We start from the raw sequence: 56,928 nt of genomic DNA on the forward strand, positions 1-56,928 counted from the left end.
CCGGCGCACGCTCCTGGCGGACTACAAGCTGGCGGACGTCGCCCGCAAGGTGGTCGGCGTCGGGAGCGTCGGCACACGCTGCTGGATCTTCCTGCTCCTCGGCCGGGACGGCCGTGACCCGCTCTTCCTGCAGGCCAAGGAGGCCGACACCTCCGTGCTCGCCGCCCACGTCGGCGCAAGCCAGTACAGCCATCAGGGAGAGCGAGTGGTCTCGGGCCAGCGATTGATGCAAGCCGCCAGCGACATCTTCCTCGGCTGGGAGCGGGTGGAAGGGATCGACGGCAAACAGCGCGACTTCTACGTCCGCCAACTGCGTGACTGGAAGGGGGTCGCCATTGCGGAGAGGATGTGGCCAACGGCCATGCAGGCGTTCGGTGAGCTGTGCGGGCGCACGCTGGCTCGCGCGCATGCACGCTCCGGGGACCAGATCGCGATCGCCGCATACCTCGGCAGCGGCGACTCGTTCGACCGGGCGCTCGCGGCGTTCGCGGAAGCATACGCCGACCAGAACGAACGTGACCACCAGTCCCTGATCGACGCGGTGCGCGCGGGCCGGCTGCCCGCCGAGCTGCCGACCACCTGACCCGGCGGGTGCAACGCGAATCGCCGGCCAACGCGTTTGGTCTGGGCTCTGCCGCTTCTCTCACCAGGAACGTCAGGGGAGGCGCTCTCACTGGTTGTCTGCGGGCGATGGTGACGATCTGAGCGGCGGCGAACAGGCGAGGCCGCAGGCCGCGGGGTTCCCAGAGCCCGGTCTTTCCGGCTGATGATCGGTGCCGGCGGCGGCCGTGCTCCGCGCCGCTACCCGGCTTCGGCCTGGCATCCGGGCTGGCTGTGGGACTGGCAGCAGCAGGTGCGGCGGTACTACGCCTTCCGATCGCGGCCATGATCCTGGCGACACTCCTGGGGCCTGATGCTGCGTCGCAGATGCCCGTCCTCATCGTTGCGTCGTTGCCTCGGTGGTGTCCTTCGTGCGCGCGGAACTGCTACGCGGTCGCCGAACGCTGCGAATGCCCGCGCGGTGAGGGCCGGCCGCTGAGCTCCGGTTATGCGGACGGGTCCTTATGCGGACGGGTCCAGGGGTGCCGCCGGGCCTCGGTGAGGGAGCAGACGCACCGCGCCGACTGCGGTCCGCCCTGGCCTTGTCCAGCCCTCGTCTCAGCCCACTCGCCGGGGAGGCCAGGGCGCGTCTGCCCCGGCTTGGGCATAGGCCAGGTTCAGGGCGGCCGCGATGACTCCAAGATGGCTGAACCCCTGAGGGAAGTTGCCGAGCAGCTCCCCGGTGTCAGGGTCGATCTCCTCCGCCAGCAGGCCGAGGTCGTTGGCGCAGTCCAGGACGCCGGCGAGGTACTTCTCTGCTGCTTCGGTGCGGCCGGCACGTGCCAGGGCGGACGCCAGCCACAGGGTGCAGAAGACGAACGAGCCCTCCTCGCCCGACAGGCCGTCCGCCCCAAGGTAGCGGTAGACGTGGCCGTTGCGGGTCAGCTCGGCTTCCGTACGTTCGATCGTGGCAAGGATTCTGGGATCGTTCCCCGGCAGGAACCCCCGCAGGCTGACCTGCAGCGAGGACGCGTCGAGTTCGTCGTGGTCGAACGCCTGGAGAAAGGCACCGGTCTTGGCGTCAACACCCCTGGTCTCCAGAGCCGTCCGGATCTCCTGGCGGGCTTCCTCCCAACGCTCCCGCAACCCCGGCTCCTGAGCCAGCTCGGGGGAAATATCGAGGAGGCGGATGCCGCAGTCGACAGCCGCCCATGCCATCAGTTTGGAAAAGACGAAATGCCGGCGCCCGCCCCGGATCTCCCAGATACCCTCGTCGGCCTCCTCCCAGCGCTTGATGTTCAGCTCCACCACGTCGCGCAGGAACCGCCCGCCGCGCGGGGCGACGGTCTGTTGGCCGCGCAGCTTCAGGACGAGCAGCGTAGCTTCCATCAATTCGCCGTAGGTATCGAGCTGGAACTGGTCCCACGCGCCGTTTCCCACCCGGACCGGACGAGAAGCGCGGTAGCCTTCCAGATGGTCCAGGTCCACCTCGTGCAGCAGCCGCTCACCTCCGAGGCCGTACATGATCTGCAGGTCCTCGGCCCGGCCGGCGGTCGTGCGCAGCAGCCATTCACCGAATCGATCCGCCTCCTCTAGATATCCGAGGGCGCCCAAAGAGCCCAACATCGCCGCGGAGTCGCGCAGCCAGGTGTAGCGGTAGTCCCAGTTGCGTTCTCCACCGATCTCCTCGGGGAGCGAGGTGGTAGGGGCCGCGGCCAGAGCACCGGTCTCGTCGTAGATGAGTCCCTTGAGCACGAGCGCGCTACGTACCACGGCGTCCCGGTGAGGGCCCTGGTAGGTGCACCGCGCAGCCCAGTTACTCCAGAACCCCACGGTTTCCGCCAGCCTGCCATTCAGTTCGACGGGGGAAAGGCGCTCGACGGTCAGGGCCCCGGCCTGCGCATAGGAAAGAGCCACATAGGCGACCTGCCCCTCCGCCAGGGTCCCCCGAGCGGTGCAATTGCCGAGGTTGTCGACGATGAGCGGTGCCAGCCCGCTCTGCAGAAGAAGGGAGTCCGGGCCGCCGGTGACCACGGCCAGATCTTCGCCGGCGAGTTCCATGTACGGGACGGTCATCCCGTACTCGAATCTGGGGGCGAACTGCAACTCCACGTCGACAGTACCCGACTCGCCGCGCACCACGCGCAGCAGCAGTCCTTCTGGTGGCCGCCGCTCGACCCGGCCGGGGCGAGTGAGGTCGTCACGCACCACCAGGCAGTCCGTCACCGTCACGACTCCGGCGCCCGTGTCGAAGCGGGTCTCCAGCACGTTGGTGTCCGGCAGGTAGCGACGTGTGGTGGTGAACTGTGCCACCGGGGCGATGCGGAAGTACCCGCCCCGGCCCCGGTCCAGTATGCGGGCGAAAACCGATCGCCCGTCGAAGCGGTGGAAGCACGCCCATTCCACCGATGCATCCCGGCTCACCAGCGCCACGGAGTGGCAGTCGCTGAGGAAGGCATAGTCAGCGATCGGCGGGTAGTCGGTCTGGGCCATGGCGTTCAACTCCCTCAGGACATGAAGTCCACGATCACCTTGATGTCGTTCTGGTCCCGCTCCAGCGCCTGATCGATGTCGCGCGGGGCCACTCGCCGTGTCACAAGGCCCTCCAACCAGCCCCGGTCGGCTCGGGCGAGCGCCCTGGCGGCCAGGTAGTAGTGCCGGCGGTTGGCGTTGACGGAGCCGAATACCGCGAGGTTCCGCAGAACGGCCGACGCGGCGAGCCCGCCCTCGATGCCGCCTGCGGACCCGCCCGTCAGCGAGCCGACGCCGGTAAGGCAGACAAGCCCGCCCGCGGCGACCACCTCGGCGGACTGCCGGATCAGGGCGGGCACCCCGGTGCACTCGACGACGATGTCGGGGCTCAGCCCCAGGTCTGTGACCGCTCCCGTGTGGTACTGCGCCCCGAGCGCCTCGACAAGCTCGGGCTTCGAGCCTGCTGTGACGCGGTCCAGGACATGCACCTCGAACCCTCGCTGCCGACCCAGGAGCGCCGCGAGGAGCCCGATCGGCCCGGCACCGACGACAAGGACCAACTGAGGGTCCCAGAACGTCCGATGGCCGATCGCGACAAGGTGCTCCCACGCCTTGGCGACCACCGAGGCGGGCTCCAGCAGCACGCCCAGCACGCCCAGCACGCCGAGCTCCGGGTCCACCTTGACCAGGTAGTCGGGATCGCTGCGCCAGCGGTCGGCCATGAACCCATCGCGTTCCTTGATTCCGCGCTCCGTGTAGCGGCCGTTGGAGCACATGTCCCATTCGCCCACGGCGCAGTTCGGACACGGTTCCGGGTCGGGCATGCGGACGATTCCCACCACGTGGTCGCCGACGGCGGGACCTCGAGCGCCGCCGTGGATCACGCGGCCGAGGGATTCGTGTCCGAGAACCAGCCGGTCATTCCCTGGCGGCGCCCACCCGTACTGGCCGTCGGCGATCTCCGCGTCTGTGCCGCAGATACCGACGGCGAGCGACTCCATGACCACGGACCCGGACTCGGCCCCCGGATCGGCGATCTCACTCAGCTCCAGTGAGCCGCGGTTCCCGGGTGCCACCGTCACAGCACGCATGACCGCCTCGATTCTGATTCAGCCGCCGGCCCACACGGCGTCCCGGCGTCCCGGGCTGGCTGTCCAGGTCGCAAGCATCTTGGCCTTCGCCTGCTGGTACTCCTCCTCACCAATGTCCCTCTGTCTCCTCAGATCGGCGAGTCTTGCCAGGTTTTCCGACCAACGGGTGCCGGAGAGGTCCCCTTCCGGCGGCTCAGCGCAGTAACGAGGAGAGTTTTTGCAGTGGGTGGCGACAGGTTCTTGCACTGGGGTTTGACCCGGGGCGCGTAAGTACCGAGGACGTGGGCGATGTCGGCCGCTCCATGCCGGTGACGCCGGGCCGGTCGCTGTGTCTGCCGTAGGACCACCTGGTCCTGAAAGGGCTCCTGAAGGCGAAGTGGAACAAGCTGTGGCGGCCGAGCCTGGAGCCACTACTAAGCGAGAGAGGCGAATTCGTTTGCGAACTCAGGCATACAGTCCGGCCTACTGAGGTTCTCGGGTTGTCGTCGGGTAGTGACGGTTGGTGATCCCTGCGGTATGCCGGTGAGGTGAGGTATCCAGAGGGTGGGGGCCTGACCGCTGAGCGTCGGGCGTTTCGCGAGGGGATCCGGCTTCAGGCCGGCGACAGGTTCGCGGCGGGTGAGAAGACCGCGGTGATCGCGAAGGATCTGCGGGTGAGTGTGCGGTCGGTGGAACGCTGGCGCCGCGCCTGGCGCGAGGGCGGCATGGAGGCCTTGCGCTCCGCGGGTCCGGCGAACTCCCCGACAGTCACCGACGCCCAGTTCGCCGTACTCGAGGAAGAACTCGGCAAGGGACCGGCCGTGCACGGCTTCGACGATCAGCGGTGGACCCTGACCCGGGTCCAGACGGTGATCCGCCGTCGTCTGAAGCTGAGCCTGTCGGTGGCGACAGTGTGGCGGTTGCTGAAACGGCACGGCTGGACCTGGCAGGCACCCGCCCGCAGAGCCCTCGAACGCGACGAGCACGCGGTGGAGCTGTGGAAGAAGGAGGTGTGGCCCCAGGTAAAAGGCTCGCGGCGGCGTGTGACGGCTGGATCGTCTTCGAGGACGAGGCCGGCTTCTCGATGACACCGCCTCGGGCCCGCACCTGGGGCCGGCGCGGACACACCCCCGTCATCCGGGTGAGAGGCAGGTCCCGCCGCCGGACCTCGGTCGCCGCCCTGTGCTGCTACAAAGCTGGTGAGAAGAGCCGTCTCATCCACCGGCCCCGCACCCATCTCCTGCTCAAGGGCGCCCGCAGGAGCTTCTCCTGGCAGGACTACCGCGACCTGCTCGTTCGGGCACACATCCAGCTCGGCGGACCCATCGTGGTCGTCTGGGACAATCTCAGCACCCATCTGACAGCCGGGCTGAAACGGTATGAAGCCGAGCACGACTGGCTCACCACCATCCGCCTCCCGCCGTATGCACCCGACCTGAATCCCGTTGAGGCCGTCTGGTCACTCGTGCGCAGAGCGATGGCCAACACCGCTTTCGACACACCCGACGGCCTCGACCGCACACTCCGCCGAGAGTTACGAAGGATCCAGCTCCGGCCCCACCTGATCAACGGGTGCCTCACCGCAACAGGCCTGACCCTCGCCCCACCGACCCCACCCTGAAAATCTCAGTACCTCGGCTGTGCGCCGCTGGATGCCACAGTGGACCAACTGGTGCGCGTCGCGGGCGCCCGGTGGGCGATCGAGGAGTGTTTCCAGGCGGCGAAGAACGGTGCGGCCTGGATGAGTACGAGGTTCGCCGCTATGTCGGCTGGTACCGGCACATCACCCTGGCCATGCTCGCCCACGCCTTCCTCGCCGTGATGAGCACGCGAGCAGCCGAAAAGGGGGGTCCACCGGTGAGGAGGTCGTGGCCATCGAGCTCACTGTGGCGGAAGTGCGGCGACTCCTGGCAGCTCGTACACCCCGCGAACCCTGCGCTTACACCCATGCGTTGAGCTGGTCGCACTGGCGCCGACGACGCCAAGCGGTGGCCCGCCGCTGCCACTACCACCGTCGTGGGCACTCCTTCGAGGGGCAGGCGGGCAGAAGCCGTCCGTGACGGCAGCCTGCCCGCTACACTCCCACCGCTCGACGTTTCCCCAGGTCAAGCCACAAAGTACTGCTGGAGTACTAGGCGCGTGCTTCACCTGCGGCACCGCGCAGAGTGCGGGTCGTGTCTTGCGCATGCGGGCGGCGCGCCGCGTCCTTGTCCAGCAAGGCTGTGAGCAGGGCCGTCAGCGCCCCGGCGCGCCGGGGCGGCGGGAAGGGGTGCTGGCGGATCGCATCGAACAGCTCGGGTTGCGTATCCCCTTGGAACGGCCGGTGTCCTTCGACTGCCTCGTACATGGTGACGCCCAGGGCCCACAGGTCGCTGGCCGGCACCGGCTTGTTGTACAGCTGTTCGGGTGACATGTAGGGGAGCGTTCCGATGACTTTGCCGGCGGTGGTCACGCCGGGGACGTCCAGCATTCGGGAGATGCCGAAGTCGGTGAGTATCACCCGGGCGTCGCAGACAAGGATGTTGCCAGGTTTCAGATCGCGGTGGATCACCCCGGCAGCGTGCACGTGTGCAAGGGCATCGGCCACCTGGGCGCCCAAAGCGGCGGCATGCTTCCAGGGGAGCGGGCCTTCGTCGCGCATCAGCACATCCAGGCCGGTGCCGGGGACATACTCCATGACGATCCAGGGAGTGCCTTGGAAGTGGAAGGCGTCGTGGACCGCGACGATGTTCTGATGGCGCATCCGCGCCGCGGCCTGCGCCTCAATCTGCATCCGCGCAGTCAGCGACGCGCGTTCCGAGAGGGTCATTGCGGACTCGAAAAGGATCTCCTTGACGGCGACGGGCCGCTTAAGCCGCTGATCGTGGCCGCGCCACACACGTGCCATTCCGCCCTGGCCGATCAGTGCGGTGAGCAGGTAGCGGTCATCGACCAGCAGCCCTTCGTGTCCGGCCAGGTGTCTCGCGGCTGAGACGGTGGGTGCCTCATGCCGGGTGCGCAAGGCGTGGTGCAGGCGGCCTGTCTCGCTTGCTGCTGGTCGGCGGGTGGCTCGGGCCCGTTCCCGATCCTGGGCCTTCTCTTCCCCGCCGCTTTCCCGCTCCTGGTCTCGATCCCGGTCCCATTCCCAAGTCGGGCCCAGTTCCGCCGGGAGGGGCGCGGGCGCTACGGCCCTCGCGCCGTTCGGGCGGGCGATGCCGAGAATCTCCCGCAGTCGTTCGCGCCGTTGCTCCCAACCCAAGACCGCCCCGTCGGCGAGTCCTACGACCAGCTGTGGCACGCCGGCAAACTCCTGCCGCTGCGTGAGGAGGTGCTTCACCAACCGTGCCGCCGCCATGTGCTCGAAGCGGGGGACGTCCGGCCGACGGCCCATGACCCGAAGAGGGCCAGCAACGCCCGTGTCCGGCTCCCAGCGCGGCACGGACATCAGCCGCAAGGGATGGGTGTCCACCGTGTCGTAGGTGGCGAACGTCCACTGCCCGTCCAACCAGTCATGGAAGATCATGAACAGCCCGAGATAGACCAGCGGCACCGCGTCCCGGTCCGGCCAGCCGACCGGTGTCTGCTCCTCCAGGAGCAGCGACACCCGCTGCGTTGGATCGCGCAGCAGCTCCGCGGTGACCAAGACCAACGCCTGCTGGACCGTGGGTAGCAGTTCCATCATCTCAGGCAGCCGACGGATCGCCAGCTCGTCGAGTGCCTCGCGATTGACCTCCGCGAGATGCCCACGCGCCAGCTCGGCCTTCTCCTGACTGTGCCAGCCGCCGTACGACAGGCCAAGGCACCACCGGGTCTTCATGATCTCTGGGGCGCCGATCAGGACGTGGCTGATCGTCATGGGTCGTCCGCCCCGGTCAACGGTGGGCCAGCGCTGGACGAGCATGATGTCCCCGTCGCGCGACTGCGTGCGCACGACGCTCGGACCTGCCGTCGCCGCACGGGAAAACAGCAAGGGGCCCAGCTCCCGCCCCAGTTCCTCGGCACGCTGGGCCGAGCAGGAGTGAGCGACGGCGTTGACGCCAGTGCCCTCGCGGCCATGGTTGCCGTCCCAATGGAAGGCAACCTGATGCACCGAGAACCTCTTCTGGAAATCGCTCACTGAAGTTCCCCTTGCTGCGGATCACTCGGACCCCTCCCACGCCCTCGCCCCGATCGCGGGCGCCTCCCCTCCACCACAGTGAACCCCCAGCCCACCCGTGCACACGACTAAAGACATTCACATTCGCCATGCCCGTGGCCCGGCACTTCAGCAAGCAGTGCACCGAATCCGTGCGCTTGCGGATCGAGACGGGCACGCAGTACACCGGGCGTCGGCCTAGGACCCACAGAATCTCGCCTTTGACGAGCTCCAGTCCCTGGTGCACCGCTCGCCCGTAGATATCGTTGCACCGCTGTATCCGTCGCCGCGACGGATTCGGCATATCGAGTCGTCGTACCGCCCATTGGGGCCAGCGTCTCTGGGGCGGCGACGCACGGACCTCGGCGGGGACATCCAGTTCCCCGATGTCCATCCGGATCAGGTGGCCGCGCTTGCCCGCCGCCGGGACCTGCCCGCCCTCCTCGACCGGCACGTCCCCCTGGGCCCGGACCAGGCCGCGCGCCGACTCGGGGTCCGCCGCGTCGACTTTACCGACCGTGTCGTGCGGCTCGGTTGGGTCGCCCCGGCCGGATCGGTGGAGATCGACTACAAGCGCCACGGCGGCGTCACCGTGGTCCCGCTGTACTGCGCCGAGGACGTCGCCCTGCTCCCGGTCGTCCGTCTCCTGGTCGACTGGCGGGCGGTGCGCACCGCCCCGGCTGGCCGCCGCTCCCCGCTCGCCGCTCTCGACCCGGTTGTCCCGGGCCGGGACAGGGTGCTGCTGGCGGAGGTGGGGCGGATGGCTCGGGTGGGTGGGGCCCGGTGGTGAACTGGCGCCGCCGACACCCCGACTTCCCCCGCCCGGCCGGCGGCACGGAGGTGCATCCGCAGTTCGACCGGCCGACGATCGTTGCCTGGCTGCTTGCCCACGACAAGATCGGGGTGCCCGTGGCCATGCCATCGGCCTCGCTGGTCGTGGCCGGCGCCGGGCGCCGTACGTCCCGGTTCCGGCTCGATGACCCGTGGCTGGTCCTGGCCGACGATGCCGAGGGGGGGACCAGCTGTCCGGCTGGTCCACCGATGCGGACGCCGACGAGCTGGCCGCCCTCAGGGCGGGGGCGTTCGGGGCATCGGTGAGCCAGCTGACTGCGTCGGGAACGGCGCCGTTGGCGGTGCTGGGCGAGGTTCGGGTGATCGAGCGGTTCCGGTCGGGATCGGGCGGCCTGCGGGTGACGCTGGCGTGGCCGGCCGGCCTGCGAGGCACCGCGGACGGGCCATGGCTAGGGTCCGCAAGCGGAAATGGTCCGCCCCTTGTAACTCCTCTTTCTGCCTGCGCTCTGTTCCACGCGATGGCCGGTGGAACAGAGCGCGGTCCCGCCAAAGCTTGCGGTGGATCATGTGACCTCTTTGCGTTAGTTGCGTTAGGCACGTATGTAGCGGGCCGGAGGAAACGACCACCGGCCATCCAGTCATGAGCAGTGGGAGGCGTACATCGTGTTGACCGGTGACTCGTTCAGCAGCAGCACCTTCGCCATCGAGTTGGGCAAGTTTCAGGTCGAGACCGTCCAAAGCGTGTCGGGGCTGCAACTTGGGCAGGACGTCGTCGAAGTCCGGCAGGTCTCACCGAGCGGTGAGCTGCTCACTCGCAAGCAGCCGGAGGCGCGCAAGACCGGCGAGATCACGATCACCCGTGGCATGGACAAGAGCACTGCGTTCACCGACTGGATCAAGGCCACTCTGGTCAATGCCGACCTCGATGCTGCCCGCCAGAGCATCACGATCGCTTTGAAGGATGCGCAGAAGCAGACCGTCCGCCGCATTCACCTCAGCAACGCCTGGGCGTCCCGCTGGGAGGGACCATCGCTGGGGGACTCCGAATCCGGGCCCGCGACGGAGCAGGTGACGATCACCTATGAAGACATGACTGTCGAGTAGCAATCGAGTTCTGTCCGGCGGATCACGTCCGAAGCCATAGCCGGATCGCGGCGACGGTGACGGTGCTTGCCACGCCCGGAAGTTCTTGATCCGGTTGATGGTCCGCTCGACTTCGTTGCGGCGTCGACGGGCGAGGGCCGTGGCCAGGGCGACTGCCGACAGCCAGGCCCCGGGACGCACGTCCCGGGGCCTGGCTGTGTCACTTCGCTGACCGCCTGGCTCAACGACCAGTCGGACGCGGTGTCACGCCCACTCCACGCCCAGTTCGACGAGTGCGGTGCGCTGCTCCTGGGTGAGTTTGTGGCGGCGGGTCTTGGTGTTGGTGATCCACACGCCGAGCTTCACCGGCACCGGGGCGGCCTCGCCTTCCATTCGATGTGCCGGTTTGGTGTCAGTGGGGTGGTGGCAGTGACAGGTCGTCAGTCAGGTGTGTCCGTGCTGGTCGTGTGACCAGGAGGCATGCTCGCCACTGACACGGGGGTGGTGTTCAGAGCCGTTGTCGCTGTCATGGGGCGGTACACGTGCAGGTCGCGTACTGACAGGAACGCGGGAGATCGCACAAGGGAAGGCGGCCAGCAGCGCCCACAGCGAGTGCGCGTACAGGTCCGGCCAATGCCGTGTTGGGGGTTGAGTCACGCATGTGCCGCTGGGCCAAAACGACACCGGCACGCCCCCTGGTGCGGCACGGTGGGGGCCTTCGCCTGGAAGTACTGCTTCACGAGCGGTGTGCGTGGTCAGTCGCTGTTGCGGTGGAGGGGGAAGGTTGCGCGGAAGTGCGCGCCGTGCGGGCTGTCGACGATGCCGAGGGTGCCGTGGTGGGCGGTGGCGATGCGGTGGGCGATGGGCAGACCGAGGCCGGAGCCGCCGGCATCGCGGGTGCGCGCGGCGTCGAGGCGGGTGAAGCGGTCGAAGACCCTGCTGCGGTGCTCGACCGGGATGCCGGGACCGTCGTCGAGGACGTTCAGTACGGCGCGGTCGCCGTCGGCGTTGGGGGCCAGGCGGATGGTGACCGTGCTCGTGGCATGGCGTTCGGCGTTGTCGAGGAGGTTGGCCAGTACGCGGGTGAGGAGCATGGGGGCGCCGTGGACCCTCAGCGGTTCGGGCGCGGTGTGGACGGCCAGCGTGAGGCGGGAGGGCGGCCGGCGGCGTACGGCCTCCTGGCGGACCACACCGGCGAGGTCGACCGGCTGGAACGAGAGCCGGGCCGCGTCCTGGGGATCGAGGCGGGCGAGGAGCAGCAGGTCGGTGGTCAGGTGCTGGAGTCTGACGGTGTCGCCAAGGGCACCGCGGACGACCTCGGGCCAGTCGGCGTTGCGCGGCTGAGCGAGGGCGATCTCCAATTCGGCGCGCAACGAGGCGAGGGGGGTGCGTAGTTCATGGGAGGCGTCCGCGGTAAACCGCCGCTGCTCCTCGACCGTGGTCTGGAGCCGGTCCAGGGTGGAGTTCATGGTGTGCGCCAGGCGGGTGATCTCGTTGTTGCCCTGAGGCAGGGGGACGCGCTGGTCGAGGTGGTGTGCGCTGAGGTCGGCGAACTTCAGCCGGATCGCCTCCATAGGTCGAAGGACGCGTCCTGCGGCGAACCACGCGCTGGCTGCCACGATGGCGGTCATGGCGACAACGGCGGAGGTCAGGAGACTTGTTGTGCTATTGAGTTCGGCCTGTTCGCGCTCCAGAGGGTTGACGGTGACCACCAGGCGCGATAAGTCCGGCTTCGGCCCGCCGAAGGCCGCTATCCGGATCACGCCCGGCTCTCTTGAGGGAGCGGCCCAAGCTGTCAGCGACAGCGATCCGCCATCGGGTTTGCCGAGCCATTCGGGCCAGCCGCCAAGACGGGGGTCACAGGTTCGCTGTGTGATCACGGCGACGCCCTGCTGGTTCCGGTCGAACGGGAACGAGGCGCAGTCGGCGACAGGCTTGCTGTACGCGTCGTCCTCCGGGTGCGCGCCGACTTGGTAGGTATCCTCGCGGGCATCGCGCAGCAGGGACTCCCGCAACAGAACGACCCCTGCCCCAGCGGCCAAGATGAGCGGCACGGCCACCAGTGCCGCCGCAAGGAGGGCGACACGCGCCCGGATCGACAGCTGCCATCGCCGACGAGTCACGGCTGACCACTGCCTACCCGCCCGGCGGTCGCGGCTTCGAGGCGGTACCCGGCGCCCCGGACCGTGTGGATGGTTCGGCAGCCGAAGGGGGTGTCGATCTTGCGGCGCAGTGCACTTATGTAGACCTCGACGATGTTGACGTCTCCGTCATAGGCGTGGTCCCAGACGTGCTCGATCACCTCGCTCTTGGAGACGACCTCTCCGCTGCGGCCGGCGAGGTACTCCAGGACGGCGAACTCGCGGGCCGTCAAAGGCACCGGAGTGTTCCCGCGCAGGCAGCGCCGTGCGGCGGGATCGACCCGGAGGTCGCCGAGCTGTAACACCGCCGGGCGTTCCGGCCGGCCGCGCCGGACCAGGGCCCTCAGCCGCGCCACCAGCGCCACGTAGGAGAAGGGCTTGGTGACGTAGTCGTCCGCACCGGTGTCCAGTCCCTCGGCCTCGTCGTACTCACCGTCCTTCGCCGTCAGCATCAGCACGGGCGTCCACACGCCCGCCTCACGCAGCCCCGCGCACACCCGGAAGCCGTTCAGCCCCGGCAGCATCACATCCAGCACGATCACGTCGTAGCCGTTCACCGTCGCCAGCTCCAGGCCGGCGGTTCCGGTGTGCGCGACGTCCACCGCAAAACCCTCACCCACGAGCCCACGGCGTAACAGCTCCGCCAGCCGCCGGTCGTCCTCGACCACGAGAATCCGCATGGCGACAGCATCGCGTACTGCAGCTGAAGAGAACCTGAAAGGTGTGAATTCCCAAGTAATCGTGAAGTCCTCGGTTGTACGGCCTGGACCATCAGATGCGCCTCGACTTTGGCTCTCCTGACGATCCCTTCGAACTCCATGAGTGGCAGGTCGCCCGCCGAGCTGCGCCGCCGGCGCTCTCCTCGCGTAGTCGGTCGTAGCGTTCGGACGTCCCAGCCGCCTTCGTGTCCGCTAGCCCCGGCACGGTGGACCCAGTTCTACAGCGTGCTCGCCGGGACATCCAGGTCCCGTGCAACCTCTGCGGCCATCCCTGTCACGATCCGCACCGCACCCGCGAGGAACCCCACATTGTATGACGACCTCTTCCCCGCCATGACCCCTCTGGCTTTGTTCACGGGTTGTGAAGCCCGTTCGTCACGGCTTCGGGAGGCACCCGCCGAGGCGGGAGGTCAATCTTCACGAGAAGGGGGCAGTGCGCCGCAGCGGGCCGTGAGACGACGTCGGAGCCGCGCAACCGGTCACCTGGCTCCGTAGCCAGCGCTTTTGTCCTCAGCGACCTGGCTTCCGAGGACGCCCAGACCGCCGGCACCGATTCCTGGCGTTGGGCGGTGCCGTCCGAGGTCACGAACAACGGCTCAGCGCCGACGGCCAGGGTGACTCCCGAACTGCTGTCAAAACGCTGCTCTTCGACGCGTACAAAGCCAACCCCTCAGATTCCCGTCTGGCAATAACTCCACGCTGCGAGAGAGGGTCATGCACCAACGCTCCTGTAATCATCCATCGCTTCGCTGGTAGGACGCTCTTTCAGGAACCTTCAGGATGCCTTCAGGCACGCAGTGGAAGTCTCTTCATCACCTGATTCGAACGGGATCGCAAAGCCGATCTTCCGGGGTGTAGCTGCACGTCGACGTGCGGTCGGGAGGCAGTTCGTTTGCAGCGGGTCAGCATTGCCCAAATTCCGTGGCACATGCTGGACGTCACTCAACGAGAAGAGGTTTCCATGAACACGGAGATCGTGGAGTACGAGGCGCCCGCGATGGTGGACATGGGTGAGTTTTCCGACGTCACCCGCGGCAGCCATCTCGGCTACTACCTGGATTTCATCGGCATGTGGTGGTTCTGATCCATCTACGGCAGAGCTGAGCACCTGCTCTGACGAGTCCGGTGACTCTGGCCGCCGACCGGCCCGAGCGGGTCGAGTCACGCGACCACTGTCGTGCTGGCTCACGGAGAACCCAACTGTTCCTAGACCCCAACTCAAGGAGTTGATCTTCCATGACCATGGAGACCTCGTACGAGACGCCCGCGATGGTGGACGTGGGCGAGTTCGCCGACCTCACCCGCGGCAACTGGCGCGGCCGCTGGGTGGATGTCATCGGCTGGTTCGATTTCTTCTGAGCCGCCTTGCAGAGCTGACACCTGCTCGGATCATTCCAGCAGCGCTGGCCGTCGACCGCCCCAGCGGATCGAGGCACGCGGATGGAGATCCGCCCATGTTCCGCCGGCACTGCCCGTGCTGGCTCACGCAAAACCCAACCCGTTCGCAGAATCCAACTCAAGGAGTTGATCTTCCATGACCACAGAGACCTCGTACGAGACCCCCATGCTCGCTGAGATCGGTGACTTCGCGGACGTCACCCGCGCCACCTACCGCGGATTCTGGGTGGACTTCTTCGGCGGCTGGTGGTTCTGATCCGCCTTCGGCGGAGCTGAGCACCTGCTCTGACCACTCCTGAGCGCCGGCTGGCACGGAGACGATCCGTGCCAGCCGTGCGTCTTCCCCACCTCTTAACTCAACCCCTGTGGAAGGGGCCGGCATGGAATTCTTGGTACTTCCCGATCACCCGAGCGGCGCTGCGGCCCTGGCGCTCACGCCAGCTGCAGGACCACCGACGACACAGGTGATAGAGCACCACTCGGGACGGCCCTGGATCGTGGGCTGCTGGAACGAAGAGGACCTCGTGGTCACCGCCGTGGGCCCGCATCGCGTGGCCCTACTCGGCCGCACCACTGCGGACGCAGCCCTCCTCACCCGGCAGGTGCGCGACGTCCGGTCGGTGCGCGACCTCGACCACCTAGCCGCAACGGCCGCTGGAAGCTTCCACCTCGTGGCGTCAATAGACGGAGAGGTGCGCGTCCAGGGCACGGTGTCGACGGCGTGTCAGACCTACTACGCCACGGTCGCCGGAGTCACCCTGGCCGCCGACCGCCCCCAGGCACTGGCCGACCGGATCGGGGCCAGCATCGACGAGGATCAGGTGGCGCTGGCTCTGCTCTCTCCCTTCGGGCCGCCGTGGCCACTGAGCGAGCGGAGCCTGTGGCGTGGCGTGTGCTCCCCTGCGGCCGGGCACTGCCTTGAGATCGGTCGTGACGGCACAGGGCGCACCCGTCAGTGGTGGACTGCGCCGGAACCGTACCGCCCACTGGGCAACGGCGACACGATCCGGCAGGCACTGACCGAGGCAGTGGCTAGCTGTACCGCAGGCCAAGAGGTCGTGAGTGCCGACATGTCCGGCGGCCTCGACTCCACCAGCCTGTGCTTCCTGGCCGACGCCGACCGCCACGACGCCCACCTGGTGACGGTCCACTACCAGGCGCTGGGCCGGTCTGATGATGACCGGTACTGGACCCAAGCCGAGGCTGCTTTGCCAGGCGCCCGGCACCTCCTGGTCGGCGCCGGTCAGGCCCCAGACTGGTACGCGCCCCTCACTCATGCCGTCCATGACCGAGAAGGCCCCCTGACGTTCGTGCGGACCCGCGCAACCATCGAGCACTCGGCCCGGCTTGCCGCAGCCCACGGCTCGCGACGCCACCTCCAAGGCCTCAACGGTGACGAGCTCTTCCACCCCAGCCTGATGGCCCTGCACGCCCTCGCCCGACGGCAACCCCTGACCGCCCTGCCGCACTTGCGCGCCTTGCGCTCCATGCGCCGCTGGTCACTGACCACCACCGGCCGTACCTTCGCCTCGTCACCCTCCTACGCGCAGTGGCTGGCCGCCTGCAGCAACACCCTTACCGAAGGGCACGACCGCGGCACCGGAGCAGACTGGGAGCCGTTACCGAAGCTCCCGCCATGGGCTACTCCGCATGCCGCGGCGACCGTCCGGCGTCACATCCTCGACGCCCTCGCCGCGACACCGCAGCCATTGGCTGCCCTGCCCGTCCAGCACGAGATGATCCGGCTCAACCGCGTTAACGGCAACGCCACCCGCCGCAGCTCCCATATCGGTGCCCACACCGGTGTCACCTTCCACGCACCCTTCACCGACGATCGTGTCCTGGAGGCCATTCTTTCGGTACGGCTGGAGGACCGGGTGGCCCTGGGCCAGTTCAAGCCCATGCTCGGCACGGCCTTGCGCGGCATTGTTCCCGCCGGCCTGCTCAGCCGCACGACCAAGGCCGACGCCAGTGCCGAGCTCTACGCGGGAGTGCGCCGTCGCCGCGGAGAGCTCCTCAAGCTCATGGACGACTCCCATCTGGTTCGCATGGGCCTCGTCGACGCCTCCATCCTGCGCACCGTCCTGCGAGGCCTGCACGCCGACACCCGGCCCCTGATGCCCTTGGACTCCACCCTCGCCTGCGAACTGTGGCTGCGCAGCCTGTCCCCGGCTGATACCGCCCGGACCACCGCCGTGCCCGTTCCCTCTCCTCGAATCGTCAAGGAAATACAATGACCTTCGCCCTGGCACCTGAAGTGTCCGTCACCGACACCGAGCACGGTACGGTCCTACTCGACGAGCGCACCGGCCGCTACTGGTTGCTCAACGGCACGGGCGCCCTGGCCTTACGCGCCCTGCTCGACGGTACGTCCCTGCAAGGCGTCGTCACCAGCCTGTGCCAACGTTTCCCCGACGCCGAAACAGCCCAGGTCAAACAGGACGTCGACGACCTACTGCATGCCCTGCGCGCCGCCAAGGTGGCCGCGTCATGAGCGGCCAGCTGACTCTCGAACCGTCCACCACCGTTCCGTGGCACCAGCGCCCCGCCGCCCTGGTCACCGTGGCCACCGCCCGGCTGATGGCGCACCTATCGCCGCGACGCCTACGCCAGGTCCTCGAACTCGCGAGCCACGGCGCTCGTCCAGCCGACCTGCCCCAGGCACTGCAAGCACGCAACGCCGTTGTGTCCGTCAGCGTCGCCATCGCCGGGCCCCGCTGCCTGGAGCGATCCATCGCCACTGCGCTGCTGTGCCGCCTGGGCGGCACCTGGCCACAATGGTGCACTGGCGTGACCACTCAACCCTTCACTGCCCACGCCTGGATCGTTGTGGACGGTAACCCGGTTGGCGAAGATCCCGACGCCATCACTGACTTTCATCTGGTGATGTCCGTCCCGGCCCGCTGATGACCCGGCCCACCCCCACGTCACGGGCAATCGTCACCCTGATCCTGCACCGCAGCCAACGAAGACGTCGAAGCCGTCCACGACCTGGACCTCTCCGTCGCCCAGGGGCGACGTGCATCGACACCCGCCGCCCCAGACACGCCCTGCAACACGGCCCGGCAAATCCGGGGTGCAACGGACCGGCGTTGCACCCCTGAACTGCGAATATGCCCGAGAAGGAGTCGAGCCGGGTGCGTGTTGCACCGCCTGTAGTTGCGGGGCCAGCCCACAGGCTCTGGCGGGCTTGTACCGCTGGAGCCGCTCCGGCTGGTCGATCCCGAAGGTGACTCCAGGGCGCCCGGAGGCGTAACTCACTGCCTCCCCCCAGCCTGGTGAGCCCACCAGGCTGAGTAGCCGTTGCTCTATCGATCAAGGTGGTCGTGAGTTCGAGTGTGGTTGCCCGGCCGGGTGATCTTCGGCCGGTCTGGGCATGAAGGCAGGGCCTCCCGAACAGCTCGTGGGTGTCGAATCCATCCGAGCGTCAGGAGACCCTGGTGCCGCAGTCTTTCGTGCTGTCCCCCGCGTCGTCCAACTCGCCTTCCCGGTCGTGTGACTGCCTCGCCCACATGTACGGGAACGCGAGCGATCGTCCGAGCCGGGAGCCCCGATATCCGTCGGACATGACGGACGCGGAATGGGCCGAGGTCCGTGCCGCACTTCCGGTGCCGGGCTGGCTGGAGGGCCGCGGCGGACAGCCGGAGGGCTATTGCCACCGGCAGATGGTCGACGCGGTCCGCTACCTGGTCGCGGGCGGCGTCACCTGGCGGGCGATGCCCGCGGACTTCCCCGCGTGGGACCGCGTCTACGCCTTCTTCCGACGCTGGCGCGACAAAGGCCTGACGGCCGAGTTCCACGACCGGCTCCGCGACCGGATCCGTGAAGCGGCCGGCCGCGACCTGGAACCGACGGCGGGCATCATCGACGCCCAGTCGGTGAAAGGCGCCGCATCGGTGCCGGCCGCGACCAGGGGCTTCGACGGCGGCAAGAAGGTCAACGGCCGCAAGCGCCACATCGTGGTGGACACCCTCGGTCTGCTGCTGACCGTCGTGGTCACGGCGGCATCCGTCACTGACCGGGACGCGGGACAGACACTGCTGGCCCGGCTGCGCGAGCGGCACTGGCGCATCACGCTGGTCTGGGCCGACGGCGGCTACACCGGCCAACTCGTCGACCTCGCCCGCAACGTGCTGCGGATCGCGCTGACGGTGGTCAAACGCAGCGACGACACCACAGGCTTCGTCGTCCTGCCGAAAAGATGGCTGGTGGAGCGCACGTTCGCATGGCTGATGCGCTCACGCCGCCTGGCCCGCGACTACGAAGCCCGCACCGACAGCGCCGTGGCGATGATCCTGTGGTCGATGAGCATGCTCATGAGCCGTCGCCTCGCCCGGCGACGGCACTGAACATCCCCGGGCGTTCCTCTGCCAGCCATCCCCGCGCGGCCAGGCGCTTCACCTTCGACCGCACTCCCTCCACCTTCGCAGGCACCGGCTCCAGCCCGACCGCCACTGCGAGTTGCCGGCAGTCCATCGCCCCGACACCCGACCCGATCCCACCAGCCAGAACGTCCACGAGCTGCTGGTAATCCGGCGCCAGCACCGCAGCGCCGAGGCCTTCTCGCCACACCGGCACCACCGAGCCGGCCACCGCACCCACAACCCGCGCCGGCCGCCCGCCGGCCACCACGACCGGTGGCACCTCCTCGCCTCCGCACGGTTCCGCCAGGACCTCGGCCACCGTCTCCCGGGCGATCACGAACCGCTCCCACGCGGCCTCCGCCTCCCGCAGCTCGGCCTGAAGAACGTCCACTCGCTGCCGAGCGGCTCGTTCACGCTCCTCCAGCAGCCCCATCACCGACGGCATCCAGCACCTCCACCGAAGAGACGACACAACACCTCGTCCCTCCCACCGAAAGACCAGCCACATGCCTGACCAGCGCAAACACACCCATCACGCTCGGAAAGACAACGGCTTCTGAGATCGCCAAACCAGGCCTTGGCGGTGTCAGTGCAGCGGTTGAATGCCAGCATGGACATAGTTGAGGGCAGTATCGCCGCCGTCGCCGCCGCGTTCAGTGGCTGGGCCGCGTACAGCGCCATGAAGGCCGCGAGGTCGGCGGATCGTAATTCCCGGACTGCGAACCGAACTGCCGAGCTCGCCTATCAGACTGCCGAGTCCGTGGCGCAGATCGAACGCGACCGCTGGCACCGTGAGCTGACGCCCAAGATCGCATTCCGGGTGACCAAGGAACGCGGGTACGTGGAGCTGCTTGTGCTGTACGGCGGGCCCTCGTCGCTCGGCAGGCTGACCTCGGTGGAGCTGCGTGTACGCGACGACCGGGACCGCAGCAACGACCCGATCTTGGGCGGCGGGCTGACCGCGGAGGAGCGCGACGCCACGATCTGGGGCCCCTACCGGTTTCGGCACTCCACAAACAGCGCTGATGAGACCGGGCGGAGTATCGAACCGCTCTCGCTCTTGCCGGGCGAGGAGTACCGCCTGGCCCTCGACCCGACCCATCCCCATCGGCTGTACGGCGGCGGCTCGGAACAGTGGGAGAGGGACTACCGCAACAAGGAAGTCCGTCTCTGGGTCGATTGCTTTGTCGAGGGCCACAAGCAGTGGAAGCTGACCGCAGACTTGCCCCAACGGTTTGGTGAGGCGCCGACGCTTCATTGGACGTCGGCGCGGTGAGCAGTGCACGTCGGCTGCGATGCGCCGCTTTCATGTCAGTGGGTGACGGCAGTGACATTGCGTCAGGTGCTGCTGTTTGTGCTGGTGGAGGCAGTGATCGGATTTGGCGTACTGACATGGGACGGTGGGGTGGGGGTAGTGACACGGGGTGGTAGACGTGCAGGTCGTGTACTGACACGAAACCGGTAGATCTCACCTCGGCCGGACATGGTCCTCGCACTCGCTTGGGCGGGGGGCGGACGGCCGCTTTCACGCCCGGCTCGCCGAGACGCCGCCGCTGCTCCTGCTTCAGCCGGTTCCGTTTCCGGCGTTGAGGCTGGCGAGGTGTGATCACGTGGTGGTTATTGCAGCCACTGGTCGAAGGTGAATTGCATGGCACCGTGGGTGAGTGCTGCTTGGACGTCGTCGGACAGGCCGGCTGTGGCGGGTAGGGGGCTGGGTGCATCCACCAGAAGGGCTCGCCGCCGGGCGTGGCGAGTAGCGCGCCGAAGCGGAGGTCTCCGGCCAGCCAGACGAGCCCGCGTCCGTCTGTCATGTTCAGCCACGCCGTTTCCGGGACCAGACCTTTGTATGCCGCGGCCGCTGTCCCGTCGGGGGCCAGGAGCAGCAGGCGGCGTTCTGATTCCCCCCACACTGCCTCGATGCGGCATGGCCATACCTGCCAGGGCTGCTCCGTGTAGACCTTGCGCTGCGCCTGGAAGTTCGCCAGTTCCCTTCGGTCGAGGGCGGCGAGCATCAGGTGTGACAGCCCGCCGCTGAGAGCGGCACCCACCATCATCGCGAACGGCTGCGCGGCGAATACCGAACCCATGAGGGCTCCGGGGACCGCGATCGCGAACGGAGCCCAGCTGATGTGGTGTCTGGTTCTGTCGTGGTCCGTGACGGCGTCGTCGTGGACTTCTAACAGGCGTGGTGTGACCTCACCTGAAGGTTGGAGAGAGATCTGATAGCCGTACTCCCGTGCCAGCACCTTGAAGCCCCCGCCCCTGGTACGTCATGTCCGGTCAATTGAAGCGGTCACCAGCAGGTTCGTACAGGGCCGAAACCGCCACCGGCCCGGTGAGTTGCGCGCCGGGGCGTCTCGGTCAGTGAGACTGATGAGCGACGTGTGATTTTCAGTGGTTGGCGACAGCCGTCTGCACTGGACTCTGATGGCATCGGTCCTGCTGGTAGGTCCGGGTTGGGGTGTGGGGTGTCGTTCTTTTGGTGAAGGCCGCTGTCGTTTCCCACAGAAGTTCCGGTGTCGCTCGTGTAGCGCGGGTTGCGGGCCGGCTGACGGAGGCCATCGAGGTCTCCCTCCCGCCCCCCGCTCCCTGCCTCAGTCCTACGCCCAGTCCACGCCCAGCTGGGCGAGCTGCCCGGTGTCGAGCCGGTTCGGCACCTCCTCCTTCCTCGGCGAGGGTTGGGAGGTGGCCGGCCTACCCACCCTCCGCTCGATTCAGTTCCCCAGTTGGTCGACCTTGGACGATCAGGGCTGCACGCCTGTTGAGAGTGGGGCGGGGAAGGCTAGGCCGGGCCCTTCCCAGTGGCGGCGTTCAGGGCGTATATGTCGTCGCCGCTGCCGATGTACACGATTCCGTTGGCCACCGCTGGCGACGTGTGGATGAGACCGCCGGTGGTGAAAGCCCATTCCTTGGCGCCGGTGGCAGCGTCGACGGCGTACACGTTGTGGTCCTCGCTGCCGATGTACACGATTCCGTTGGCCACCGCTTGCGATGTGCGGATCCGACCGCCGGTGGTGAAGGCCCATTTCTCGGTGCCGGTGGCCGTGTCCAGGGCGTGCACCTTTGTGCCGCTGCCGATGAACACGATTCCGTCGGCGACTGTAGGGGACGCGGTGGGACTTTCGGTGGCGGTGAACGCCCATTTCTCGGTGCCGGTGGCCGTGTCCAGGGCGTGCACCTTTGTGCCGCTGCCGATGAACACGATTCCGTCGGCCACCGTAGGCGACGAGTGGATCGGACCGCCGGTGTCGGAGGCCCATTTCTCGGTGCCGGTGGCGGCGTCCAGGGCGTGCACCTTGGTGTCGCTGGCGATGTACACGATCCCGGCGGTTACCGTCGGCGACCCGGTGGGATACTGGTTGGCGAAGTCGAAGGCCCACTTTTCGGTGCCGGTGGTGGCGTCCAGGGCGTGCACTTTCGGGCCGCCGGTGTACACGATCTCGCCAGTCACCGTGGGCGACAATTCGACGGCGTAGTCGGTGGGGTGGGACCCTTTCCTTTCGCCCGTAGCCGCGTCCAGGGTGTACAGGTACGACTCACTGCCGACGTACACCTCTCCAGCGGCCACCGCCAGCGAACGGACGTTCTTGCCGGCGGTGAAGTCCCATTTCTCGGCACCTGTGTCGGCGTTCAGGGCGTACACCTCGTTGAGGGCAGCGCTGACGACGTACACCACTCCGTCAACCACCGCGAGCGACGTTGCGAATTTGATGGCGTAGCGCCACCGAAGCCGCGGGTCGGGGGGAAGCCGCGGGTCGCGGGTGGTGTGGTCGAACAGGGTGAGGGCGGCGGGGATGCAGGCGGCCGCGGCCGCGTCGGCGCCGAGCCACAGCGCGGTGCGGCGGGTGATGCGCCGGGGCGCTGGCGGGGTGCCTGCGGCCGGTCCCGGGACGCGTTCCGGTGTGGGGGCCGTGGCGGTGGGTGCCTGGTGCAGGGGGTGGGTCCGGGGGACGGTGGTGCGTCCTTCGGGGGTGTCGGGTCCGGTGCCTGTGGGTGGGCTCGCGTTCACGATGTTCGTGTGCGGGCCGGGCGGGTGGGTGTCGGGTCCGTGTGTCGGGGTGGTGGTGGGGAGTTCGCGGAGCCGGTGGTGGACCTCGGCGGCGGATGAGGGCCGGTCGTCGGGGTCCTTGGCGAGGAGGGCCAGGACGAGGTCGTCCAGGGCGGCGGGAACCTCGGGCCGGATGTCGCCTGGTGGTGTCGGGGTCGCGTGGAGGTGAGCGGCGATCATCGCGGCCATGTCGCCGACTGGGAAGGGGATGTGTCCGGTGAGGAGTTCGTGGAGGACGCAGCCTAGGGAGTACAGGTCGGACCGAGTGTCCCCGGGGAGCTCGCCGAACCGTTCGGGAGGCATGTACGCCAAGGTGCCGACGACCTTGCTTGACCGGTTCGTGGACGCCATGTACCGGGCTATGCCGAAGTCGAGGATCTTCACCCGACCGTGCGGAGAGAGGAACAGGTTTGCGGGTTTCAGGTCCCGGTGCACGACCCCGGCCGCGTGTGCCGCCTGTAGCGCCGCGGCGGTCTGCGCCGCCCACTCCACCGCTGTCGCCACCTCGGGTGGACCGTCCTGACGGAGCGCCGTGTCGAGGTCCCGCCCGGTCAGGAACTCCATCACCAGGTACAGGGTGCCGTCGTCGGGGTCCCGACCCAGGTCGAACACCGTCACCACACCCGCGTGGTTCAACCCGCCAGCGGTCTTGGCCTCACGAAAGAACAACTCCGCGCCGGAAGTGTTCCGCCGGTCGTGCGGCAACAACTTGACCGCCACTCGGCGCTCGATCAGCTGGTCACGGCCCTCCCACACCTCACCCATGCCGCCCCGTCCGACGAGCGCGACTACTGAGCTTTTCGGGTTGTCGTCGGGTAGTGACACTTGATGATCCCTGCGGTATGCCGGTGGTATGCGTTATCCGGAGGGTGGGGGCCTGACCGCTGAGCGTCGGGCGTTTCGGGAGGGGATCCGGCTCCAGGCCGGGGACCGGTTCGCGACGGGTGAGAAGACCGCGGTGATCGCGAAGGATCTGCGGGTGAGCGTGCGGTCGGTGGAACGCTGGCGCCGTGCCTGGCGCGAGGGCGGGCTTGAGGGCTTGCGATCGGCGGGTCCGGCCAACGAGCCGACTGTCACAGATGCCCAGTTCGCCGTGCTCGAGGAGGAACTCGGCAAGGGCCCGGCCGGGCACGGCTTCGAGGATCAGCGGTGGACTCTGATGCGGGTGCGGACGGTGATCCGCCGCCGGTTCGGGCTGTGCCTGTCGGTGGCGACGGTGTGGCGGCTGCTGAAGCGGCACGGCTGGTCCTGGCAGGCACCCGCCCGCAGAGCCCTCGAACGTGACGAGCACGCCATCGAACTGTGGAAGAAGGAGGTGTGGCCGCGGGTAAAAGCCTCGCGGCGGCCCACGGGGGCTGGATCGTCTTCGAGGACGAGGCCGGATTCTCCATGACGCCGCCCCGCGCCCGCACCTGGGGCCGGCGCGGACACACCCCCGTCATCCGGGTGAGGGGCAGGTCCCGCCGCCGGACCTCGGTCGCCGCCTTGTGCTGCTACAAACCCGGCGAAAAGAGCCGCCTCATCCACCGGCCCCGCAACCACCTCCTCCTCAAAGGCGCCCGGAAGAGCTTCTCCTGGAAGGACTACCGGGACCTGCTGGTGCGGGCCCATATCCAGCTCGGCGGCCCGATCGTGGTGGTCTGGGACAATCTCAACACCCACCTGGCCGCCGGGCTGAAGCGGTACGAGGCCGAGCACGACTGGCTCACCACCATCCGTCTCCCGCCCTACGCGCCCGACCTGAACCCCGTCGAGGCCGTTTGGTCACTCGTGCGCAGAGCAATGGCCAACACCGCCTTCGACACACCCGACGACCTCGACCGTGTCCTCCGCCGCGAGTTACGCAGAATCCAACTCAGACCCCACCTCATAGACGGCTGCCTCACCGCCACCGGCCTCACCCAACCGACCCCACCCTGAAAAACTCAGTAATTCGTAGCGACCACCCAAAACCCGCACAGTCACGGATATCTCCCCCGTATGGCCCATCAGGCCGGACCCGCCTCGCGAGACCACACCGAAGATCCCACACCCGCCACCCACCGGCAACGAGACCGAACCGTCCGTGGTCTCCGAAGAGTTCGTGCCGCAGGTCGGCCAGCGGTCGAGCTCCCAGGGTGTCGCGGGACAATCGCCCACATCGGCTCGCAGTTCACTGACGTGTGTTCCGGATTCTGGAACGCACGCCCAGGCCGTTCTGCCCCTGGGGCTCGCCCCAGGTCAATGGCCGTCCAGGAACAGTCAGGGACAGAGTCCCGGCAGTTCGTTCATCCACTCTTGGGCCGCCGCGAGGTTGGGGGCGGTGCCGATCGCTTGGTACGCGAAGCCGTCCCACTCTTCCAGGACGCGAGGCTCGTCGGGGCGGAGGTGGCTGGCGCCGCCGTGTACGGGCCGGTGGCGCCGGTAGATGTCCATCGGCGGGCGGCGCCGCTTGTTGTACGGGGCGAGTGGGTTGTCGGCATCGACGCGGGGGACGGCGCGGGAGGGCTGGTTGGGTGGTCCCGGTCGGCGGTGCTTGGCCATGTGCTCGATGTTCTCAGGCCGCGACAGTGGTCGGACGCGTGGCGGCGAGATCCCTGGCACGGTTCCGTACGTCGTCCACGGCGCTGGTCTCGTACAGGCGGGCCGCGTGCAGCAGCGTGTTGAGTCGGGAGGTCACGAGGGTGGAGTCGACGCGGGCCGCGTCATCGAGTGCCTGCTGGGCGGCCTCGGCCCCGGCTTCGGCCTCGCCCTCGTCGAAGAGGGCGGCGGCGAGCCCGATGCGGTCCATGACGCGTACCCGGTCGAAGCCGGGCTTGCGCAGTGCGAGGGCGTCTTCGAAGTGGATGCTCGCGTACCGGCGACCACCCTGGGCGCTCAGTTCGGCGATCGCCCGATGCCAGCGGCTACTCACCGGCGGCCCCCTTCCGTGCCTGTGCGGGTAGCCCCACGAGGCTGCCCGCACGGTCGGACATGCCACACTCCCTAGCCCCGTCCCGCCGCCGTGCAGTTCGCGCTGAACGGCGGCCTCGCCGACGACGTCGGCCACCGGAGCCTGCCGTAGCGGCGACCGGGGAAATCGGCTGCGGCCCGGCGGCGTTCGTCCCTTACCCTCCCGATCATGCGCAACTCGACGATCCGTGCGGTCAACCGGCTCACCGCACGCTGGGCCGAACAAGCCGTCGCCGGCGACACCGGCACGGTCCTCATGGCCGTGGGGGTCTGGCCCCTGCTCGCCCTCCTGGCCGACGGCGCGGCCGGCCCCGCCCGCGGGGAACTCTCCGAAGCCCTCGGCATATCCGCCGACTCGGCGGCCGCAGCCGCACGCGAACTCCTCGCCGACCTGTCCGGCGTACGGGGCCTCCAGACGGCCACGGGGCTGTGGGCCCTGCAGGAGCTGCCCCTGGAGCAGCGGTGGCTGGACGCGCTCCCGGACGGCGCGCACGGGCTGCTGACCGGCGACCCCGACACCGACGCCAAGACCCTCCACGCCTGGGCCGCCGAACGCACGGGCGGCCTGGTCGAGCGGATGCCGGTCGACTTCCCGCCGCCCCCCGGGCACACCCAGCTGGTGCTCGCCTCGGCGCTGGCCCAGCGGCTGCGCTGGATCCAGCCGTTCCGCTCCGGGATCGTCGAGCCGTCCGAAGGCCCCTGGGCCGGACGGGGCCTCACCGCGCTGCGCCGCAGCACCACCCTCCTGGACCGGGTCCGCGTGGCGCAGACCCCGGCGGGTCCGGTCACCGTGCTCGAGGTGGTCGGCGACGGCGGCGTGGACGTCCACCTGGTGCTGGGCGCACCCGGTGCGTCGCCGCGTCGGGTGCTGTCCGCAGGGGTGGACGTGGTGACCCGCGCGCTCGCGGCCACCGGCGCGAGCCTGCTGCCCGAGGGGAACCCGGGTCCCGGCCTGCGCATCGGGACAGTCCTGTCGCTGGATCCGGAGCCGTATCTCCACATCCAGACGACGGCTTTCGACGTGACCACCGAGCACGATCTCCTCGACCATCCCGGCCTGTTCGGCCTCGCCTCCGCCTCGGACACCGGCGCCGGCCACTTCCCGGGGATCAGCCCCCGCCCCCTGGCCGTGGGCTCGGCACGCCAGTCGGCGATGGCCCGCTTCCACGCCGAGGGCTTCGAGGCCGCGGCCGTGACGGCCGTCGCGGCGTACGCCGGCGCGGCCGCACCGCCCCGGTTCCGCTACCGCACCCGGCAGGCCGAGGTCTGCTTCGACCGCCCCTTCGGCTTCCTCGCCGTCCACCGCACCTCCCGCCTGGTGCTCGCAGCGGGCTGGGTCACCGATCCCCTGCCGTACGAGGAGCCTGAGTACCCCGAGTACGAGGAGTGGCAGAAGCGGGCCGAGGAAGAGGCAGCGGACGCCGAGTGGGAGGCGGAGCAGCGGGCCTCGGCGGAGCGGGCGGAGGAAGCGCAGTGAGCGTCGCCGAGGGCTCCGGCGTGCCGGAGGAGAGGCTGGGCCGCCGCCCGTGCGGCAGCCGCGGAGCAGGCGGAGGCCGACCGCGCGGCTGCGACCGCCGACGACGCGGTGCGCCAAGCCCTGCCGTGCGAGGACTGCGGGCAGCAGCGGGCGGCCGGGCTGTGCGAGCGCTGCGACCACCGCCGTCAGACCGAGGCCCTGATCGGTGAGGCCGGGCTCCTCGCCGCGGCCTGGTCCGCCGACGTGACCGACCCGGGCAACGTCGCGGCCGTCGCCGCTGGGGCCCGGACGGCCATCGGCGACAGCGTCGCCGCCGCGTGGCAGGAGTTCCTGCAGATCACCGACGTAGCCGCCCTGAAGGCCAACCCCGAGGCAGCGCAGGACGCGTACGCCTTCGCCGCGCTCCAAACCGCGCAACAGGCCGTTCAGGAGTACCAGGACACCGCCCTGGCAATGCTGGGCCGGACCGAAGGAGCCGAAGCGGGGGCCCGGCGGGCGTACAAGACCGAGCAGGGCCGCCACTGGTTCAAGCACAACCCCAACGGCGCCGACGCCATCGCCGCCGCGACCAAGGCCGCCGACACGGCCCGCGAGCGCGTAGCTGAGTACCTGCTCACGGCACGGATGGAGCAGCTGCGCGAGCTCGCCCCACGCACGGCCGGGGCGGTGATCGCATGACCGAGCTGAGCGGCGTCGACCTCGCGCGCCAGGCCCTGGTCGCGGCCCGGGAAGGGGCGAAGAAGAACGGCACCAGCCAGACGAAAAAGGTGAAGCGGCGCACCGGCACGGTCGTACGGCGTGACGGGCGCGAGCCGCTCGGGCTCGGCGCGGCGATCGGCATGATGATGACCGAGCGCGGCATGGTCGCCCCGGCTGCTGGCGGCAGCGTCCTCGCCTAGTTCGGCACCATCCTCGCCACGGCCGTGCCCGAGCTCGCCGGGCGGGTCCAGGCCGTGAAGTTCGACGCGGACACCGGCCGCCTGGACGTCATCCCCGACGCTCCGGCCGTCGGCACGAAGCTGCGCTGGAGCGCGCCGAAGCTGATCGCGACGGTGAACGAGACCGTGGCCACAGTGGATGTCCGCGCCCTGCAGGTCCTGGCGCCCGCACCCATGAAGGCCGGCCCCACCACGGTGGCGGCCGCCGCCCCGGCCCCGCAGCCGACCGCGCCCGCCGCGCCGGTGGAGCGCCCCACCCCGCCGGACGGCTACCGCCTCGCGATCGAGGCGCACCGCCAGGCCGCCCGGACCTCCCGGGTGGACCCGCACATCGCGGAAGCGGTGGAGCGGCAGACCGCCGCGATGCGGGAGCTGTTCTCCCGGGCGTTCCCCGAGCCCGACGTCGTCGCGGACGACGCACCGGCCCCGATCGAGCAGGTTCGCCTCCAGCGCTGCCGCCAGGCCGCGGCGACCGAGGCCGCCGCCCTGCGCCGGGCCCGCGCCGAACGAGCCGGAGCAACCCTGCCCTCGGCACCTCACCCCCGGCGGGCGGCCGGTGAGGTGGCATGAGCCGGCGTCGTGGCGGCGCGGGCACCGATCGTGAGCAGCGACTTCCTGGGAGGGATGACTTCGCTTCCGCAGTTCACCGAGTTGGACCGGCTGACTTCCGACAAGGTGGAGGCCCTGCGCGAACTGTTCTGCGCGTGCGCGGACCTGAGACACGAGCTCCGAAGCGCAGACGCCTTCGGATACCGCGTCTACCAATCGCTGAACAACGCCCGCCGACGCAGGGGGATCGAGCACCGCATCGCCCTCCTGGGCATGGCCGGTTCACCCCCGCGTGCACGGGAAGCAGTCCGTCTGGGCGGCGATCGTCGGAGTGGCAGGGGGGCATCCCCGCTCCGGGCGCCGGTCCTCGGAGGGTTGTGACCCCTCGGAGGGCGATGAGGACGGCCTGACCAGCCGCGGCATCGGCAAGCGCTCCACGTTGTGACGCCTCGAAGGGTCCATGTGGACCGGCTGACCATGGCCGCCCACCCGGACGGCACCGCTCGTTGTGACCCCTCGGAGGGGCGATAAGGACCGATCGGTGTCGACGTGTTCCCAGTGTGGGTGCGCTGGTTGTGACCCCTCGGAAGGCCGATGAGGATGTTCGCCATGTAAGCACCTCTGCGACGGTGTGGCCCCTTGGAGGGTCGATGAAGACGGCATCGAGCCGCCTGGGTCGCGCTGCCGCCTGCCAGTTGTGATCCCTCGGAGGGGCGATGAGGACGGCAGGTGCCGCGGCTGGCGGGGAGCTGGCGGCTGTCGGTTGTGACCCCTTGGAGAGCGATGAAGATGCCGCGCGACGGCGCCCCGCAGACGATCCGTATCGTGTTGTGACCCCTCGAAGGGATGATGAGGGCCCGCCACCATGACCGCCATAGCGGCCGACGACGCCCTATTGTGACCCCTCGGAGGATCCATGACGACGCGGCCGTCCGCTGCTGCGGGCCGTACCGACGTTCCCGTTGGGACCCCTCAGAGGGTCGATCAGGACAGCAGCCCCACCGAACTGCACCACGCCCTGTGCGCCTTTTTGTGACCCCCCTCGGAGGGGCGATGAGGACCGCCTACCTGGTGACGGAGAAGCGGCTCACCTACTAGACGAATAAGTCCGATGTCTGATCTGGTGGTTCTTGAACTTCCCGTGCGGCGGTCTGTGATCCTGGAGGGACTACGACGGAGGGAACTGCGCGTATGTCGTCCGGGTATGGCTTTCACCCGTTGTCTCTCGGTGTGAGGTTCGTGTTGGAGCTGGTGGCTCTGGTGTGCTTCGGGCTCTGGGCATGGGCTGTCGTGCCTGGTTCCCTGCGGTATGTCTGCGTGGTTGCCGTTCCCCTGATCGTGGCCGTGCTGTGGGGAGTCTTCGCCACCCCAGACGATGCATCCCGGTCCGGGAAGACCGTGATTGCGACACCTGGTCCGCTGCGGTTCCTGCTGGAGCTGGCTGTGTTCTTCGGCGGTGCCGCGGCGTTGCACGCGGCGGGATCCCGCACTCTCGCCGTGATGCTCGCCGGTGTGCTGGTCGTGTACCACCTTCTGTCGTGGGACCGGGTCTTGTGGCTGGTCAGGCATTGAGTCCGCCCCATATCAGGTTGGCGGTGCGTTCGGGAACACACAGAGGGTGTCCAAGATCGTTGCGTGACGAATGACCTGGACACTCTGCTGACCGCGCTGTACGTGAAGGTCGATGATGAGCTGGAAGCCAGCCGTTGGATGGGTAGGCCGCCGCAGCTGACCGATGCCGAGCTGGTCACCCTCGCGGTCGCGTTAGGCGCTGCTCGGCCTCCATTCCGAGACGCGTTGGTTGCGGTACGCGCACACGCACTTGGCCGCGATGTTCCCGTACCTGCCGCAGCAGTCCGGGTACAATAAGCGCCTCAAGGCGGCATTGCCACTGGTGAAGAAGGCGATACGGATGCTCGCCGTGGACACGGACTTCTGGTTCGACAATCACTGGATCGTCGACTCGACACCAGTGCCGTGTGGGATGTCCCGGCCGACAGCGAAACGTTCAGAGATGGTGGGCTGGGCCGGATATGGGTATTGCGCGTCCCACTCCCGGTTCTTCTGGGGCCTACGCCTGTAACTGGTTTGCACGCCGGTTGGCATCCCGATCCTGTGGGCCCTTGCGAACCCGAAGATGGATAAGCGCGAAGTACTGCAGTCCATGCTTGACGTCGAGGCCGGCCTGGTCACAGACAGGCCCAGACTCCTCCTGATCTCCGACAAGGGCTTCGCCTCCAAGGAGTTCGAGAACGATCTCGCGATGCGGGGGATCGAGCTGCTGAGGCCGTCGTTCAAGCGGGAGGAGAAGCGCAAGGGCGAGAGACTGCTCAAGTCCGTACGCCAGCTGATCGAGTCTGTGAACGACACGCTCAAGGGACAGTTGGGCCTGGAACAGCACGGCGGCCGCACTCGCGAGGGTGTTGCCGTCCGCGTCGCCCAGCGCATTCTCGCCATGGCCGCCACGATCTGGCACAACCACAAGACCGGAGCACCCATCATGCGCTCCCTCATCGCATTTGATCACTGAGCACATAGGACTTGCTCGTCTAGGGCCCGCCACCGCAGCTGCGCACCTGGTGCGGTGCACGGAGCCTCCGCCAACTTGAAGTCGCAGGTCAAAGGGCTGGTGTGAACGGTCCTCGGGGTACTCGTGCTGGTCGTAGGCGGGAGTCTGAGGAGAAGATCGTCTGTCAGTCGGGCGGCTTGTTTGGCCACGTGGCCGCGCCATGGAGAGTGATCCAGTAGACCCGGACCGGACAGCACGGGGTGACGCTCGCCAACTCGAGCCGATAGGTCCCGCATACACGCTGCCGAGTCTCCATCCCGTCAAGTAGTTGCTACTGTGGAAAGTAGATGCCGGGGCGTAAACAAGGGCCCCTCGGCGGCAACGGGAGGGGTGTGCCATGGGTGAACAGGCTGCTGCAGCCGCAGCATTGAAGGGGACTGCGCGGATCGAGACAACCGCGCGGGTGCGAAGCCGCTGGTACGTGGGCTACCTGTGGCTGTTCGCTGTCTGGCAGCTGGTCCTGGTTCCTGCCGTGCTGCTGTGGCACGGGGCGACGGGGGCACTGGTCAGCGCACTTGCAAATGCCCTCGTGGTCATGGGGTTGTCTTTGTTCGCCGTACGACAGCCTGTGATTCCGCGCGGCTACGGCGGCCTGCACCTCAAAGTGGTGGGTGCCTGGGCGGCTGCCTACGTCTTGGCCCTCGTGCTCGGCTTCACGGTCTTCGTGAGCAGCGTCGCCTTCGCCGCCGTGGCTGCTCTCGTATGCGCGCTGCCGGCTTCCGCGGCGGCCTGGCGGGAAGCGCGCGCCGCATGATGCCGGAAGCCTCGGTCGGTGCAGGGCAGGCCCCTCACCCGCGACACGACCTCGCTCCTCTTCTGGCCTCGGCTGTGCGTCTGTCGATCGTCGCAGCTCTCGCTGCTGTGGAGAAGGCCGAGTTCGCCTACGTGCGGGATCTCGTGGAGATCACCGACTCCGCCTTGTCGAAACAGGTCTCGCGCCTGGAACAAGCGGACTGGGTGACAGTCGAGAAAGGGCAGGTCGGACGTCGGCCGCGGACCTGGCTGCGTCTGACCGAGGACGGAGCAGATGCTTACCGGCGCCACCTTGCCGCGCTGACGGCGATCGCGGGCCCACTGCAATAGAGCGGCATGGACAGGCGAGAACGGCTGGCCACGGTGTGAGCAGCCGTTCTCAGCCAGCTGGTCGGTTTCTCCTCGGTGTCGCCCGGATGCCTTCTACGATCCGACGCATGCTGGATCCCGAACTGGTGGAACGGATCACTGCACGGCGTGCGGAACTGGACGAACTCGAAGAACGGCTGGCCAAGCAGCTGGCGGAAGTACGGGCTGAGCGTGACGAACTCGCTGTCGCCGAACGTGTCCTTGAGCGGGTGAGTGAGCAGCTCGCCGACGAACGCGCCCAGGCTGTGCCGATACCTGGCCAGGTGGGCGGCCGGGCGGTGATGCTGATCCCGCACCGCGAGCCGGGCGCGGACGAAAGCATGCTCCCGCCGGACTACCAGCGCATCCTCGCCGCCGTGCGGCAGGCCGCCGGACCAGTCATGGCCCGCGGGGTCGGCGAAGTGGTGGGGGTGGACGTCAGCGTGCGGGCCAAGCTGGAACCACTACGCAGCAAGCTGGTCAGACTCGTCGATCGCGGCTGGCTCCGGAAACTGCCCGACGGTCGGTTCACCACCCGCCTGTGACCAGGAACGCCGCTACTCGGAACGGCTCGGCACAGGCGTAACCGGGGTGCCCCCGGCGGCCGTTGGAATTGTGTGAAGAATGTCAAAAAGCGCGCCGAGAACACCTGCTCGTTTGTCTACCAGTGTCGCCTGCCGCTGTCCACGCGCACCGTCAACCACCTCGCCGATCTACTGCGGCGCCATCTGAAGGCGATTCGGTCCCGGTGGCGGATCCTGCCACCGGGGAAGATCGCGGTGATCGTCCTGGCCGTACTGCGCCACGATCAGCGCCTGGCCGACATGGCCGGCGGCAACAACGTGTCCGAGTCCACCGTCCGCCGCTGGCGCGACGAGCTGATAGGACTGCTCGCCGCCCAGGCGCCGCGCCTGGACCGCGCCTTGAAGACGGTCGCCCGGCAGGGCGGGGAGGTGGTCCTGATCGACGGCACCCTCATCCGCACCCAACGTCGCACCGGAAGGCCGATCGGCGGAACTATTCCGGCAAGCACCACAGCCATGGCCTGCACTTCCTCGCCCTGACCGACGAGAGAGGCCGTCTGATCTGGATATCCGCCGCCCGGCCCGGCCGCACCCACGACAACACCGCCGCCCGCCACGACCACATCCTGGCCCACCTGCGCGCGGCCGGCCTCGGAGCGTTGGCCGACCTCGGCTTCCGCGGCCTGGACAACGACATCCGCGACCCCGTGATCGTCACCGGCTACGCCGCCAGCCGCACCCACAAGCTCACCCCGGGTCAGAAGGACGCCAACCGCGTCCTCGCCGTCGGACGTGCACCGGTCGAGCACGGCTTCGCCCACCTCAAGAACTGGCGGATCCTCGCCAAGCTCCGTTCCGATCCCGCCCGCGCCACCCGGCTTCTGCGCGCTCTGCTCGTCCTGACGAACCTCGAAGTCAACCGCTGACGGATGATCTTCTCCGCGGACTCCCGTCCACGACCAGCATGAGCACCCCGAGGACCGTTCACACCAGCCCTTTGACCTGCGACTTCAAGTTGGCGGAGGCTCACGGTGGTGCGCATCATGGCCCCGGTGCGGTGCGGTGCGGTGCGGTGCGGTGCGGTGCGGTGCGGTGCGGTGCGGTGCGGTGCGGTGCGGTGCGGTGCGGTGCGGTGCGGTGCTCGGCGGTGGAGTCCACCCGATGGGCGCGGTGCGCACCGTCGCCGTTCCCGGTGCGGACTACACGATGGAGAGGCGCACCGGGTGGGCACGATCCGGTGCGGGATGGGCATTGAGGGCCTGGCCCACTCCGACCGCCTCCAGCTGGCGCAGGACATCGGCGACGTCCTCGTGGTCCTCGGTGAGGACGTGGAACACGAACTCGATGACGGCGTGAGCGATGCCCTCCGCCGCCCCGGGGCCGGTCTGCTCCCAGATGCGCAGGGATTTCACCAGGACGCGCCCGACGGCTTCGAGGGCGAAGGCCGCGTCGCACGGCTCATCGTCGGCCAGAGCGGTGACGGGGACGACGATCCGCTCGAGGACGTCGACGAGTAGCTCGGCCATCCGCGGCTCGGCGCCGGCGAACTCGTCGGCGGCTTCGAATTCAACGGCCTGGACGGCGCGCAGGTAGCTGAACGCGCTGATCGCCGCGTGCGGGGTCATCGGGGCGAACGGCGCGGTGGTGTCGGGCATGTCGGCTCCTTATGTACGGGCCGCCTCGCTGTTCGCGGCGGCCTCGAAACCGAGCATCGGTTCGGGGCCCTGTGGACAGAGTCCGGTGCCGGAGGGGGAGAAGTCTCCGCCCCGGATCGGCTCCAGGAGCGCGGCGCCGACGGGGCGGCGTGACGGAAGAGTGAGGGCAGGCACGGCTGAGCGGTTGGCCGCGCGGTGTGGTGTCGGCCACGGACAAATCGTCCCGGTCTAGGGGTAGTCAAGGCGAAAACGGACACCCGTCGTCGGTGATGGTCAGACCGCGGTCAAGGGGTGGCTTCGCACGGTGGCCCCGGCCCGCGCGCACTTCAGCGTGTGGGCCGGACCTGTCACCGATCCGGCTGCGACTGCCGGAGAACTGCGAGGATCCGATGACCACCGACCCCACCCGCACACTCCGCTGGCTGCGGCTGGCACAGCTGCGACGGCGGGCCCCGCTGTGAGCCCTGCGGCGAGCCCCGCTCCCAGCCCCGCAGCCGTCGGCCGCCGCCTGAGCGTTGTGGCTGATCAGGCCCCGGATTCGCCTGCCCCGGCCGGTTGCAACTCCTCTTCTCCCAGTACTGATGTACCTGGAGAAGCGTCCCGGGCCCGGAAGGCGGTGGCGAAGGCCGGCGCGGACATCCGCGGCGAGGTTTTGCTGACCCTCGCCCAGCTGCGCTTGGCCACCCCCCGCCAGCTGCAGGAGCTCCTGCTGCCGCACCAGCAGGGCACCGACCATGTACGCCGGGCGCTGCGCAACCTCCAGGACGAATCCCCGGCTCTGGTCGGCCGGACCCACCGCGCCCAGCAGAGCTACTGGTACTGCACGCCAGCGGGTCTCGCTGAAGCCGCGGCTTCCGGGGAACTCGCGCCGACGGTCGGCCGGACCACGGGCAGACGCGCGGCCAGCAAGACCGGCCTGCGCGAGCACGGCCTCGCCCTGGTCGACATCGTCGTCGCCTTCCACCAAGCGCAGGTAGCCGACCACGCGGACTGGCAGGTGGAAGTCGCCCACCCCACCCCGGCCGGGAACCTGATCCCCGACGGCGTGGTGCTCCTGGCGAGCGGCTCCAGCGCGTTCGTGGAGATCGACCGCACGATGTCCTACGCCCGCCTGGTCGCCAAACTGGAGCGCTACGACGCCTACCGCAACGCCCCGGCATCCGGCCGCGGCAACGCCGCCCGCGCACCGCGCTCCCACTGGCAGGAGACCTACGCCGGCCCGTCCCTGGAGCGGCCGTTCCCGTCGGTGCTGTTCGTCTTCGCCCCGGCCCCACGCCGCGCGGCGCCGGCCACGAGGGAGGCCGCCTTCCACGAGCGGGCCCGCCGGGTGGGGAGCGTGAACTACCGGCTCACCGTGGCGACCACGACCCTGCCCATCCTGACCCGCGACAGAGCCGACGGGCCTGTGTGGCGGGTCGTCGGGAACGGCCACGGCGAGGAACGCCGCGCCCTGGCCGCACTGCCGAAGGCACGGTGAGGCCAGGCCCTGCGAGCTGAGGGCAAGCCCCAGGCGAGCCTGGGCAAGTCACCCGTGAGGGCGGCTTGCCCACCCCGGCCGGAGGCGCTCCGGCCAGGCGGCGTCGGTCACGGCCCCCTGGGCTTCCCGGCGAGCCGCGGCTGGCCGATGCCGGGTTGACCTGTGACAGCGAAGTTGGACGGATTGCCACCGAAGTTGGACCAACGCTGTTTAGCGACGAGAAAGTTGGACCGATTGGGGTGTGTGCATGCTCGGTGCGGGTGCCTCGCTGGGGTGCTTCGCGGGGTTTTGGTATGTGATCGTGTGGCTGGCTTCTACCGTCGCAGGTGACGAGCCCGCCGAGGTGCGCGGGCGTTGAGGCGAGAGTGGGCGGAAGCGGTGCCGTCGTTGATGGCCGCGTTGCAGGCCAGAGCAGACAAGGCCCAGATGTGGGCCGGGCGGGACGGTGGCTGCGGGCCCACCGGATTTCCGGGCGGTCAGGCCGTCATGCTAACTAGGATTGACCCATGACTAGTCGACGTCAGCTGATACTTCGCCTGTCACTGCCCCTGCCCCTGCTGTTGGCGTCCACGCTCTCCCTGGCGGCCTGCAGCTCGACGCCCTCCAAGGCGACGGTGGCGGCGCGCGAGTTTGCCAAGTCCGCCTGCGCCTCCCTGCAGCAGCTGACCGACCAACTCGCCCGCCCCCGGCCGTCAAATCTGACCGACCCCTACTACCAGGCCGCCGAGCAGTACCTGAACACGGCGACCAACCGCGCCGCCGACGCGGCTCAACAGGACCACGGCTACCAGGAGTTCGCCGACACCCTGCACCGGGCGGCCGAGACCTGGCAGGTCACCTTCACGCTGGACGAGGCCGAGCCGCTGATCCAGCAGGCGCGGAAGGAGAAGTGCTGACGCTCTCGACGTGAACCTAGTCGGGTGCAGATCTTCTGGGTGTGCCTGTTCGTCCTGGCTGACCTGCCGTTGCCCCTTCGAGCCCCTCAGGCGGAACCCCTGGTGCTCGGATCACTCCTTCGAGCAGGAGTTCACCAGAGGCTGTGACCAGCGGGAATGTGCGGCATGCGGAACCTCCACGGCCCACCTCGAGCCGTCCCGCGCCCGCCAGTGGTGCTCGGGCACGTGCCGGCAAAGAGCGGTCCTCCGGCGAGCCGGACTCCGGGATCGCGCAGCTCAAGCCCCTGCCGGTCCAGCTTCGCTGTCACCAACCATGCAGTGATCCATCTTCGCTGGCGTAAACAGCCGTCCGTCCAACTTCGATGACAAGTGGTCCAGCTTCGCTGTCACAGGTCACGGGTGACCGATGACCGGTCACCGCCTCGGTCGGGAGTTGCACGGGTCGGTCACGGCGCTGACGTGCTGTTTGACCGATTGCCGGGGACGGATCGGTCACGGCAGGCCCGCCGACCGGTCACGCGTTCTGCTGGGCAAGCCCTTGGCGCGGAGGGCTTGCCCAGCGTTCGGATCGCGTGGCGGGATGATTCCCGAGGTCGTGGCGTCACCGTCTGGGACGCGCCGGCCCGGAGCCGGCCGACGCCACCTCGCCAGCCGTAGACCAGATTCATGAGCGAAGACAAGCAGGAGAATCCGTCCGGACCTGAGTTCCACGATCCCAGCGCCATGTGGCGCGCACTGACCCGACTTCACGCATCCCACCCCGAAGCGCCCGACCGCTCTCTTCCCTTTCTGAGGCCGGAGGCGCTGCTGTCTCTCACACGGCCGGAACTCCTCTGGAGGGTGCGGGTGGAGCTGGCAGGCGGGGAGACCATGGCCGACCTGCACGACCTGGTAGCGGATTTGGTGCCTGCCCTGGATACGGACGACAGGCGTGCTCTTCCCGGGGAGACGTTGGAAATCGTGGTGGGCACGCGTCACGAACTCGTCCTGCACCCGGCCCACGTTCACGGGCTCACCCAGCTCCTGCGCCAGGCCGTCGGCACCATCGGGGCCCGCAGAACGGCCGGGGGCGGCCAGTGCTTCCACTGCGCCAGCACCGGCCGTGCCCACCCGCTGTGGGAGCCGGCCGCCAGCCAATCCTGAGCGCCTGGGCAGGCCCAAGGTGACCCTGGGCAAGCCCTTCGCGAGGGCGGCTTGCCCAGGGCCTGTGGTCATGGGCTCCCGTCCCGGGCGCAGGACGTCGGCGTAGATCCGGGCCCGGACACCGGGCTCGCCGGGATCCCGGCGTACGGGGGCGATGCCTGAGGTTGCCCAGCGCTCTTCCAGCGTGACCATGACGGCTCGGACGGTGTCCTCGTCCCCGCCGGTGATGTCCAGCACCACCAGGCCGGGCTCCGCGATGTGCTGCTCGTCGATCGGCTTCACGACCGCTGCGACGGCGGTGGAACCGGGGCGGTTCGCCGGCGGCTTCGGCTCCACTCGCACGAGGGAGTGGAATCTGGCTCCGGCCGCGGGCATCGTCCGGTAGGACGCTCTCGTGCTGTCGGGGTGCGGCCCCCGTCGCGGCTCCTGTGGCCAGGGCCGCACCCCGTACTACTGAACGTACCTCGCGGCCGGAGACGCCAGTGCGGCTGTCCGCGAGCTGCTGCCTTCGGCGTGCGTCACCCGTTCGCGCGCGGCCGGGTGCCGGTGGGGAGTGACGGGAACAGGCCGGGCGCATGGCTGCCAAGCTGATCGTCTACCCGCCCGACGAGCAGGGCTGGCGCCGGGTGCGCTACGACGGCGTCGCCATCGGCGTCGCGCACCGCCCGTCCGACATCCGGGTCTTCCTCGCCGACGCCGGGCTGGAGAACGCCGAGGACGTCGACCTCACCGACCCCGACTTCGTGGAATGGCGCGGCGCAGGCCCCGAGGCGTGGGACCCCTCCGCCTGAAGCACCCTCCACACCGGCGGAAATGCTCCTCCGTGCCGAGCCGCAGCGACGCCAGGGCGGTGCTAGACGCGGGGCAGCCAGCCGTCGGCGAAGTCGGATCGCTCCCGTGCGCGCTGCGCCTTCTCCTCGAGGAGTCGGCGGAAGCCTGCCAGGGCGTAGCGTTCCCCGGTGCCCGCTCGGGGCCCGGGGATGCCGGCCACGGTGGCCATGCACTGCTGGGGCTGGGGCTGCCAGCCGGTGACCAGCACCCGTAGGCGCATGCGCTCGGCGCGCCGGTGCAGGTTCAGGAGGTGGAGCAGGCCGTCGACGTCCATGGCCGCAACAGCGTGCAGGTCCACCAGGAGATCTCGCTCGTCCATGGTCGCGTGGTCCAGCGCGCGCTGGAGGACTTCTCCCGCACCCTCGTCGAGCTCCCCGGTGGCGCTGATCAGAATCGAGCTGCCACAGTGCCGGACGTCCACGTTGATCAATTTCTGCTCCCGTCACCCGAAGGCTCAGGACCTACGGGGCCCCATCGTGGCCCGTACGGCTTGGGGCTGGTGTGCGGCGCGCTGAGGCGCGCGTAGAGGCCGGGACCGGGGTTGCACCGGGAGGAGGCTGGACCGTTGCTTGGAGGGTTGCTTTCAGCGGGGGACCGAGGGTGTGACCGGAGGTGAGACCCTCCTAAATCGGACATGGTCTGTTCTTGCAGATCAGACCCGGTGGGCAAGCCCCCTGGCGAGGAGGACACCTCTAATTCGTTAGTAATTAGAGGTTCTGGATCTCTGAGGGGCCGGGGTGGCGTTGTCCAGCCCAGGGCAGGACGTGTGTGGTCCGGTCGGTGCCGTGGTGACCCCTACGACACCTCCGACCGTGCGAGGTCTTTGAAAAGACTGGTGGCGCTGGGCGCCGGCCGGTCCTCGCACGTTCTGCCCCCGCGGGCCCGTCGGGTTCGGGATCCTCGATGGATGAGCTGCCGCACGGTGACGCGTTTCTCCTCACGAGCTTCGAGCTCTGGACACGGCGTGCGCCCGTGCGGTTTGGCGGTGCCGCGCACGGCTGATGAGGTGGCGGACCACAGAGTCCTGGAATTAGTGCGCCGTGCGGCCCCGCGTGCTCGTCTTCGAGAACGGCACCGGCGAAGGGGCGGGATCCATGGACATGTTCTGCGGGATCGACTGGGCGGAGGGACACCACGACGTCGCGCTGGTCGATGACACCGGCAGGCTGCTGGCCAAGTGCCGGATCAACGACGACCTGGACGGCTACCGGCTGCTGCTCGACCTGCTGGCGGAACACGGCGACACTGCGGAGACGCCGATCCCGGTGGCCATCGAGACCAGCCGCGGCCTGCTCGTCGCCACGTTGCGGCAGGGCCCCCGGAAGATCTACGCCGTCAACCCCATGGCCGCCTCCCGCTACCGAGACAGGCACGGGGTCAGCCGTAAGAAGTCCGACCCCGGCGACGCCCTGGTCCTGGCGAACATCATCCGCACCGACGCACCGATGCACCGGCCGCTGCCCGCCGACACCGACCTGGCCCAAGCGGTCGCTGTCCTGGCCCGCGCACAGCAGGACGCGGTCTGGAACCGCCAGCAGGTCGCCAATCAGCTCCGGTCCCTACTGAGGGAGTACTTCCCGGCGATGATCGAGGCGTTCAGGGACAAGCCGGGAACCCTGACCCGCCCTGATGCCCGCCGCATCCTGGCCATTGCGCCCACACCTGCCCTGGCCGCCAAGCTGCAGATGTGGAGGCTGACCGCCATGCTCCGGCGGGCCGGCCGCCGCCGGGGCATCGAGACGGACGCGGAACGAATCCAGCAGCTTTTCCGCGAGGAGGCCCCGCGGCAGCTGCCCCTTGTCGAGGACGCCATGGGCAAGCAGGCACTGGCCCTGCTGCTGCAGCTGGACGCGGCCTGCGAGGCGGTCGATGCCCTGGCGCGGGCTACCGAGGAGGCCTTTCGGGCACACCCTGACGCGGCGATCATGCTGAGCTTCCCCGGGATCGGCCCCCAGGTCGGTGCCCGCATTCTGGGCGAGATCGGCGACGACCGGACCCGGTTCGCCACGGCTGGAGGGCTGAAGGCGTACGCCGGCTCGGCTCCGATCACGCGTGCCTCTGGCAAGCGCCGCTACGTTGGACGTCGGTTCGTGAAGAACAACCGGCTCAACCACGTCGGTCACCTGTGGGCCTTCGCCTCCCTCAGCGGTTCAAGCGGTGCGGACGCCCACTACCGACGCCGCCGAGCAGGAGGGGACTGGCACATGCAGGCTCTGCGGCACCTGTTCAACCGGATGCTCGGCCAACTCCATCACTGCCTCTTGGCGCGGGTCCCGTTCAATGAAGCGATCGCCTTCCCCGCAGAGCCCCAGCCAGCAGGAACAGCCACTGCGTGAACGGGACGGGGCAGCTTGTTCAGGGGCGGTGGGGGAGACGATCATTCGGTCATGAGACCCGAAGTGCAGACGTTCGTTGCCGACGGACCGCTTCCCGACTGGGACGCGAGCGAGGAAGAGATCGACCGGCGTGAACGCCAGCTGGCGGCGATCTCCCGCCCTGTCACGTCCGAAGAGGCCGCTGCCCTGGCCACCTGCTTCGGCCCCGACGACTGCTACGGCGTCGCCTGGGCGCTCGTGCACCTGATCGAGACGGCTCCCAGTCCGGTGCCACAGTGGGAGGATCCGGGTCCGGAAGCCGGAGACTGGGCCGAGGTTCTGCGGGCGCGATGGGGCGGCGGCTTGACGCCTTAACTGCATGAGGTGTCTTTCCTCGCGATAGCCGAGGGAAGAGGTCTGCTTCGAGTTGGGGGCCAGCGGCGACGCGACGGGTACATGTACTGACTGGCGCCACGTAGGCGACCCGTTGTTGCGCGAGCGCCTTGCAGCAGGGTGCCGTGCCGCATCCTTCCGGGACCCTCGCTGCCCAGGCCGCAGGGCTATCTGGTGACTGCTTGTGGCGTCCGTGTGCTGCTGTGTGTCGGCGGGAATGCAGGGTCGGCGAAACGGTTCACTACAGTGCCGCCCGCCGAGAGGAACCCGCCCATGAGCACCCCAGCACCCCGCCCCTCGGTCGCGACCTGGGCTCCTTCCCAGTCCGGACCGTGCGTGCGCTGGCTTGTTGACTGCACTGACGGTGTTCACGCCCCGGCGCCGTGATTCGGAGTAGGGCGGCGGTCAGACCCTGACCGCCCGTTCTCGATGACGAGGGCCAACCCGCTCGCGCCAGGCGTTCGGGGCCCAGGAAGCGGATATCGCCGCGTCGGAACGCCGAGGATCGATAGGGGGACGAACTGCGCCTGACTATGGGACAGTTCATGATGTCGTGCCACCGACTGCCGGGGGGAAGGGCGGAATATGGCGCACGAAGAGAAGGACATGCTGACGGCTCGCGAGGTGAGCTACTTGTGGCCGGGCGTCCGTACTCACTCGGTGCATGTGAATGCGCTGGCCCATGGGGTGCGGATGGGAACGGAGAGCTGGCTGACCACTACGGGGTACGCCCACAAGGAGTGGTATAACGCCGACGACGTGCGCCGAGTGGCCCCGCAGGTAGCAGCCGAGCCACTCAAGGGGCCGTCCCAGGTTCCGTGCTGTCTGGTGCTGATCGTTCTGGCAGCGGCACCGCTCGTGTGGCTGGCGATACAAATAGAAAGCGCAGGCGGGTGGTGAAGGTCAAGTGTGTGGCTGCGCGGCCGGCCAGCCGCGAGATGCTGGGGTGTCAACTGCATCATCTCTGGCTCGTTGGGCAGGGCGCTTCCGAGCCTCAAGGAGAGGCCGATCAGATGCCTACACGCTCGGGTACGGCGTCCGCACGTCCGTAGCCGAGCACCTGGGTGAGGACTTGTCGAAACGTGAAGGTCTTCGGCCGGCGCTTCGATGACGGCCTCGATCTCGCTGTCGGTGCAGAGAAGCCATCGAACATGCTGCCGATATGGGGTCGGTGGGAATCCGCTCTGCCAGGAGTGCCGGGCCCGGCTTGTGGAGTCACAGCAGAAGCCGGCCCACCCCGGAGCCTGACTCGGCAGGGCTCTCTGGCCCTATCCACGCGCCATACATGCCTGGCCGGGGGAGGCTGTCGGGTGCCAGGCCCGGAGCGCCGGTAAGGAGGCCATCCCGAGTGGTTCTCACCCCGCCCTTCGAGCCGATGCTCGCCCAGGCCGCCGAGTACGTCCCCGGCTCCGGCGTCCTGGCGAGCGGCTTCGTGGCGGAGCAGAAGTTCGACGGCCACCGCGCGATCCTCTTCACCCCCGCCAGTTCGGGCGGCCGGCTGCTCCTGCAGACCCGGCGCGGCTCCCTGGTTCAGGATCGGTTCCCCGACTTGGTCTCGGCCGCTGAGCAGCTGCCTGAGGGTCTGGTCCTCGATGGCGAGCTCGTCGTCTGGGACACCGCAGCCGGCCGACTGTCTTTCGAAGCCCTCCAGCGCCGGGCTGCCGCCTGCGGCCGCACCGCTACCGCGCTCGCCGTGAAGACCCCGGCGTTCTTCATCGCCTTCGACGCCTTGCAGATCGACGGCATCGAGCTGCTGGCGCTGGCCTACGCCGAGCGCCGCCGACGCCTGGAGGTCCTCTTCGCGGCTCGCGCACTGACCGCCCCGTGGACCCTGTGCCCGATGACCACCGACCCGGACAAGGCCAGGGAGTGGCTGGAGGACTGGACGGACGTCTCCGGCGTCGAGGGCCTGGTCGTCAAAGCCCTCAACCAGCGCTACCGGCCCGGAACCCGTGGCCACGCCTGGACCAAGATCCGCCGCCGCAACACCACCGAAGCGATCATCGGCGCCATCACCGGCACCCTCACCCGCCCCCAACTCCTCATCCTCGGCCGTCACGACCTCACCGGACGCCTCCGCCCCATCGGCCGCACGGTCCCGCTGCGCCCCGACGCCGCCCGCCAGCTCGCCGAGCACCTGACCCCCGCCAGCTCCGGCCACCCCTGGACCGGCGCGAAGTTCTCCTCGGCATGGGGCACCCGCGACGTCCTCGACACCACCTTCGTCCAGCCCGGCCTCGTCGCAGAGATCAGCGCCGACACCTCCATCGACCGGGGCGGCGTCTACCGGCATCCGATCCGCTACGTACGCCTGCGCCTGGACGCGTCCGTCGATGACGTGCCCCGCTTCGGCGAGGGCCCGAGGGACGCCGCAGGGTGACTTCCGATGTCAGGTCAGCTAAGTCCCGCCCTATCACCCGCGAGCACATCCTTTCGGGCTAATCAGCTCCGGTAGGGCGCACCGGCTGGTTCTGTCCCTGGCAGCATCCGGGCCGAAGTTGTCGACAGGTAGAGGGCGCGCGGCATGAAGCAGACACTCAACGAACGGCAGCTGGAGGTGCTGGAGTGGGTCGGAAAGGGATGCCCCGAGGGGGCCTCCGCCACCTACAAGGCCAGCTGTCAGGCTCTGCAGAACCGTCGGCTGGTCAAAGTGGCCAGGCGGGGTGGGGTGTGGAATGCGGTGCTGACTGACGCAGGGCGCCATTACCTGGCGCATGGCACCTACCCGGCGCCGAAGGCCCCGGTGCGAGCGCTTCCCATCCCCCGGCTGCCCAAAGCCACTGCCCCACGTTCGTCGTCCGGTGTTCCGCAGCAGCCGCGTAAGACGTACACCGACCAGCTCCTGGAGGAGCTGGAGGCAGCTGGCGGCAGGATTCTGAAGTCGGGTCCCGACGCCGATGCCTGGTGGAGCCGTGCCGCCTCGGCGAGTAGATCCGGACGGATCCCGAAGACCATGGAGCTGCACTGGCAGCGGCTCCGTGAGGGCCTCGAGATCAAGCTCGTGGACATTCCCGCGTGGCGCCTGGCCGTCCTGGAACCGGTAGCCGTGCCAGCACGGCTGACCCGCCCGCATGCTGTCGTCCAGGCGATGCAGAAGGCGAAACAACCGCTCGGGCTGACACGTCCGGTCCAGCAACGCGCTCTACGGATCGTGCACGCGCTCCTCACCGCCGTCGAACGCAACGGCCATACCTGTGCCGCCGGCACCGTGGGGGCGGGACCGCGGCACAACCGACGTCTTCCGTATGATCCGCACTTCACGATCAAAGCCCAGGGGCAGACGGTCGAATTCCGAGTGGTGCAGGAGAAGGACCGAAGCGAGCACGTTGCGACGGACAAGGAGCTCGCGGAAGCCAAGGAGTCCTCCTGGGTCAGGATCCCCCGGTACGACTACACACCCTCCGATCGGCTGCGGTTCGACCTCAGCGGCGGCCATTCGCATCATGGGTCCGAGTGGGTCGACAGCATGGAGCGTCTCCTGGAGGAGCAGCTCTCAGAGATCGTCCACGAGATCGGACTGCGCGGTGAGGCGGCCGAGCGTAAGCGCCTGGCCGATCTTGAGCAGGCACGACAGAAGCACTTGCGCTGGGAAGCCGCGATGGCCGAGGCCCGCGACCAGTACGCCGAGGACTACCGCGCCCGACAGCTGGAATCGCAGGAGGCTGCTTGGCGCCGCGCGACACGCCTGGGCGACTATCTGGAAGCCGCCCGCGCGCACGTGGCGACGCTTCCGCCTGGACCGGAAAGAACGGCGGCTGAAGAGTGGATGCTGTGGGCCACGGAACACGTGGCGCGCGCCCATCCGATGTTTCGGCAGCTTCGGTTCCCAGAAATCCCCGAACCCCGCGCCGACGATCTGAAGCCGTTCCTCCGCGGCTGGAGCCCGTACGGCGCCTACTACTGACTCGGATCGACGGCTTGAGGGTGCGGGAGTGCCTGGGATCCCCAGAAGCTGCGGGGTCGGTGCGGGTCGCATCGCCATCCGGCTGCGTAGAAGCGGGCGGGCTGGCCGCATGTCGGGTTGCCGGTCTCGCACGCACCGCGGTGCAGGGAAGAAGCAGCCTGCGGTGTTGCAGGGGCCGCAGGGGCAGGGGCATCGTCATGGACCTGCGGATCGGGAGCCGACTCCGTCCTGGGTGCCGGGATCAGCTTGTCGATCGTGATGGAGAGTTCCACGCTGGCAATGCCGCGCGGCTTCAGCGGGGCGCTGGGCTTCCAGGTGTCCTCGCCGAACCGGCAGGTCGTGTCCGCTTCCCTGCCCGAGTAGTGGATCTCGTCGTCCAGCATGTCTTCGGTGAGGTCCGGGCTGTCCACGCTGCGGTAGTCGGCCCACTTGTTCCGGTCCTTGAGGGGGACCCACAGGTGGCTGCCCGCGCGGGAGTCCTTGCGGGAGGGCACGAAGAGCGGTGCGATGTGACCGATGGCCGCGCCGATCAGCGTGCGGCCGACGGTGACGCTGGCAACGTCGCCGTCGTGGCTGGTCCACCCGGAAGCCTCGTCGTCCATGCGGCGCGGGGTGTCCCACTGCAGGTGCACCTTGCCGCACCCTGTCTTGGCCTTGCCGTCCGGGCAGGGGCGCTGGGCGGCGGCGACGCAGTGCCATTCAGCAAGGACGCGGTATCCGCCGACCAGGGCCAGGTCGGCGGCGTTGCTGATTTCTCGCCACGTGACCTGGTTGGTCAGCATCCAGTTAGACCGGTCGACCAGATGGAATGTGTCGTCGTGAGTGATCCAGTTCGGACTGAGTCCAGCCGCGGCGTGGGCCTTCGACCGGCGCAGCACACGGCCGGCGCTCGCGTTGTAGTACTGCGCCTCACAACCCAGATCCAGGCCCCCGTCCCCGACGATGGTCACGTCAGGACGTGAGGACCGCAGCTTGGTGGTCTTCTCCACACGGAACTCGAGCCCGGCTGCTTGTGCGGTACGGGCCAGGAAATCCTTCATGGCCTTGTGCCGGTCACTCTCCTCCGCCGTCATCTCATGAACTGTGGGAAGGTGCACCGCGCGCAGCCGAAGAGCACCGTCGGGACCACGGTGCTTACGTATGTACATGTAGGGGCTCTTCACCCCGCTCAATTCCGCCTTGCAGCGGCGCCCCTTGCTGCTCTCCACACAGACGAGCAGCTCACGGTCCCGCTCCGCTGCGGGTAGGAGCAGCTGGGTGACCACCTCCGGCACGCTGAGCAAGCTCCCGTTCGGCAGGCCGAGGTCATCCTTGTCAAGTTCGAGAACAGTGCCCAATCCAGAATGCCAAACGCCATTCGCCACAGATGTCTCCCACCCGGTAGCAATGCGAAGAAGGCCGCGCTTTCAAGGTACGACGCCTCACTGACACGGGATAGAGGTCATAGCGAGCAGCGACCGAGCCGCGTGCGCGGAACTCGGCGACGGTCCCACCAGTAGGGGCCGCCGCAGTGGAGGCCCGCATGCCGTCGGCATTGAAACTCAGTGATCTCCAGGCTGCAGATCGCAGAGGCCGGACCTTGCGTTGCACCAGGCTGTCGGTGCTGATTGCCTGTGAGTTGCCTCTTCAGGGTGACCGGCGCGCCGATGGGCTGGTTCGGAAGATGGTGGGGTGTACCGTCCAAGTTCAATCGGCTGGTGAGCCGTGCCGCTGAGACGCCCAGCCTCCGATCGCGTCTTACAAGCGGTGAAGGAGCGCCTGTCTTCGCACGCCTTGCACACAGCGATGCCGGCACGGGCTGGTGGCCGGCAGGACAGGGTCTGAGCACCCATGCGACACAGCCAGAGCAGCAGGCAGGCCGAGCGACGGTGCCTGTACACCGCCGAGAGCTATCAGCAGGCTCTTGAGGCCCAGCAGTCTGACCGCACACTCATCCCGGCGGCTGTCGGACCCCAGCAGCACTACGAAGCCCGCCTGTTCGAGGCCGTCGTTGACTCCGCGCGCGACTTCACCGAGCGCCCCTTCGGCATCTGCTCTGTGCGGCCTGGGAAGGCATCCGTCACCCTTCGACTCGAGAGCGCTGAGCGGGCAACCGACCTTCTCCGCTTGGTTCTCCCCTCTTACAGCGACGAAGACGGCCGCCAGGGGCTTGCTGGCTCGCGGATCCGACAACGCACTCGCCGTGGGATCGAGATTGCTGGAGTCCATGGGCAGGCGTCGGTGTGGCTGACTGGGCTGTCATCCGCTGAGTGGACCCGTGCGGAGGCGGACATCGCAGAAGAGTGCTCCGAAACCGGCTACCGCCCACTCTGGCAGGAGCCCTCTTGGACGGCCGAAGCGGAACGGGCCATCGATCTGGATCCGGCCGACGCGGAGAGAAACAGGCGCTGGGATGCCTACGTGAACCACGGGGCCTGGTGCGCGAGCGGCCTGCTGCGCCGCGTTGCTCTGTTCCACACGGTGACCACGGCAGACCTGGTCACTTGCATGAGGGCTGCGCCGTGCATCATCGGATATCCAGGACTAGGGCCGGTTCGGTGGGCGTTTGAGCTCGACCGCCGTCCCGGCCTCCCCGACAGTCAGCAGACGCTCATCACGGCGCTCACCGATCCCGACTTCGGGCTTCCGCTCCGCAGGGTGCCGTTCCACATCCCCTTCTACGACAACCTGCCCCACTATGCGCGGATCGGCGATGAGGCCGACACTGCCCTGATTGAGCTGCGCTCCAGCGAGATCGCTTACCGATCCCTGGAGGGACGGCCGCCGTGGGGAGATCCTGTCCGGTTCGCTGAGATGGGCCGGGCGATCAGGCGTCGCGTGGACAAAGTCCTCGACTCCCGGCCGACCATGGGCTAGGGACGCCCGGCTGGTCGACGATCGGCATCCCCGTCTTTACGGGCCGATCGAGTGGGTGCCGATCCGGCGCCACACGATGTGGTGGCCGTGGTGCAGCTCCCGTCTCGAAGGTGGGCACGGTGGTCTCCTCCGGGCAGCACGACGAAGCCCCCGGCGGGTGCCGGGGGCTGCTGTAGGCGGTGCTCGTTGGTGGTGTTCGTTCCGTGGTGCTGAATGCTGCTCAGTGGTGTCCGGTGCGGCCGGAGGTTGCACCCGCCGACGGTCGTGCCCAGCGAGGTGAAGAGTTCGTCTGTATGACCGGCGCCAGTTGCGCAGACTTACCTTGCATCTTCGGCGACGGACCGCGCCGCCGATCGCCGTTTCAGCTCGCGAACCCCAGCCGTATTGTCCTGTCGCGGCGCAGTTTGGTCAGCCTCACGGGGATGTAAGCGAGGGATGAGTGCCATCGGAGAGTGACGCCGCCTCGGCCGTACCCATCGCGGCCGAGGCACGTCACGCGACTACGACTCCCGGACGAACTCGAAAGTCCAGCTGTGGTCCCCGTTGGAACTGGACGTCAGCTCCAGGATGGGCGGGAACACCGGGATCGGGGCGGATCCGATCGTCAGGGACGGTCCCCCCACATCGGCAGCAACGATGGTGAAGGTTTTCGGCCCCGCACCTTGGGTGATCTTCCACTCGATGGGAGGGAAGTCACTCACCCGCAGGATCACCCTCGCGCCTTCCCTCGGGTCCCCGTCGTGGCACACGAACGGGACGGGCCAGTAGGGGGTCGGCTCAGCGATGGAGTAGTTGTCCCCGCTGGTGCACCGCACCGCAAACTCCTGCCGTGCACCATGTTGGGCAGGCAGAAGGGTGACGGTCCTCTCGTCCGTCGAGGTGAGGCGTGTCTCGTCGTCGAGGCGGATGCGGTAGATGCCGTTGGGCAGGGCTCCCATAGGTGACTCCTTCGCCTGATGCGTGCCGCATGTGCGACCGACCCTACTGATCGTCAGCTTCCTGCAGCGGCAGGCGTGCCGACAGAGATCACTTCGGCCAGTGGCTTGAACCGCACTGCGCCGTGGATGCGCGGCCCCGCACCCCTCCGCCGCCCGGCATGACGTCCTTGTCCCTTCCCGTTCGAAGATCCACCGTTGACCGAGTAAGACCCAGACCAGCCACGGTGAGATGTCAACTTGCCTGAGAACGGCAGACCTAACCGATACCGGACACGAGGCAAGATCCAACTGGAATGTGCGGTGTTCGATGCAAGGTGAAGTTGGAATGTGCAAGGTCCACCTGCACAGGACAAGTGGTGCTGGACGGTGTTGTCCGGGCTGTGGTGTGAGGACTGCCGGAGAGCGATGACACTCGCGTCCGGCCCGGGGCCGCTTCCCGCCTGGCGGGCACTCGGGAAGAAAGTTCGGCCGTTCCTCCCGTCTGGCGGGACGTCCCGCTGATCGGCCTTTTCTTGCAGGTCAGAGCCGTGTGCTGTGGTCTCCATGACAGCGGATATCAGGGTCATCAAGGCCGGTCAGATGTACCGCTACTACCTGCGCCAGACCGTCGTCGGCGACGGCCTCCGCCCTGCGCGCACGCCGCTGCGCGAGGCCCAGGAGCAGGCCGGTGTCCCGGCCGGGCGATGGATGGGCCGCGGCCTGGCCGTGCTCGGACTCGCGCCGGGTGAGGAGGTCACCGAGGCGCAGCTGCGGAACCTCTTCGGCGAGCGGGGCCGGCGCCCGTACGCGGACCGGATCGAGGCCGACCTCCTCGCCCAGGGCGCCTCCCCGAAGAAGGCGTTCAAAGCTGGCGCACTCGGACGCCGGGTGATGGTGACCGGTGTCGACTTCGTCTTCCGGCCGCAGCCGACGATCTACCTCCTGTGGGCGCTGGGGGATGAGGAGACCCGGCAGGTGATCGAGGCCGCGCACGAGCGCGCGATCGAGCGGGTGCTGGAGTGGATCGAGGACGAGGTCGCGGTGATCCGCTACGGCAAGGACGGCGTCTACCGGGTCCGGCCGCCCGGCGGTCTGGTTGCCGCCCGCTTCCGCCACTACGAGGCGCGCTCCGGGATGCCCTTGCTGCATGACCATCTGCTGCTGTCCGTGAAGGGGCAGCGCCTGGACGGGAAGTGGGGCTCGATCCACACCCTGGCCCTGCACGAGAACACCGTGGCCGCCTCCGCGCTCTACAACGAGCTCGTGGCCGCTGAGGTCTGCGAGGCGCTGGGGCTGGCGACCGAGCCGCGCACCGTCACCCCGGGGCGCCGGCCCGTGATGGAGATTGCCGGGGTGCCGCACGAGCTGATCCGCTGGACCTCCCGGCGCAGCGACCAGATCGCCGCCTGCCTGGCCGAGCTGGAGCACGAGTACGTCACCGCCGTCAAAGACGACGGCACCCTGAAGTTCCTGCCCGTGGTCTCCGAGACCGCCCGCGCCAAGCTGAACCAGATCGCCGCCCGCAAGACCCGCCCGCCCAAGCAGAAGACCGGGCCGCTCGCACAGCTGCGCGTCTGGTGGAAGACGAGCGCGATCCTCACCTCCGGTGTCGCCACCGACGTCATCAACTCCCTCCTCGAGTACGCCCGCGCCGCAGCCGCGGCGATCCGGGCCCGGGTCGCCACCGTGGTCGACGTCTCCCTGGCGGCCGTCGACGTCGCCGCGACCGTGTTCGTGATGAACGACGGCGGCCGCTTCCACCGCCGACACCTGCTCGCCGAAGCCCGCCGCCACCTCGCCCTCGTCCTACGCGGCCGCCGCCGCGAGCGGGGCCTGGACGACCGGATCGTGGCCACCGCCATCTCCACCCACTGCCTGGACATCAGCGAGCCGAAGACCACGATCGGCCTGCTGTCGGACTACCGCCTCTACACCGCCCGGTGGTCCCTGTCCGACCTCCCCGCCCGCCGCCGCCCACCCACCGTGCCCGATCCGGACCGGCAGCCCCCGGCCGATCCCGGCGAGCCGGCTGCGCCCCGACCGCCGGCCCAGGAGGCGGGGGAGTGGGAGATACCCCGTGTTCCGTTGCAGTACGAGCGGGCTGTCCTCGCCGGTGTGGTGGTGCGAGAGAAGCTGCGCACCGCCACCGCCACCACCGCCACCGCCACCGCCACCGCCGTGCGGGGCCGGGCGTACGACGTCGCCCGACACCAGCAGGCGGCGATGCCTGAGCAGCTGCTCGGGCCCGCGGCCGCCGACCCCGAGGACGACGACCAGGAGCCGGAGACCGGACCCCGGGAGGCGATCGACATGACGGCGCTGCGGGCCCTGAGGGAGTCCCGCACGGACGTGGAAGCTCTCGATCTCACTGCCGATCGGCTGCGCCATCTCACGGAGGCGTTCACCCAGGCGGCCAACGACTCACGCACCCGCGCGACCCGCTACACCGAACAGGACGACGCCGACCCGGTGCGCCGGGACGATCAGCAGGAGAACCGAACGCAGGAACCCGGACCGTACCGCGGCCGGGAGACCGGCCACTGAGCACACCTCGATGTTGCGCACCGCACCGACGATGTTCGGCGTCCACTCCACCGAGTGGAATCCAACGGCCGGGAGTGGACGCCGCCGTGCTCGGCATCCACCCCACAGAGTGGAGCCCACTGGGTGGAGTGGACGACATCGACGGGGGCGATGCCGCGCATCTACCTGGTGCGCACCCGCCGCATTTCTCCTTGACCTCGGCTCAGGTCAAGGAGAAATGCCCGGCCTCCACCGCACCGAGTCCACCCGGTGCACACCATTCCCGGACTGGATCTTCGGGTCCAGGGCGGTGCGCCAAGCCTCCACCGGCAGGCCCAGGACCGTGATGCGGCCGCCGCCGCGCGCCCGCTCGGCGTGCACGACTTCGTCTCGATGGGCGGGCGGACGCGGGCGAGGGCATCGGGTCCGGAGGACAGCGTCGTCACGGTGTCCTGTACGTGCGGGTCGAGCGGGTCGACGACCGTCTCAGGGCGCGTGCTCGGTCACGCGGACATCGACGAGCTCCGTCGCGTCGGCCTGCGCCCTGGTCGGGTGGAGAAGCCGCACGTCGACGAGGATCTGCTGGCCTGCCTCGATCCTGTGCCCGGGCTTCGCGCGCAGGACGAACCTGTTGCTGGGGTCCCGGGTCACCCGGAAGCCGTTCTCGGTTTCCCTGAAGTCGCTCGTCGACGTGACGAAGTCCGTCTCGTCCGGATCTACGCTGTCGTACCAGACGCTTTCGCCGGGGTTCACGTACAGGTAGGCCTGCGGGGCCGGCTCATCCTTGCTGTGCAGACGGAAGGAGATCTCCCACCGGTCCACCGGGGCTTCGTGCGACGTTACCGTGAAGCGATAGTTGCAGATATGGCCGGTGCTGGGCCACGGCTGCGGATAGCACGCGAGCTTCGTGTATTCACCTTCGACAGGAGGCCTGGTGACGCGTGTGAGGACGGTGCCCGACACGGCCGTGAGCTCTTCGGGGACCGTGCCCAGTCGGTTCTCATAACTGGCAAAGGCCTGGTTGGTGACATCCGTGTCGGCGGCGTCCAGATCGGCCCGGACCTGGAACTCGATGGTGGTGCCCTGGGGCAGAGTGTCCGTGTTGGGCAGGCTGCCGCCTTGGGTCGCGGTGGCGCCGTTGCCGAGTCGGAACACCACCCGGTTCTTGTCGGAGTCGTAGTGCGCCTGATCATCGCCGGGCAGGTCGGACATGGCGCCCGCGTTGGGGCCGTCGACGATGACCAGTGAGCCGGGCACGTAGGTGGTCCCGGGCGGGACGGTGTCGGTGAGGACCACGTTTTCCGCTTCCGCACCACCCTGGTTCAGCGCCGTGACCCGGTAGACGAGGGGCTCACCCGCCTCCACCGTCTCTTCGGGAGTGACGGTCTTGGACAGCACGAGTTGCGGGGCGACGCCGGACGCGACCCCGTCCAGGAAGTTCCCGACGGTTCGGTTGCCACCGGCCGCCGAGACAGAGCGGAAGGCGAACCTGGTGAGGGTCTGGCCATCCGGGACCGTGTAGGTACCGCTGTAGCGGCGCCATGCCGTGTTGTCGTCGGACATCAGCTCCTGCTCGATCACCTCGCCCGGCGCACCGATGTCGAGGGCCATGACATCCACGCCGTTGCGGCCTCGGTGGTACAGGCTCCAGTACAGCGTCACGCCCGGGATGGTCTCCAGGTCCTGGTACAGCGTCGAGACCTGGTTCGCGTTCAATTCGGCGAACTGGGTGCCCACGGCCGCGGGCACGCCTAGGAAGTTGGTATGCCAGATTTCGATTTTGTGGTCGGTGGCGGTGGTCAGCCAGCCCGGGACCCGATTGGGTGCCTCCTGCGAGGCGTCGGGCAGCAACTGGTGTTGGGCATCGGGGACGGACGGCTCTTCGAAGCTTCCGTTGATCAAGGCCACCTGGCGGAGGAGGGGCTTCTGGCTCGTCGACATTCTGCCTGCTCCTTGTGTTCGTGCGGCCCGTACGTGAGCCGTCGCGCGCGCCTTCTTACATGCCCCGGACTCCTATCTCGGACACCAAGCGCAAAATAGGCATGTCTCCGCTGGTCAGCGGTTCGTCCGGCTGTGAAGTAAGAACCGGTGTCACCAGCCGCAAGGGGCAAGTGCCGGAAACGAGGGTCTGCGGACACTCGAACCGGCCGGAGTGTTTCCGCAGGTACTACAGCCGTGAGTCGCGGTCTCTTCGGTCGCGGGCGGCGTGATGGCTTTGGCGGGCGCGGGTTTGGTGGGTGCGGCGCCAGAGGCACTGGGCTATGACGAGGGCGCCGATGATCGGGAACATGTGGAGCTCCTGACGAACGGTCGCCCTGCCGATCACGGTGACGTCCCGACAGCTTCCGGTCGGCGGCCTGTGGACAGCGGCCGGAGATCTCTCCTCCCTCCGAAACGGACAAACCCTGCGGACAAGGGGCCTTACCGGACCCCCTTGACCAGCGCCCCACTCGACGCTGGCTCCCCCCGCTGCCCCCCCTGACCAGGTCGACCGCACGGCCGCGAACGCCACATCTCCCCTTGACCCGCTCTGCGACGGGCGACCGTCAGACAACGGTCAAGGGGTACCTGTGCACGCTCTCCCTCCTCGGCCCCGGTGTGGGGCGGTCAATGACGAGAAGGAGACACGACGATGGCGACGATCCACTGCCACCCGGCAGACGGCCCGCGGCCGCCGGCCCCGCCGGGCGCCGAGCTGGACGCGGGCAAGCCCCGCACTGGTTGGGCAAGCCGAATTGGGCTCCTTGAGGGGGCACTTCGGGCCCTCCTTCGGTACCCACTTGGGTGCCCGACACCCGGTAAGGCGGCAAACATGCAGGTCAGCGCGCGAATCAGCGTGAAAGCCGCGCCGTCACACCCCTCTTCTCCCCTCTTGTTGTCCGTATGGGAGGAGATCATCGGGTTCCAGGGGGGCCCGGCGCCCTTCCCGACCAGGCAGGTCCGGCTTGCGGCCGACCGGTGCAGCTGGTCGCGAGCGGTGAAGGGGTGGAGCTGATGGCAGGCAGACGGCTGACGAATCCGGCGGGGTCCTCGAATGACCTGCGGGGCGATGTGCTGCGTGTGCTGGGGGTTTTGAAGGTGGCCACGGCCGACCAGATCCAGCGGATCGCCGCACCGCACCTGACCTACCGGCACACCATGAAGGCGACCGCCTCCGAGCGGAAGACCGCACGTACCGCCTCGCACGCGGGTGCGCTCTCGGACCTGCGCAAGCACGGTCTCGCCGAGAACGGCGGCACCACCCGGGCGGGGGAGTCGCTGCGGAACCTGACCACCAAGGGCCTGGAAGCCGCCTCCTACGAGCTCGGGCGCCCGCTGACGGAGATGGGCTCCACCGCTCGCGGTGCGGGCTCCAGTGGGGCCACCCACCCCATGGCCGTCAACGAGACCGTCATCGCGATGCTCCGCCCCAAGCCCGACCTCCGGCTGTTGACCCGGGAGCCGGCCGAGGCCAAGGCGGCCGCGCAGGCCGCCGTCGACGCCCCGGCCGGCATCGGCACGATCGCCTCGTACGCGACCGAGGTCCCGCTGCCCGCCACCGGGACGTGGGGTGCGCCGGGCAAGGGCGGCGCCCAGGCCGACATCGTGCTCACCGCCCCGCAGGACCAGATCCCGCTGTTGTTCATCGAGGTCGACAACTGCCACGAGACCGCCGAGGAGATCGCGGCAAAGCTGTTGAAGTACTCCAGGTTCTTCAAGCGGCAGATCAAGGACACCGACGGCAAGGACAAGCCGATGTGGCGCACCCGCTGGATGGCCCGCGTCGCGGAGAGAGGAGAGGCACCGCACCCGCCGGTCCTGATCGTCTTCAACCACATCGGCGCCCGCGACCCCAACCGCACCCTCCCGCGGCTCCAGGAGCTGACCCGGCCGCTGTGGGCGGGCGAACCGGCCGACGGGTACAGCAGCTACGACAGGAAGATCCCGATCATCGCGACCGGCCTGCGCAACCTGCGCGAGCACGGCCCCAACGGCCCGGTCTTCCTCCGCTTCGGCCGCACCCACATGCAGCCGCTACGCGACGCGATCGGCAACCCCCGCCGGGACGGCGTCCTCGCCCGCCGGGCAGAGCGGGCGCGAGCACAGCAGGAGGAGTACCAGGAGCAGCTGCGCCGTGCAGCGGAGCAGAAGAGGGCCGAGCGCGAGGCCGCCCGCCCTGCCTGCGCCGGCTGCGGGACGAAGTTCGACAACGACCGATGGGAGAACACCCGCCTCTCTCCGACGCCGGGCAACCGGTGGCACCCGACGCTGTGCGAGCCGTGCGAGGACAAGACCGTCGCGGCAGCGGACCAGGCCGAGCGCGACCGCCTGGAGGCGGAGGCCGCCGAGACCGCCGAGAAGGCCCGCGGCTGGCGCTCCCGCTTCCGCCCCGGGCAAACCCCCTGATGGTTGGGCAAGCCCTCCCGCCGTTCAGCGTGGGCAAGCCTTAGGTCGCCCTGGGCAAGCCCCCCGCTGCGCGTTGTAGAGCTCAAGCTGACGGAACTCCGGGTCCGCTCTCGGGGCGGCCAAGAAGAGGACCCGGGCCGGCCGCGCGGCGCCCGGGGACCGCAGGGGAGAGGTAGCCGCGCTCGCGGGCTGCTTTGATCCAGTCTTTGATGGTCGGCTCCGGACGGTCGAACAGGTTGGCCAGGCGCCGGTGGAGCCCCGGACCGTTGACGGCTTCACGGAGATAGGCGTGAGCCAAGCGGTGAAGGAGTTCTCCATCGAGCGGCGGCCGGCCGCGCTGCGCGGGCTGCGCGAGTGCCCCGGCGTTCTCCAGAGCTCGTACGGACGCTGGGGCGAGATCTGCGGCGGAGTCATCCTGAGGCCGCCCGAGCCCAAGAGTGATAACGCCCTCGTCTTTCCACGACTGGTCAGCAAGTTCGGCTTGGGCACGGGCGACAATCTGGCCCAGTGGGATGCGGCGAAGCACTTCACTCGTGATCGGAGCAGAAACGGCCGCCGGCGCATCGTCCTCGGAGGGTCCCACGAAGTCCCCGAAGTCGTCCCAGTACCCCCAGCCCGGGCGCCAGAGCTCAAGCTCGATCACGCCGAGGCTGGACCCCTGGTTCGCCAGGACGCCGTGCACGGTCACCGGCAGATCGGCCGCCTTGTAGACGAAGTCGGCGACGTAGCCAGGCCCACGCACTCGATCTTTGACGAACAGGGTGAGGGAGGGGCCCGGCACGGCGTCCTGGGGAATCTCTGC

General features: G+C 68.7%; 53 protein-coding genes and 3 pseudogenes (2 of these 56 only partly in view). 39 read left to right on the top strand and 17 right to left on the bottom strand.

Annotated features, from left to right (window positions below; genetic code table 11):
- Positions 1-583 carry the end of a DUF2252 domain-containing protein gene (locus OG737_RS33655; protein WP_405681277.1) on the top strand. It extends 821 nt beyond the left edge of the window, so the window shows 583 of its 1,404 coding nt (coding positions 822-1,404); the start codon falls outside the window, past its left edge; it ends in the stop codon at positions 581-583.
- 575 nt (positions 584-1,158) lie between these two features.
- On the opposite strand, the gene OG737_RS33660 is transcribed toward OG737_RS33655, so the two are convergent.
- A complete protein-coding gene (locus OG737_RS33660) occupies positions 1,159-3,033 on the bottom strand; it encodes a glycoside hydrolase family 15 protein (protein ID WP_405922381.1) in 1,875 nt (624 codons plus the stop codon).
- Between the two features lie 14 nt (positions 3,034-3,047).
- Entirely contained in the window at positions 3,048-4,013 is a 966-nt protein-coding gene (locus OG737_RS33665) for an alcohol dehydrogenase catalytic domain-containing protein (protein ID WP_405922382.1), read from the bottom strand.
- Between the two features lie 617 nt (positions 4,014-4,630).
- Here OG737_RS33665 and OG737_RS33670 point away from each other — a divergent pair.
- From OG737_RS33670 to OG737_RS33680, 3 genes and pseudogenes are all read left to right on the top strand, one after another.
- On the top strand, positions 4,631-5,170 hold the full coding sequence (locus tag OG737_RS33670) for a winged helix-turn-helix domain-containing protein (RefSeq protein ID WP_405676390.1): 540 nt from the start codon (positions 4,631-4,633) through the stop codon (positions 5,168-5,170).
- A complete protein-coding gene (locus OG737_RS33675; protein ID WP_405681276.1) occupies positions 5,167-5,703 on the top strand; it encodes a transposase in 537 nt (178 codons plus the stop codon). Before OG737_RS33670 ends, OG737_RS33675 begins: the two co-directional genes overlap by 4 nt.
- A gap of 9 nt (positions 5,704-5,712) precedes the next feature.
- A pseudogene (locus tag OG737_RS33680) lies at positions 5,713-6,038 on the top strand (IS701 family transposase); the annotation flags it as partial.
- 175 nt (positions 6,039-6,213) lie between these two features.
- On the opposite strand, the gene OG737_RS33685 reads toward OG737_RS33680, so the two are convergent.
- Positions 6,214-8,178: a serine/threonine-protein kinase gene (locus OG737_RS33685; RefSeq protein WP_405676388.1), complete on the bottom strand. Its 1,965-nt coding sequence runs from the start codon at positions 8,176-8,178 to the stop codon at positions 6,214-6,216.
- Positions 8,179-8,599: 421 nt separating this feature from the next.
- Here OG737_RS33685 and OG737_RS33690 point away from each other — a divergent pair, with 421 nt between their 5' ends.
- Together OG737_RS33690 and OG737_RS33695 are read left to right on the top strand one after the other, a co-directional pair.
- A complete protein-coding gene (locus tag OG737_RS33690; RefSeq protein ID WP_405676386.1) occupies positions 8,600-8,986 on the top strand; it encodes a hypothetical protein in 387 nt (128 codons plus the stop codon).
- Positions 8,987-9,651: 665 nt separating this feature from the next.
- Positions 9,652-10,092 carry a phage tail protein gene (locus tag OG737_RS33695; protein WP_405676384.1) on the top strand — a complete coding sequence of 147 codons (441 nt, stop codon included), beginning with the start codon at positions 9,652-9,654 and terminating at the stop codon, positions 10,090-10,092.
- Positions 10,093-10,335: 243 nt separating this feature from the next.
- Here the strand turns inward: OG737_RS33695 and OG737_RS33700 are convergent, their stop codons facing one another.
- From OG737_RS33700 to OG737_RS33710, 3 genes are all read right to left on the bottom strand, one after another.
- Positions 10,336-10,464, bottom strand: a complete 129-nt coding sequence (locus OG737_RS33700) for a hypothetical protein (protein WP_405676382.1) — start codon at positions 10,462-10,464, stop codon at positions 10,336-10,338.
- 362 nt (positions 10,465-10,826) lie between these two features.
- Entirely contained in the window at positions 10,827-12,086 is a 1,260-nt protein-coding gene (locus OG737_RS33705; protein ID WP_405676380.1) for a sensor histidine kinase, read from the bottom strand.
- A gap of 104 nt (positions 12,087-12,190) precedes the next feature.
- On the bottom strand, positions 12,191-12,892 hold the full coding sequence (locus tag OG737_RS33710) for a response regulator transcription factor (protein ID WP_405676378.1): 702 nt from the start codon (positions 12,890-12,892) through the stop codon (positions 12,191-12,193).
- Between the two features lie 1,000 nt (positions 12,893-13,892).
- Between OG737_RS33710 and OG737_RS33715 the strand changes: the two genes are divergently transcribed.
- From OG737_RS33715 to OG737_RS33745, 7 genes are all read left to right on the top strand, one after another.
- The gene (locus OG737_RS33715) at positions 13,893-14,015 is read left to right on the top strand and encodes a lasso RiPP family leader peptide-containing protein (RefSeq protein WP_405676376.1); all 123 of its coding nucleotides are present in this window, start codon (positions 13,893-13,895) and stop codon (positions 14,013-14,015) included.
- Between the two features lie 152 nt (positions 14,016-14,167).
- Positions 14,168-14,290, top strand: a complete 123-nt coding sequence (locus OG737_RS33720) for a lasso RiPP family leader peptide-containing protein (protein WP_405676373.1) — start codon at positions 14,168-14,170, stop codon at positions 14,288-14,290.
- Between the two features lie 175 nt (positions 14,291-14,465).
- Entirely contained in the window at positions 14,466-14,585 is a 120-nt protein-coding gene (locus OG737_RS33725) for a lasso RiPP family leader peptide-containing protein (protein WP_405676371.1), read from the top strand.
- Between the two features lie 208 nt (positions 14,586-14,793).
- Positions 14,794-16,566 (top strand): asparagine synthase-related protein, encoded by a 1,773-nt coding sequence (locus OG737_RS33730; protein WP_405922383.1) that lies wholly within the window; start codon positions 14,794-14,796, stop codon positions 16,564-16,566.
- On the top strand, positions 16,563-16,823 hold the full coding sequence (locus OG737_RS33735; RefSeq protein ID WP_405676367.1) for a lasso peptide biosynthesis PqqD family chaperone: 261 nt from the start codon (positions 16,563-16,565) through the stop codon (positions 16,821-16,823). The genes OG737_RS33730 and OG737_RS33735 overlap by 4 nt, the downstream gene beginning before the upstream one ends.
- On the top strand, positions 16,820-17,236 hold the full coding sequence (locus OG737_RS33740) for a lasso peptide biosynthesis B2 protein (protein WP_405676365.1): 417 nt from the start codon (positions 16,820-16,822) through the stop codon (positions 17,234-17,236). The genes OG737_RS33735 and OG737_RS33740 overlap by 4 nt, the downstream gene beginning before the upstream one ends.
- Before the next feature lie 659 nt (positions 17,237-17,895).
- Complete coding sequence (locus OG737_RS33745) at positions 17,896-18,678, top strand: IS5 family transposase (RefSeq protein WP_405922384.1); 783 nt, start codon at positions 17,896-17,898, stop codon at positions 18,676-18,678.
- Here OG737_RS33745 and OG737_RS33750 read toward each other — a convergent pair.
- On the bottom strand, positions 18,644-19,138 hold the full coding sequence (locus tag OG737_RS33750) for a hypothetical protein (protein WP_331742794.1): 495 nt from the start codon (positions 19,136-19,138) through the stop codon (positions 18,644-18,646). The genes OG737_RS33745 and OG737_RS33750 overlap by 35 nt on opposite strands.
- Before the next feature lie 165 nt (positions 19,139-19,303).
- Here OG737_RS33750 and OG737_RS33755 point away from each other — a divergent pair, with 165 nt between their 5' ends.
- Entirely contained in the window at positions 19,304-19,969 is a 666-nt protein-coding gene (locus OG737_RS33755) for a hypothetical protein (RefSeq protein ID WP_405676360.1), read from the top strand.
- 1,506 nt (positions 19,970-21,475) lie between these two features.
- On the opposite strand, the gene OG737_RS33760 is transcribed toward OG737_RS33755, so the two are convergent.
- A complete protein-coding gene (locus OG737_RS33760; protein ID WP_405922385.1) occupies positions 21,476-23,566 on the bottom strand; it encodes a PQQ-binding-like beta-propeller repeat protein in 2,091 nt (696 codons plus the stop codon).
- Positions 23,567-23,594: 28 nt separating this feature from the next.
- Between OG737_RS33760 and OG737_RS33765 the strand changes: the two genes are divergently transcribed.
- Together OG737_RS33765 and OG737_RS33770 are read left to right on the top strand one after the other, a co-directional pair.
- Positions 23,595-24,134, top strand: a complete 540-nt coding sequence (locus tag OG737_RS33765; protein WP_331742905.1) for a winged helix-turn-helix domain-containing protein — start codon at positions 23,595-23,597, stop codon at positions 24,132-24,134.
- Positions 24,131-24,661 (top strand): transposase, encoded by a 531-nt coding sequence (locus OG737_RS33770; protein ID WP_331743259.1) that lies wholly within the window; start codon positions 24,131-24,133, stop codon positions 24,659-24,661. The genes OG737_RS33765 and OG737_RS33770 overlap by 4 nt, the downstream gene beginning before the upstream one ends.
- Positions 24,662-24,982: 321 nt before the next feature.
- Here OG737_RS33770 and OG737_RS33775 read toward each other — a convergent pair whose 3' ends face one another.
- Positions 24,983-25,264: a DUF6087 family protein gene (locus OG737_RS33775; protein WP_405676356.1), complete on the bottom strand. Its 282-nt coding sequence runs from the start codon at positions 25,262-25,264 to the stop codon at positions 24,983-24,985.
- Positions 25,265-25,277: 13 nt separating this feature from the next.
- Entirely contained in the window at positions 25,278-25,634 is a 357-nt protein-coding gene (locus OG737_RS33780) for a hypothetical protein (protein WP_405676354.1), read from the bottom strand.
- A 207-nt stretch (positions 25,635-25,841) separates the two neighbouring features.
- Here OG737_RS33780 and OG737_RS33785 point away from each other — a divergent pair, with 207 nt between their 5' ends.
- From OG737_RS33785 to OG737_RS33835, 11 genes and pseudogenes are all read left to right on the top strand, one after another.
- Positions 25,842-27,149 (top strand): serpin family protein, encoded by a 1,308-nt coding sequence (locus OG737_RS33785; protein ID WP_405676352.1) that lies wholly within the window; start codon positions 25,842-25,844, stop codon positions 27,147-27,149.
- A gap of 108 nt (positions 27,150-27,257) precedes the next feature.
- Positions 27,258-27,827 carry a hypothetical protein gene (locus OG737_RS33790; protein ID WP_405676350.1) on the top strand — a complete coding sequence of 190 codons (570 nt, stop codon included), beginning with the start codon at positions 27,258-27,260 and terminating at the stop codon, positions 27,825-27,827.
- The gene (locus tag OG737_RS33795; protein ID WP_405676348.1) at positions 27,824-28,048 is read left to right on the top strand and encodes a hypothetical protein; all 225 of its coding nucleotides are present in this window, start codon (positions 27,824-27,826) and stop codon (positions 28,046-28,048) included. Before OG737_RS33790 ends, OG737_RS33795 begins: the two co-directional genes overlap by 4 nt.
- A gap of 24 nt (positions 28,049-28,072) precedes the next feature.
- Positions 28,073-28,657, top strand: coding sequence for a DUF721 domain-containing protein (locus tag OG737_RS33800; RefSeq protein WP_405676346.1), 585 nt, complete (start codon positions 28,073-28,075; stop codon positions 28,655-28,657).
- A 1,218-nt stretch (positions 28,658-29,875) separates the two neighbouring features.
- The gene (locus OG737_RS33805) at positions 29,876-30,208 is read left to right on the top strand and encodes a YrdB family protein (RefSeq protein ID WP_405676344.1); all 333 of its coding nucleotides are present in this window, start codon (positions 29,876-29,878) and stop codon (positions 30,206-30,208) included.
- Positions 30,209-30,271: 63 nt separating this feature from the next.
- Positions 30,272-31,166, top strand: a pseudogene (locus OG737_RS33810) (IS982 family transposase).
- Positions 31,167-31,542: 376 nt separating this feature from the next.
- Positions 31,543-31,959: a hypothetical protein gene (locus OG737_RS33815; RefSeq protein ID WP_405676342.1), complete on the top strand. Its 417-nt coding sequence runs from the start codon at positions 31,543-31,545 to the stop codon at positions 31,957-31,959.
- The gene (locus OG737_RS33820; protein WP_405676340.1) at positions 31,956-32,288 is read left to right on the top strand and encodes a winged helix-turn-helix domain-containing protein; all 333 of its coding nucleotides are present in this window, start codon (positions 31,956-31,958) and stop codon (positions 32,286-32,288) included. The genes OG737_RS33815 and OG737_RS33820 overlap by 4 nt, the downstream gene beginning before the upstream one ends.
- 107 nt (positions 32,289-32,395) lie before the next feature.
- The gene (locus tag OG737_RS33825; protein ID WP_373914526.1) at positions 32,396-32,851 is read left to right on the top strand and encodes a hypothetical protein; all 456 of its coding nucleotides are present in this window, start codon (positions 32,396-32,398) and stop codon (positions 32,849-32,851) included.
- A gap of 72 nt (positions 32,852-32,923) precedes the next feature.
- The gene (locus OG737_RS33830) at positions 32,924-33,370 is read left to right on the top strand and encodes a hypothetical protein (protein WP_405681525.1); all 447 of its coding nucleotides are present in this window, start codon (positions 32,924-32,926) and stop codon (positions 33,368-33,370) included.
- Complete coding sequence (locus OG737_RS33835) at positions 33,352-33,756, top strand: transposase family protein (protein ID WP_405681274.1); 405 nt, start codon at positions 33,352-33,354, stop codon at positions 33,754-33,756. The genes OG737_RS33830 and OG737_RS33835 overlap by 19 nt, the downstream gene beginning before the upstream one ends.
- Before the next feature lie 273 nt (positions 33,757-34,029).
- Here the strand turns inward: OG737_RS33835 and OG737_RS33840 are convergent, their stop codons facing one another.
- Positions 34,030-34,485 (bottom strand): hypothetical protein, encoded by a 456-nt coding sequence (locus OG737_RS33840; RefSeq protein ID WP_405676334.1) that lies wholly within the window; start codon positions 34,483-34,485, stop codon positions 34,030-34,032.
- A 616-nt stretch (positions 34,486-35,101) separates the two neighbouring features.
- On the opposite strand from OG737_RS33840, the gene OG737_RS33845 reads away from it, so the two are divergent.
- The 3 genes from OG737_RS33845 (at position 35,102) to OG737_RS33855 (ending at position 38,001) form a co-directional block, all read left to right on the top strand.
- Complete coding sequence (locus OG737_RS33845; protein ID WP_405676332.1) at positions 35,102-35,962, top strand: replication-relaxation family protein; 861 nt, start codon at positions 35,102-35,104, stop codon at positions 35,960-35,962.
- A gap of 506 nt (positions 35,963-36,468) precedes the next feature.
- Positions 36,469-36,858: a hypothetical protein gene (locus OG737_RS33850; RefSeq protein ID WP_405676328.1), complete on the top strand. Its 390-nt coding sequence runs from the start codon at positions 36,469-36,471 to the stop codon at positions 36,856-36,858.
- Between the two features lie 666 nt (positions 36,859-37,524).
- Positions 37,525-38,001, top strand: a complete 477-nt coding sequence (locus OG737_RS33855; RefSeq protein ID WP_405681524.1) for a hypothetical protein — start codon at positions 37,525-37,527, stop codon at positions 37,999-38,001.
- 99 nt (positions 38,002-38,100) lie between these two features.
- Here OG737_RS33855 and OG737_RS33860 read toward each other — a convergent pair.
- Positions 38,101-38,376, bottom strand: a pseudogene (locus OG737_RS33860) (DUF6207 family protein); the annotation flags it as partial.
- 200 nt (positions 38,377-38,576) lie between these two features.
- Here OG737_RS33860 and OG737_RS33865 point away from each other — a divergent pair.
- Positions 38,577-38,792 carry a hypothetical protein gene (locus OG737_RS33865; protein ID WP_405676326.1) on the top strand — a complete coding sequence of 72 codons (216 nt, stop codon included), beginning with the start codon at positions 38,577-38,579 and terminating at the stop codon, positions 38,790-38,792.
- A gap of 62 nt (positions 38,793-38,854) precedes the next feature.
- Here the strand turns inward: OG737_RS33865 and OG737_RS33870 are convergent, their stop codons facing one another.
- Positions 38,855-39,253 (bottom strand): STAS domain-containing protein, encoded by a 399-nt coding sequence (locus OG737_RS33870; RefSeq protein ID WP_405681273.1) that lies wholly within the window; start codon positions 39,251-39,253, stop codon positions 38,855-38,857.
- Between the two features lie 673 nt (positions 39,254-39,926).
- Between OG737_RS33870 and OG737_RS33875 the strand changes: the two genes are divergently transcribed.
- The 5 genes from OG737_RS33875 to OG737_RS33895 all read left to right on the top strand — a co-directional run bounded on the left by OG737_RS33875 (position 39,927) and on the right by OG737_RS33895 (position 45,444).
- Positions 39,927-41,168 carry an IS110 family transposase gene (locus OG737_RS33875; RefSeq protein ID WP_405681271.1) on the top strand — a complete coding sequence of 414 codons (1,242 nt, stop codon included), beginning with the start codon at positions 39,927-39,929 and terminating at the stop codon, positions 41,166-41,168.
- Positions 41,169-41,219: 51 nt separating this feature from the next.
- Positions 41,220-41,522: a hypothetical protein gene (locus tag OG737_RS33880; protein WP_405676324.1), complete on the top strand. Its 303-nt coding sequence runs from the start codon at positions 41,220-41,222 to the stop codon at positions 41,520-41,522.
- 603 nt (positions 41,523-42,125) lie between these two features.
- Entirely contained in the window at positions 42,126-42,440 is a 315-nt protein-coding gene (locus OG737_RS33885; protein ID WP_266945521.1) for a hypothetical protein, read from the top strand.
- Between the two features lie 448 nt (positions 42,441-42,888).
- Positions 42,889-43,920, top strand: a complete 1,032-nt coding sequence (locus tag OG737_RS33890) for an ATP-dependent DNA ligase (RefSeq protein ID WP_405676322.1) — start codon at positions 42,889-42,891, stop codon at positions 43,918-43,920.
- Positions 43,921-44,064: 144 nt separating this feature from the next.
- Complete coding sequence (locus OG737_RS33895) at positions 44,065-45,444, top strand: hypothetical protein (protein ID WP_405676320.1); 1,380 nt, start codon at positions 44,065-44,067, stop codon at positions 45,442-45,444.
- Here the strand turns inward: OG737_RS33895 and OG737_RS33900 are convergent.
- Positions 45,438-46,781 (bottom strand): hypothetical protein, encoded by a 1,344-nt coding sequence (locus tag OG737_RS33900; RefSeq protein ID WP_405922386.1) that lies wholly within the window; start codon positions 46,779-46,781, stop codon positions 45,438-45,440. The genes OG737_RS33895 and OG737_RS33900 overlap by 7 nt on opposite strands.
- 493 nt (positions 46,782-47,274) lie before the next feature.
- On the opposite strand from OG737_RS33900, the gene OG737_RS33905 reads away from it, so the two are divergent.
- Positions 47,275-48,300: a hypothetical protein gene (locus tag OG737_RS33905; RefSeq protein ID WP_405922387.1), complete on the top strand. Its 1,026-nt coding sequence runs from the start codon at positions 47,275-47,277 to the stop codon at positions 48,298-48,300.
- A gap of 500 nt (positions 48,301-48,800) precedes the next feature.
- Here OG737_RS33905 and OG737_RS33910 read toward each other — a convergent pair whose 3' ends face one another.
- Positions 48,801-49,238: a hypothetical protein gene (locus OG737_RS33910; protein WP_405676314.1), complete on the bottom strand. Its 438-nt coding sequence runs from the start codon at positions 49,236-49,238 to the stop codon at positions 48,801-48,803.
- Between the two features lie 543 nt (positions 49,239-49,781).
- Between OG737_RS33910 and mobF the strand changes: the two genes are divergently transcribed.
- Complete coding sequence (gene mobF, locus OG737_RS33915) at positions 49,782-51,761, top strand: MobF family relaxase (RefSeq protein ID WP_405676312.1); 1,980 nt, start codon at positions 49,782-49,784, stop codon at positions 51,759-51,761.
- A 465-nt stretch (positions 51,762-52,226) separates the two neighbouring features.
- Here the strand turns inward: mobF and OG737_RS33920 are convergent, their stop codons facing one another.
- Positions 52,227-53,591: a hypothetical protein gene (locus OG737_RS33920; protein ID WP_405922388.1), complete on the bottom strand. Its 1,365-nt coding sequence runs from the start codon at positions 53,589-53,591 to the stop codon at positions 52,227-52,229.
- A 1,143-nt stretch (positions 53,592-54,734) separates the two neighbouring features.
- Between OG737_RS33920 and OG737_RS33925 the strand changes: the two genes are divergently transcribed.
- Positions 54,735-56,126: a replication-relaxation family protein gene (locus OG737_RS33925; protein WP_405676308.1), complete on the top strand. Its 1,392-nt coding sequence runs from the start codon at positions 54,735-54,737 to the stop codon at positions 56,124-56,126.
- Positions 56,127-56,208: 82 nt separating this feature from the next.
- On the opposite strand, the gene OG737_RS33930 is transcribed toward OG737_RS33925, so the two are convergent.
- Positions 56,209-56,928, bottom strand: the 3' portion of a protein-coding gene (locus OG737_RS33930) for a hypothetical protein (protein ID WP_405676306.1). It continues 195 nt past the right edge of the window; 720 of the gene's 915 nt are visible here — the last part of the coding sequence; the start codon falls outside the window, past its right edge; it ends in the stop codon at positions 56,209-56,211.

It is taken from the genome of Streptomyces sp. NBC_00122 (assembly GCF_045160845.1).
Taxonomy (GTDB): Bacteria; Actinomycetota; Actinomycetes; order Streptomycetales; family Streptomycetaceae; genus Streptomyces.

Bases quoted from the DNA above. Each gene is read 5' to 3' on its own strand.
- OG737_RS33815 (WP_405676342.1), top strand. From the start codon at position 31,543: ATGGGTGAACAGGCTGCTGCAGCCGCAGCATTGAAGGGGACTGCGCGG.
- OG737_RS33700 (WP_405676382.1), bottom strand. From the start codon at position 10,464: ATGGAAGGCGAGGCCGCCCCGGTGCCGGTGAAGCTCGGCGTGTGGATC.
- OG737_RS33750 (WP_331742794.1), bottom strand. From the start codon at position 19,138: ATGCCGTCGGTGATGGGGCTGCTGGAGGAGCGTGAACGAGCCGCTCGG.
- OG737_RS33785 (WP_405676352.1), top strand. From the start codon at position 25,842: ATGCGCAACTCGACGATCCGTGCGGTCAACCGGCTCACCGCACGCTGG.
- mobF (WP_405676312.1), top strand. From the start codon at position 49,782: ATGACAGCGGATATCAGGGTCATCAAGGCCGGTCAGATGTACCGCTAC.
- OG737_RS33735 (WP_405676367.1), top strand. From the start codon at position 16,563: ATGACCTTCGCCCTGGCACCTGAAGTGTCCGTCACCGACACCGAGCAC.
- OG737_RS33740 (WP_405676365.1), top strand. From the start codon at position 16,820: ATGAGCGGCCAGCTGACTCTCGAACCGTCCACCACCGTTCCGTGGCAC.
- OG737_RS33910 (WP_405676314.1), bottom strand. From the start codon at position 49,238: ATGGGAGCCCTGCCCAACGGCATCTACCGCATCCGCCTCGACGACGAG.
- OG737_RS33840 (WP_405676334.1), bottom strand. From the start codon at position 34,485: ATGCCCGACACCACCGCGCCGTTCGCCCCGATGACCCCGCACGCGGCG.
- OG737_RS33745 (WP_405922384.1), top strand. From the start codon at position 17,896: ATGACGGACGCGGAATGGGCCGAGGTCCGTGCCGCACTTCCGGTGCCG.
- OG737_RS33665 (WP_405922382.1), bottom strand. From the start codon at position 4,013: ATGGAGTCGCTCGCCGTCGGTATCTGCGGCACAGACGCGGAGATCGCC.
- OG737_RS33885 (WP_266945521.1), top strand. From the start codon at position 42,126: ATGGCGCACGAAGAGAAGGACATGCTGACGGCTCGCGAGGTGAGCTAC.
- OG737_RS33725 (WP_405676371.1), top strand. From the start codon at position 14,466: ATGACCACAGAGACCTCGTACGAGACCCCCATGCTCGCTGAGATCGGT.
- OG737_RS33875 (WP_405681271.1), top strand. From the start codon at position 39,927: ATGGACATGTTCTGCGGGATCGACTGGGCGGAGGGACACCACGACGTC.
- OG737_RS33905 (WP_405922387.1), top strand. From the start codon at position 47,275: ATGCGACACAGCCAGAGCAGCAGGCAGGCCGAGCGACGGTGCCTGTAC.
- OG737_RS33765 (WP_331742905.1), top strand. From the start codon at position 23,595: ATGCGTTATCCGGAGGGTGGGGGCCTGACCGCTGAGCGTCGGGCGTTT.
- OG737_RS33775 (WP_405676356.1), bottom strand. From the start codon at position 25,264: ATGGCCAAGCACCGCCGACCGGGACCACCCAACCAGCCCTCCCGCGCC.
- OG737_RS33710 (WP_405676378.1), bottom strand. From the start codon at position 12,892: ATGCGGATTCTCGTGGTCGAGGACGACCGGCGGCTGGCGGAGCTGTTA.
- OG737_RS33820 (WP_405676340.1), top strand. From the start codon at position 31,956: ATGATGCCGGAAGCCTCGGTCGGTGCAGGGCAGGCCCCTCACCCGCGA.
- OG737_RS33925 (WP_405676308.1), top strand. From the start codon at position 54,735: ATGGCAGGCAGACGGCTGACGAATCCGGCGGGGTCCTCGAATGACCTG.
- OG737_RS33825 (WP_373914526.1), top strand. From the start codon at position 32,396: ATGCTGGATCCCGAACTGGTGGAACGGATCACTGCACGGCGTGCGGAA.
- OG737_RS33660 (WP_405922381.1), bottom strand. From the start codon at position 3,033: ATGGCCCAGACCGACTACCCGCCGATCGCTGACTATGCCTTCCTCAGC.
- OG737_RS33675 (WP_405681276.1), top strand. From the start codon at position 5,167: ATGACACCGCCTCGGGCCCGCACCTGGGGCCGGCGCGGACACACCCCC.
- OG737_RS33850 (WP_405676328.1), top strand. From the start codon at position 36,469: ATGACTAGTCGACGTCAGCTGATACTTCGCCTGTCACTGCCCCTGCCC.
- OG737_RS33895 (WP_405676320.1), top strand. From the start codon at position 44,065: ATGAAGCAGACACTCAACGAACGGCAGCTGGAGGTGCTGGAGTGGGTC.
- OG737_RS33715 (WP_405676376.1), top strand. From the start codon at position 13,893: ATGAACACGGAGATCGTGGAGTACGAGGCGCCCGCGATGGTGGACATG.
- OG737_RS33795 (WP_405676348.1), top strand. From the start codon at position 27,824: ATGACCGAGCTGAGCGGCGTCGACCTCGCGCGCCAGGCCCTGGTCGCG.
- OG737_RS33855 (WP_405681524.1), top strand. From the start codon at position 37,525: ATGAGCGAAGACAAGCAGGAGAATCCGTCCGGACCTGAGTTCCACGAT.
- OG737_RS33770 (WP_331743259.1), top strand. From the start codon at position 24,131: ATGACGCCGCCCCGCGCCCGCACCTGGGGCCGGCGCGGACACACCCCC.
- OG737_RS33865 (WP_405676326.1), top strand. From the start codon at position 38,577: ATGGCTGCCAAGCTGATCGTCTACCCGCCCGACGAGCAGGGCTGGCGC.
- OG737_RS33720 (WP_405676373.1), top strand. From the start codon at position 14,168: ATGACCATGGAGACCTCGTACGAGACGCCCGCGATGGTGGACGTGGGC.
- OG737_RS33880 (WP_405676324.1), top strand. From the start codon at position 41,220: ATGAGACCCGAAGTGCAGACGTTCGTTGCCGACGGACCGCTTCCCGAC.
- OG737_RS33755 (WP_405676360.1), top strand. From the start codon at position 19,304: ATGGACATAGTTGAGGGCAGTATCGCCGCCGTCGCCGCCGCGTTCAGT.